This window comes from Micromonospora sp. NPDC005324 (assembly GCF_040607155.1).
GTDB lineage: Bacteria > Actinomycetota > Actinomycetes > Mycobacteriales > Micromonosporaceae > Micromonospora > Micromonospora trifolii.
Genome location: NZ_JBEXGE010000008.1, coordinates 111893 through 169563 on the forward strand (window position 1 = coordinate 111893; position 57671 = coordinate 169563).

The 57671-nt window shown below is 71.0% G+C and carries 49 protein-coding genes and 1 pseudogene (2 of these 50 running past the window's edge); 33 read left to right on the forward strand and 17 right to left on the reverse strand.

What is annotated here, in order from left to right; translation table 11 throughout:
• Positions 1–293 carry the start of a hypothetical protein gene (locus ABZS40_RS11010; RefSeq protein ID WP_354943134.1) on the reverse strand. Its footprint begins 355 nt before the window's first position, so 293 of the gene's 648 nt are visible here — the first part of the coding sequence; it begins with the start codon at positions 291–293; its stop codon lies beyond the left edge, outside the window.
• Positions 294–451: 158 nt separating this feature from the next.
• On the opposite strand from ABZS40_RS11010, the gene ABZS40_RS11015 reads away from it, so the two are divergent.
• From ABZS40_RS11015 to ABZS40_RS11055, 9 genes are all read left to right on the forward strand, one after another.
• Complete coding sequence (locus ABZS40_RS11015) at positions 452–1225, forward strand: GNAT family N-acyltransferase (protein ID WP_354943135.1); 774 nt, start codon at positions 452–454, stop codon at positions 1223–1225.
• Positions 1222–2160, forward strand: a complete 939-nt coding sequence (locus ABZS40_RS11020; RefSeq protein ID WP_354943136.1) for a lysophospholipid acyltransferase family protein — start codon at positions 1222–1224, stop codon at positions 2158–2160. Before ABZS40_RS11015 ends, ABZS40_RS11020 begins: the two co-directional genes overlap by 4 nt.
• A gap of 124 nt (positions 2161–2284) precedes the next feature.
• Complete coding sequence (locus ABZS40_RS11025; RefSeq protein WP_354943137.1) at positions 2285–3109, forward strand: DUF4097 family beta strand repeat-containing protein; 825 nt, start codon at positions 2285–2287, stop codon at positions 3107–3109.
• Complete coding sequence (locus ABZS40_RS11030) at positions 3106–3717, forward strand: PadR family transcriptional regulator (protein ID WP_354943138.1); 612 nt, start codon at positions 3106–3108, stop codon at positions 3715–3717. Before ABZS40_RS11025 ends, ABZS40_RS11030 begins: the two co-directional genes overlap by 4 nt.
• Before the next feature lie 86 nt (positions 3718–3803).
• Positions 3804–4505, forward strand: coding sequence for a response regulator transcription factor (locus ABZS40_RS11035; RefSeq protein ID WP_110561683.1), 702 nt, complete (start codon positions 3804–3806; stop codon positions 4503–4505).
• Positions 4502–6058: a HAMP domain-containing sensor histidine kinase gene (locus ABZS40_RS11040; RefSeq protein WP_354943139.1), complete on the forward strand. Its 1557-nt coding sequence runs from the start codon at positions 4502–4504 to the stop codon at positions 6056–6058. Before ABZS40_RS11035 ends, ABZS40_RS11040 begins: the two co-directional genes overlap by 4 nt.
• 62 nt (positions 6059–6120) lie before the next feature.
• On the forward strand, positions 6121–7725 hold the full coding sequence (locus ABZS40_RS11045) for a trypsin-like peptidase domain-containing protein (RefSeq protein WP_354943140.1): 1605 nt from the start codon (positions 6121–6123) through the stop codon (positions 7723–7725).
• Between the two features lie 177 nt (positions 7726–7902).
• The gene (locus ABZS40_RS11050) at positions 7903–8574 is read left to right on the forward strand and encodes a BON domain-containing protein (protein WP_354943141.1); all 672 of its coding nucleotides are present in this window, start codon (positions 7903–7905) and stop codon (positions 8572–8574) included.
• A gap of 148 nt (positions 8575–8722) precedes the next feature.
• Positions 8723–9778, forward strand: a complete 1056-nt coding sequence (locus tag ABZS40_RS11055; RefSeq protein ID WP_354943238.1) for a glycosyltransferase family 4 protein — start codon at positions 8723–8725, stop codon at positions 9776–9778.
• A gap of 18 nt (positions 9779–9796) precedes the next feature.
• On the opposite strand, the gene ABZS40_RS11060 is transcribed toward ABZS40_RS11055, so the two are convergent.
• The gene (locus ABZS40_RS11060; RefSeq protein WP_354943142.1) at positions 9797–11296 is read right to left on the reverse strand and encodes a protein kinase; all 1500 of its coding nucleotides are present in this window, start codon (positions 11294–11296) and stop codon (positions 9797–9799) included.
• Between the two features lie 165 nt (positions 11297–11461).
• Here ABZS40_RS11060 and ABZS40_RS11065 point away from each other — a divergent pair, with 165 nt between their 5' ends.
• From ABZS40_RS11065 to ABZS40_RS11110, 10 genes are all read left to right on the forward strand, one after another.
• The gene (locus ABZS40_RS11065) at positions 11462–12295 is read left to right on the forward strand and encodes a patatin-like phospholipase family protein (RefSeq protein WP_238680595.1); all 834 of its coding nucleotides are present in this window, start codon (positions 11462–11464) and stop codon (positions 12293–12295) included.
• Entirely contained in the window at positions 12295–13299 is a 1005-nt protein-coding gene (locus tag ABZS40_RS11070; RefSeq protein WP_354943143.1) for a 1-acyl-sn-glycerol-3-phosphate acyltransferase, read from the forward strand. The genes ABZS40_RS11065 and ABZS40_RS11070 overlap by 1 nt, the downstream gene beginning before the upstream one ends.
• A 21-nt stretch (positions 13300–13320) precedes the next feature.
• Positions 13321–13641 (forward strand): divalent-cation tolerance protein CutA, encoded by a 321-nt coding sequence (cutA, locus tag ABZS40_RS11075; RefSeq protein ID WP_091406014.1) that lies wholly within the window; start codon positions 13321–13323, stop codon positions 13639–13641.
• A 48-nt stretch (positions 13642–13689) separates the two neighbouring features.
• On the forward strand, positions 13690–17151 hold the full coding sequence (locus tag ABZS40_RS11080) for a hypothetical protein (protein ID WP_354943144.1): 3462 nt from the start codon (positions 13690–13692) through the stop codon (positions 17149–17151).
• A 136-nt stretch (positions 17152–17287) separates the two neighbouring features.
• Positions 17288–18337, forward strand: a complete 1050-nt coding sequence (locus ABZS40_RS11085) for an acyl-CoA desaturase (protein WP_354943145.1) — start codon at positions 17288–17290, stop codon at positions 18335–18337.
• A 616-nt stretch (positions 18338–18953) separates the two neighbouring features.
• Positions 18954–27434, forward strand: a complete 8481-nt coding sequence (locus ABZS40_RS11090) for a DNRLRE domain-containing protein (protein WP_354943146.1) — start codon at positions 18954–18956, stop codon at positions 27432–27434.
• A 42-nt stretch (positions 27435–27476) separates the two neighbouring features.
• A complete protein-coding gene (locus tag ABZS40_RS11095; protein WP_354943147.1) occupies positions 27477–28049 on the forward strand; it encodes a hypothetical protein in 573 nt (190 codons plus the stop codon).
• 731 nt (positions 28050–28780) lie between these two features.
• Positions 28781–29104, forward strand: coding sequence for a hypothetical protein (locus ABZS40_RS11100; protein ID WP_354943148.1), 324 nt, complete (start codon positions 28781–28783; stop codon positions 29102–29104).
• A 91-nt stretch (positions 29105–29195) separates the two neighbouring features.
• A complete protein-coding gene (locus ABZS40_RS11105; protein ID WP_354943149.1) occupies positions 29196–29489 on the forward strand; it encodes a 4a-hydroxytetrahydrobiopterin dehydratase in 294 nt (97 codons plus the stop codon).
• A complete protein-coding gene (locus tag ABZS40_RS11110) occupies positions 29486–30640 on the forward strand; it encodes an FHA domain-containing protein (protein WP_354943150.1) in 1155 nt (384 codons plus the stop codon). Before ABZS40_RS11105 ends, ABZS40_RS11110 begins: the two co-directional genes overlap by 4 nt.
• Before the next feature lie 53 nt (positions 30641–30693).
• Here ABZS40_RS11110 and rocD read toward each other — a convergent pair whose 3' ends face one another.
• From rocD to ABZS40_RS11135, 5 genes are all read right to left on the reverse strand, one after another.
• On the reverse strand, positions 30694–31908 hold the full coding sequence (gene rocD / locus ABZS40_RS11115; RefSeq protein WP_354943239.1) for an ornithine--oxo-acid transaminase: 1215 nt from the start codon (positions 31906–31908) through the stop codon (positions 30694–30696).
• On the reverse strand, positions 31908–32723 hold the full coding sequence (gene ddaH, locus ABZS40_RS11120) for a dimethylargininase (RefSeq protein ID WP_354943240.1): 816 nt from the start codon (positions 32721–32723) through the stop codon (positions 31908–31910). The genes rocD and ddaH overlap by 1 nt, the downstream gene beginning before the upstream one ends.
• Before the next feature lie 490 nt (positions 32724–33213).
• Positions 33214–34134, reverse strand: a complete 921-nt coding sequence (locus ABZS40_RS11125; protein WP_354943151.1) for a thrombospondin — start codon at positions 34132–34134, stop codon at positions 33214–33216.
• Positions 34135–34523: 389 nt separating this feature from the next.
• Positions 34524–34856 carry a hypothetical protein gene (locus ABZS40_RS11130; protein WP_354943152.1) on the reverse strand — a complete coding sequence of 111 codons (333 nt, stop codon included), beginning with the start codon at positions 34854–34856 and terminating at the stop codon, positions 34524–34526.
• On the reverse strand, positions 34853–35023 hold the full coding sequence (locus tag ABZS40_RS11135) for a hypothetical protein (protein WP_354943153.1): 171 nt from the start codon (positions 35021–35023) through the stop codon (positions 34853–34855). Before ABZS40_RS11135 ends, ABZS40_RS11130 begins: the two co-directional genes overlap by 4 nt.
• A 257-nt stretch (positions 35024–35280) precedes the next feature.
• Here ABZS40_RS11135 and ABZS40_RS11140 point away from each other — a divergent pair, with 257 nt between their 5' ends.
• The 3 genes from ABZS40_RS11140 to ABZS40_RS11150 all read left to right on the forward strand — a co-directional run bounded on the left by ABZS40_RS11140 (position 35281) and on the right by ABZS40_RS11150 (position 37299).
• Positions 35281–36168 carry a helix-turn-helix transcriptional regulator gene (locus ABZS40_RS11140; protein ID WP_354943154.1) on the forward strand — a complete coding sequence of 296 codons (888 nt, stop codon included), beginning with the start codon at positions 35281–35283 and terminating at the stop codon, positions 36166–36168.
• The gene (locus ABZS40_RS11145) at positions 36161–36361 is read left to right on the forward strand and encodes a DUF397 domain-containing protein (RefSeq protein WP_354943155.1); all 201 of its coding nucleotides are present in this window, start codon (positions 36161–36163) and stop codon (positions 36359–36361) included. Before ABZS40_RS11140 ends, ABZS40_RS11145 begins: the two co-directional genes overlap by 8 nt.
• Before the next feature lie 128 nt (positions 36362–36489).
• A complete protein-coding gene (locus ABZS40_RS11150; RefSeq protein ID WP_354943156.1) occupies positions 36490–37299 on the forward strand; it encodes a DNA-formamidopyrimidine glycosylase family protein in 810 nt (269 codons plus the stop codon).
• A gap of 42 nt (positions 37300–37341) precedes the next feature.
• Here ABZS40_RS11150 and ABZS40_RS11155 read toward each other — a convergent pair whose 3' ends face one another.
• Positions 37342–38223 carry an aminoglycoside phosphotransferase family protein gene (locus tag ABZS40_RS11155; RefSeq protein ID WP_354943157.1) on the reverse strand — a complete coding sequence of 294 codons (882 nt, stop codon included), beginning with the start codon at positions 38221–38223 and terminating at the stop codon, positions 37342–37344.
• 160 nt (positions 38224–38383) lie between these two features.
• Here ABZS40_RS11155 and ABZS40_RS11160 point away from each other — a divergent pair.
• The 4 genes and pseudogenes from ABZS40_RS11160 to ABZS40_RS11175 all read left to right on the forward strand — a co-directional run.
• Positions 38384–39058: pseudogene (locus ABZS40_RS11160) on the forward strand (LLM class flavin-dependent oxidoreductase); the annotation flags it as partial.
• On the forward strand, positions 39055–39480 hold the full coding sequence (locus tag ABZS40_RS11165) for a nucleoside deaminase (RefSeq protein ID WP_354943158.1): 426 nt from the start codon (positions 39055–39057) through the stop codon (positions 39478–39480). The pseudogene ABZS40_RS11160 and the gene ABZS40_RS11165, both read left to right, overlap by 4 nt.
• 237 nt (positions 39481–39717) lie before the next feature.
• Positions 39718–40983 (forward strand): AGE family epimerase/isomerase, encoded by a 1266-nt coding sequence (locus tag ABZS40_RS11170; RefSeq protein WP_354943159.1) that lies wholly within the window; start codon positions 39718–39720, stop codon positions 40981–40983.
• Positions 40980–41933 carry a carbohydrate kinase gene (locus tag ABZS40_RS11175; protein ID WP_354943160.1) on the forward strand — a complete coding sequence of 318 codons (954 nt, stop codon included), beginning with the start codon at positions 40980–40982 and terminating at the stop codon, positions 41931–41933. The genes ABZS40_RS11170 and ABZS40_RS11175 overlap by 4 nt, the downstream gene beginning before the upstream one ends.
• 141 nt (positions 41934–42074) lie before the next feature.
• Here ABZS40_RS11175 and ABZS40_RS11180 read toward each other — a convergent pair whose 3' ends face one another.
• The 3 genes from ABZS40_RS11180 to ABZS40_RS11190 form a co-directional block, all read right to left on the reverse strand.
• Entirely contained in the window at positions 42075–43043 is a 969-nt protein-coding gene (locus ABZS40_RS11180; RefSeq protein ID WP_354943241.1) for a LacI family DNA-binding transcriptional regulator, read from the reverse strand.
• Between the two features lie 72 nt (positions 43044–43115).
• Complete coding sequence (locus tag ABZS40_RS11185) at positions 43116–44495, reverse strand: FAD-dependent oxidoreductase (RefSeq protein ID WP_354943161.1); 1380 nt, start codon at positions 44493–44495, stop codon at positions 43116–43118.
• A gap of 23 nt (positions 44496–44518) precedes the next feature.
• The gene (locus ABZS40_RS11190) at positions 44519–45655 is read right to left on the reverse strand and encodes a glutamate--cysteine ligase (protein ID WP_354943162.1); all 1137 of its coding nucleotides are present in this window, start codon (positions 45653–45655) and stop codon (positions 44519–44521) included.
• A gap of 163 nt (positions 45656–45818) precedes the next feature.
• On the opposite strand from ABZS40_RS11190, the gene ABZS40_RS11195 reads away from it, so the two are divergent.
• The 3 genes from ABZS40_RS11195 to ABZS40_RS11205 all read left to right on the forward strand — a co-directional run bounded on the left by ABZS40_RS11195 (position 45819) and on the right by ABZS40_RS11205 (position 48419).
• Positions 45819–46112, forward strand: coding sequence for a DUF6412 domain-containing protein (locus ABZS40_RS11195; protein WP_354943163.1), 294 nt, complete (start codon positions 45819–45821; stop codon positions 46110–46112).
• Between the two features lie 102 nt (positions 46113–46214).
• Positions 46215–46970 carry a membrane protein insertase YidC gene (gene yidC, locus ABZS40_RS11200; protein ID WP_354943164.1) on the forward strand — a complete coding sequence of 252 codons (756 nt, stop codon included), beginning with the start codon at positions 46215–46217 and terminating at the stop codon, positions 46968–46970.
• A 63-nt stretch (positions 46971–47033) separates the two neighbouring features.
• Positions 47034–48419 (forward strand): cellulose binding domain-containing protein, encoded by a 1386-nt coding sequence (locus ABZS40_RS11205; RefSeq protein WP_354943165.1) that lies wholly within the window; start codon positions 47034–47036, stop codon positions 48417–48419.
• A gap of 51 nt (positions 48420–48470) precedes the next feature.
• Here the strand turns inward: ABZS40_RS11205 and ABZS40_RS11210 are convergent, their stop codons facing one another.
• Together ABZS40_RS11210 and ABZS40_RS11215 are read right to left on the reverse strand one after the other, a co-directional pair.
• A complete protein-coding gene (locus tag ABZS40_RS11210; protein ID WP_354943166.1) occupies positions 48471–49142 on the reverse strand; it encodes a DedA family protein in 672 nt (223 codons plus the stop codon).
• A gap of 69 nt (positions 49143–49211) precedes the next feature.
• On the reverse strand, positions 49212–49826 hold the full coding sequence (locus ABZS40_RS11215; RefSeq protein ID WP_354943167.1) for a DUF1349 domain-containing protein: 615 nt from the start codon (positions 49824–49826) through the stop codon (positions 49212–49214).
• A gap of 77 nt (positions 49827–49903) precedes the next feature.
• On the opposite strand from ABZS40_RS11215, the gene ABZS40_RS11220 reads away from it, so the two are divergent.
• Positions 49904–51556 (forward strand): alpha-amylase family protein, encoded by a 1653-nt coding sequence (locus ABZS40_RS11220; RefSeq protein ID WP_354943168.1) that lies wholly within the window; start codon positions 49904–49906, stop codon positions 51554–51556.
• A 43-nt stretch (positions 51557–51599) separates the two neighbouring features.
• Positions 51600–52358, forward strand: coding sequence for a 3-oxoacyl-ACP reductase FabG (gene fabG / locus ABZS40_RS11225; RefSeq protein ID WP_354943169.1), 759 nt, complete (start codon positions 51600–51602; stop codon positions 52356–52358).
• 85 nt (positions 52359–52443) lie between these two features.
• Here fabG and ABZS40_RS11230 read toward each other — a convergent pair whose 3' ends face one another.
• Positions 52444–52860 (reverse strand): hypothetical protein, encoded by a 417-nt coding sequence (locus ABZS40_RS11230; RefSeq protein WP_354943170.1) that lies wholly within the window; start codon positions 52858–52860, stop codon positions 52444–52446.
• Positions 52853–53245 (reverse strand): hypothetical protein, encoded by a 393-nt coding sequence (locus tag ABZS40_RS11235; RefSeq protein ID WP_354943171.1) that lies wholly within the window; start codon positions 53243–53245, stop codon positions 52853–52855. Before ABZS40_RS11235 ends, ABZS40_RS11230 begins: the two co-directional genes overlap by 8 nt.
• 323 nt (positions 53246–53568) lie before the next feature.
• Between ABZS40_RS11235 and ABZS40_RS11240 the strand changes: the two genes are divergently transcribed.
• The gene (locus tag ABZS40_RS11240; RefSeq protein WP_354943172.1) at positions 53569–54471 is read left to right on the forward strand and encodes a Gfo/Idh/MocA family oxidoreductase; all 903 of its coding nucleotides are present in this window, start codon (positions 53569–53571) and stop codon (positions 54469–54471) included.
• 143 nt (positions 54472–54614) lie between these two features.
• Here ABZS40_RS11240 and ABZS40_RS11245 read toward each other — a convergent pair whose 3' ends face one another.
• Entirely contained in the window at positions 54615–54806 is a 192-nt protein-coding gene (locus tag ABZS40_RS11245; protein ID WP_354943173.1) for a DUF2795 domain-containing protein, read from the reverse strand.
• A gap of 128 nt (positions 54807–54934) precedes the next feature.
• Here ABZS40_RS11245 and ABZS40_RS11250 point away from each other — a divergent pair, with 128 nt between their 5' ends.
• A complete protein-coding gene (locus ABZS40_RS11250) occupies positions 54935–56191 on the forward strand; it encodes an erythromycin esterase family protein (protein ID WP_354943174.1) in 1257 nt (418 codons plus the stop codon).
• A 108-nt stretch (positions 56192–56299) separates the two neighbouring features.
• Here the strand turns inward: ABZS40_RS11250 and ABZS40_RS11255 are convergent, their stop codons facing one another.
• Positions 56300–57671, reverse strand: the 3' portion of a protein-coding gene (locus tag ABZS40_RS11255; RefSeq protein ID WP_354943175.1) for an MMPL family transporter. It continues 845 nt past the right edge of the window; 1372 of the gene's 2217 nt are visible here — the last part of the coding sequence; its start codon lies beyond the right edge, outside the window; it ends in the stop codon at positions 56300–56302.

Below are 57671 nucleotides of genomic sequence, written 5' to 3' on the forward strand. Positions count from 1 at the left end.
AACGGATGCTCGACCAGGCCGGGGTAGCGGGTCGCGGCGGCCGCCGCCGTCGCCAGGTCGACAGGGGGTACGACGACATCGATCGCCCCCGCCGGGCGCACCTCGGCCACCAGCTCGCCGGCCGGATCCCGGACCTCGCCGTCGACAACTGTCAGCTCGGTCTCCAGCGGTGGTGGCCGGCGCAGCGTCACCTCGACCGGCCCGGCTACGCCCGCCTCGGCGGCGAAGATCCCCGCGCTCCAGCCGCCGTTGCCGGAACCGGTGGGCCCGTTGTAGCGGGGTTCGATGCGCATCGTCGACCTCCGATGGTGCGTGTCGGCGCCGTCGCCGGCCTGCCGGGCAGCCTCGCACGGTCCGCGCCGGGCACCGCTAGCGGTCTCGCCTGCCGGCGTTCATCCGATCGACACCGGTGCGCCCCGTGAATGGCAACCCGGGCACCTACACAGATCCCATGGCCGTTCTGCATGCCGCTGGCACACCCTTGAAGACCAGCGGATACACCCTGCTGATCGCCGACGACCCCACCCAGGTCGCGGCCGCGCAACGCCTGCGCCACGAGGTGTTCGCCACCGAGCTCGGCGCCACCCTCCTTCCCGGCGAGGCCGGGTTGGACGTGGACCCCTTCGACGCGTACTGCGACCACCTGATCGTCCGCGAGGACAGCACCGGCGAGGTGGTCGGCACGTACCGGCTGTTGCCGCCGGGGCGTACCACCCGGCGCTACGCCGAGGACGAGTTCGACCTGAGCCCGCTCGACCCGCTGCGCGACGACCTGGTCGAGGCGGGTCGGTCCTGCGTGCACCCGGACCACCGCTCCGGCGCGGTGATCAACCTGATGTGGGCCGGCATCATCCGTTACCTGCACCTGCGCGGCTCCCGCTGGCTCGGCGGCTGCGCGTCGGTGCCGGTGGCTGACGGCGGGCGGACGGTCGCCGAGGTGTGGACCCAGGCGCGGGCTCGGCACCTGTCGCCGCCGCCGCTGCGGGTCCGCCCGTTGCGGCCCTGGTTCACCGAGGGGGCTGCCGCCGGCCAGCTCGCCGCTGCCCCGGCCGGGCGGGTAGCGGTTCCGCCGCTGCTGCGTGGCTACCTCCGGCTCGGCGCGTGGATCTGCGGCGAGCCGTCGTACGACAGCGACTTCGGGTGCGCGGACTTCTACGTCCTCTTCTCCCTGGACCGGATGAACCCGCGCTACCTGCGCCACTTCCTCGGCGGGGAGCAGCGGTGACCGCCGCGACACGCGACCTGTGGCGGCCCTCCTCGGGCTGCGACGACGACTGCCTGCCGGCGGCCGGCGAGGTGCCCACTGTGCCGGTGGCCCGCCGGGTGCTCCGGCTGGTCGCCGCGCTCGGCATGCTGCTGGCCGGGATCCCGGTGGTGCTGCTGCTGCCAGTGCTTCCCACGCGGGAACGGCAGGCGCTGGTCAGCGGCTGGGCGCGGGCCACCGCACGTGCCTTCGGCGCCCGCCTCGTGATCCGGGGTCGGTTGCCCCGGCGGCGCGCGCTGCTGGTCGCGAACCATGTCTCCTGGCTGGACATCCTCGCCGTGCTGGCGGTCGCGCCCACCCGGATGGTGGCGAAACGGGAGATCCGTTCCTGGCCGGTGGTCGGTCTGCTGGCCGCTGCGGCGGGCACTGTCTTCGTGGACCGCGCCCGGCCGCTGGCGCTGCCGACGACCGTCGCCCGGGTCGCCGACGCGCTGCGCGCCGGGCGGTCGGTGGCGGTCTTTCCGGAGGGTACGACGTGGTGTGCCGGGAGCGGTGCCACCGACTGCCGCCCCGGCGGTGGTTTCCGGCCCGCGACGTTCCAGGCGGCCATCGACACTGGCAGCCCGGTGGTGCCGCTGCGGCTCACCTACAGCTGTGCGGCCACCGGGTTGAGCACCACGGCAGCCGCCTTCCTCGGTGCGGACACCCTGCTGCGTTCGGTGGCACGGGTGGTCGCGGCGCGGGAGCTGGTGGTCTCGGTGACGATCGCCGGTGCGCTGCACCCGGCCCGTGACGCCGATCGGCGGTTGCTGGCCCGGGCCGCCGAGTCGGCCGTACACCTGGTGCCGACGGCGGGTGCCGTGGCGCGGGCCCGGCTGCGGCCGGTGCCGACGGCGACCCCGGCCGTTCCCGTGCCGACTCTGCTCGTCGATCGGGAGCTGGACCTGGCGGCCTGAGGGGCGCACGCCGAACGCCGAGCCGGTGACCAACTCGCGACCTGTCTTGTGGTGTCGCGATGTATCGCGTTACATTTCCCTCCTGTTCGACGTGCGTCCCGCGCGTCGTCGAGAGGGGGACGCCATGGCCGGATGGACGGTCGAGAGCCCGCAACGGCTCACAGTGGACGCTCCGGTCGTCCGGCTGGACGTTCGACTGATCAGTGGGCGGCTCAACGTGGTCGCCACCGACGGGCCGACCCGGATCGACGTGACCCAGGTCGGCCGTCGGCCGGTCCTGATCGACCACACCGACGGTCGGCTCAGCATCCGCCAGGAGCGCGGTCGGGGCTGGTCGGACGTCCTCCGCTGGTTCCGGATGATCCACCGCTATCCCCGGGTGGACGTCTCCATCGCCGTGCCCGCCGACGTCCTCGCCGACCTGGGACTGGTCGCGGGCTCGGTGGTCGCCTCCGGCCTGCGCCGGCAGACCATCGTCACCGTCGTCGCCGGCCAGATCACCCTGATGGGGCTGCGCGGCAGCACCTTCGCGAAGCTCACCTCGGGGCCGGTGGAGGCGCTCGGCGTTCGCGGCGACCTCACATTGGAGACGGTCTCCGGCGAGGTGATCCTCGCCGACAGCGCCGCCGACCGGGTACGGGCACAGACCGTCTCCGGTGCCATCACCTGCGACCTGGACAACCCCCGGCGCAGCGAGATCCGGTTGACCACCATCTCGGGCAGCATCACCGTCCGGGTCCGCGCGGACAGCGACCTCGCCGTCCAGCTGAACACCGCCTCCGGCCGGATCACCAGCGGCTTTCCGCAGCTGCGCAGCTCGACGTTCCCACTGCCCAGCAGCGAGGGGGTGCTCGGCGCCGGCGAAGGTAAGCTCCGGGCTTCCGCGACCTCGGGGAGCATCGCGCTGCTCGCCCGAGCCGTCGACGACGATGGGGAGGAGTTGCCGTGACCGCCGTGTTCAGCCACGGGCGGCTCCGGCTCTACCTGCTCAAGCTCCTCGACGACGGCCCGAAGCACGGCTACGAGCTGATCCGCCTGCTGGAGGACCGCTTCCTCGGGCTGTACGCGCCCAGCGCCGGCACCATCTACCCCCGCCTGCAACGGCTGGAGGTCGAGGGTCTGGTCAGCCACACCGCGGCCGGTGGCCGCAAGACGTACGACATCACCGACGCCGGGCGTGCGGAGCTGCGCCAGCGGGCCGGTGAGTTGACAGCGCTGGAGACGGACATCGCGGCCTCCGTGGCGGATCTCTCCAGCCTCGCCGGCGAGATCCGCAGCGAGGTCCGCGGATCGGCACGCGACCTCAAACGGGAGCTGAGCGAGGCCACCCGGCAGACCCGACGGGCCCGGTGGGAGGCGCCCGCACCGCCGCCCCGCGCGGCGCCGGCCGCCGGTCCGCAGGCCGAGCTGCTCGACGAACTCGACAAGCGGCTGGCCGCGTTCACCGTCGAGGTGGGCCGGCTGATGCGCGCCCGGCAGTTCAGCGACACCCAGCTGCGTACCGCGATCCGGCTGCTCGACGGCGCCCTGGACGGGCTGCGTCGCCTGCTGCGCTGACCGACGTCACCGGGCGGCGGGGGACTCACAGCCTTTTTGCAGGAAGCGTCCAGCGCTGGCGCAGTGATGTCACCGATGATGGGCCCATGCCCGCTACCCAGACCGAGGCGCGACTGCTCGTCGTCGAGGACGACCCCAACATCCTCGAACTGCTCTCCGCGAGCCTGCGGTTCGCGGGCTTCGACGTGGCGACCGCGACAAGTGGAAGCGCGGCGCTCCACGCCGCCAAGGACCACCGGCCCGACCTGGTGGTGCTCGACGTGATGCTCCCCGACCTGGACGGCTTCGAGGTCATCCGGATGCTCCGCGAGGGCGGCACGCGTACCCCTGTGGTGTTCCTGACCGCCCGGGACGCCACCGACGACAAGATCCGTGGGCTGACCCTGGGCGGCGACGACTACGTCACGAAGCCGTTCAGCCTGGAGGAGCTGACCGCCCGGATCCGCGCGGTGCTGCGCCGCACCACGACCGGCGAGCAGGCACCGTCCCGGCTCACCTTCGCCGACCTGGAGTTGGACGAGGAGACCCACGAGGTGCACCGGGCCGGCCAGCGGGTGCAGCTCTCGCCGACCGAGTTCAAGCTGCTGCGGTACCTGATGCTCAACGCCAACCGGGTGCTGTCCAAGGCGCAGATCCTCGACCACGTCTGGAACTACGACTTCCGTGGCGACGACAACATCGTCGAGTCCTACATCTCGTACCTGCGGCGCAAGGTCGACACCACCCAACCCCGGCTGATCCACACTCTTCGCGGCGTCGGGTACGTCCTGCGCAAGCCGGCGGCGTGAACGCGGTCCAGCAGGCGAAGGGACGGGTGCGCAGCGTTCCGCTGCGGGTGAAGCTGGTCACCTCGGTGCTCGCGCTGGTCGCCGTCGCGCTTCTGGTGATCAGCTCGCTGACCGCGTACTTCCTCCGCAACTACCTGGAGGGCCAGGTCGACGGGCAGGTCCGGTCGACCGCCCAGGGCCTCGGCCAGCTGCTTCCGATGCTGCGCAGCCGTGAGGTCAACGCGATGCTGCCCAGCGACTACGTCGTGATCGTGGCCGACGAGCAGCGGGTGTACGACCCCCAGTACGACAAGCGGAACTTCGACCCCGGACAGCTACCCACGTTTCCCGCCAGCCGCAAGGACTTCGAGGCGGCGGAGGGCGAGCCGCGGACGGTCATCTCACACGATCGCCTCACCCGGTGGCGGGTCTACTACGCGGCTCAACCGGACGGCTCAGTGCTGGCCGTGGGTCAGCCGTTGACCGACGTGGACCGGGCGGTGAAGCAGCTCGTCTGGATAGACCTCCTGGTCGGTGGCGCAGTGCTGATCATGCTGGCCTCGGTCGGCGCCGCGATCGTCCGGACCAGCCTCAAGCCTCTCGTCGAGATCGAACAGACCGCCGCCGCGATCGCCGGCGGTGACCTGACCCGCCGGGTGCCCGACCCGGAGGAGGGCCAGGCCGAGCCAACCTCGGAGCTGGGCCGGCTCTCCCGGGCGCTGAACGCGATGCTCACCCAGATCGAGGCGGCGTTCACCGCCCGAGCCGCGTCCGAGACCTCGGCCCGGTGGGCGGAGAGCGCCGCCCGGGACGCCGCTGCCGCCGCTCAGGCGTCCGAGGCGCGGGCCATCCGCTCGGAGGAGCGGATGCGGCAGTTCGTCGCCGACGCCTCCCACGAGCTGCGGACCCCGCTCACCACCATCCGTGGCTTCGCCGAGCTGTACCGGCAGGGTGCCGCCCGTGCGCCGGAACAGACCTCCGGCCTGTTGCGCCGGATCGAGGACGAGGCCGCCCGGATGGGGCTGCTGGTGGAGGACCTGCTGCTGCTCGCCCGGTTGGACATGGAACGGCCGCTCTCGCTGACCCCGGTGGAGTTGCCGGTGCTCGCCTCCGATGCGGTGCAGGCCGCGAGGGCGATGGCACCGGACCGGCGGATCGAGCTGGAGATCGCGCCCGAATCGGGCCCGCTCGTCGTCTCCGCCGACGACGCGCGGCTGCGGCAGGTGATCGGCAACCTGGTCACCAACGCGCTCACCCACACCCCACCGGAGGCCGAGATCCGGGTACGGCTGCGCGCCGAACCGGGTGGCTTCGCCGTCGTGGAGGTGGCCGACACCGGCCCCGGCCTCTCGGCCGAGCAGGCGGAGCGCGTCTTCGAGCGGTTCTACCGGGCCGACGCGGCCCGTACCCGGCGTGCCGACGGCAACACCGGCACCGGCCTCGGCCTGGCCATCGTGGCGGCGCTGGTCGCCGCCCACCACGGCTCGGTCGAGGTGGCCGAGACGCCCGGCGGTGGGGCGACCTTCCGGGTTCGGCTGCCGCTGCTGCCGCAGGTCGACGGAGCGGGCGAGTGACTTTCAGCCAACTTCCAGGACGGTTCCAGGTTGATTGCAGTGCCGGGGGAGAAGGTAGTGCCATGACCGAGTTCGAGTCCGACCCGCAGCGCCGGCCGGCCCCCACCGACGCCGAGCCGTCGCACCCCACCGCCGAGCTGCCGCGCGACGAGCGCGTGCAGTCCGACTCCCCGACCACTCCCGTACCGGTCGTCTCCACCGGCGGTGAGCCGACGGTCGCCTCCACCACCGGTGACGCCGAGACCACCGCCGTCACCCCGGCCGGGTACGCCGGCTCCACCGCGCCCGCCGGCCCGCCGGCCGCCGCTCAGCCCACCGGGTACGAGCCGTCGACCGGCTACGAGCGCCCGGCCGCCACTGCGTCCGCGCCGCCGTACCCGGTCTCCGGTCACCCGGCGCCCGGCCAGCCCGGCTACCCACAGCCGGCCGCCGGCCACTACCCCGGTGCACCCTGGTACCCGGGCCAGCAGTCCGGCTGGGCCGGCGGGGGCCAGCCGGGCATGCCGTACGCCCAGCACCAGCAGCACCCCGGGCAGCACCCGCACCACCCGGGCCAGCCGGTCCCGCCGTGGGGCCCGCAGGTCGCGCCGCCCGGCAGCGGCCCCCGGCCGGGTCGAATCGCCAAGTTCGCCGGCGCCGGCGTCGCGGTGTTCGCCCTGATGCTCGGTTCCGGCGTGGCCGGTGGGGCACTCGCGCTCGCCCTCGACGGCGACGGCGGTGGCATCACCCGCACCTACTCCGCGGCTCCCGTGATCAATGGCGCCGACCTGCCGAAGATCGCCGCGGCGGTGCAGGACAGCGTCGTCTCGATCACCACCGACAGCGGTGAGGGCTCCGGGGTGGTGCTCAGCGCCGACGGGTACGTGCTGACCAACAACCACGTGGTCGCGTCCGCCGCCGGCGACGCCGTGCGGGTGGTCTTCGCCGACGGCAAGACCGCCGACGCGAAGATCATCGGCACCGACCCGAAGACCGACCTGGCCGTGGTGAAGGCCAACGGGGTGAGCGACCTCAAGCCGGCCAAGTTCGGCGACAGCGACGCCATGCAGGTCGGCGACCAGGTGCTCGCCCTGGGCAGCCCGCTCGGGCTGCAGGGTTCGGTGACCTCCGGCATCCTCAGCGCCCGGGACCGCACCATCCGGGCCGGTGAGGGCCAGCCGCAGGACCCGACCCAGCAGCAGGGCCAGTCGGTCAGCTCGATCTCCGGCCTGCTCCAGACGGACGCCCCGATCAACCCGGGCAACTCCGGTGGCGCCCTCGTCAACACCCGGGGCGAGGTGATCGGCGTCAACACCGCCATCGCGACCTCCGGGCAGAGCACCGGCAACATCGGTGTCGGGTTCGCCATCCCCAGCAACAAGGCCAAGGACGTCGCGGGCAAGCTCCAGCGTGGCGAGAAGGTCAGCCACCCGTCGCTCGGCGTCGGCGTCAACCAGGCCGAGGGGGGCGGCGCCCTCGTTGCGTCGGTCACCCCGGGCAGCCCGGCGGAGAAGGCCGGCCTCCAGCGCGGCGACGTCGTCACCCGGTTCGGCGACAAGCCCGTCAACGACTCGGACGACCTGGTCGGCGCGGTGCAGGCCGGCAAGGTCGGCGACCGGGTCGAGGTGCAGTTCAAGCGCAACGGTGTCGAGAAGACGGAGACCGTCACGCTCGCCGAGACTTCCTGACCAGCTGTCCAACCTGCTTCCTCCCTCCGGCGGCGGGTGGCGGGGCCGAGGGGGTCGGCTCCGTCACCCGCCGCTTCTTTCCGCCCCGACGGCGGTTCACCCGGATCGGGTGAACCGCCGTCACCCGTTCGCCCGGCAGCTTCGGAGGGCGACGACGGGAACCGGGGGTGGGGTGCCATGACCGAGGTGGTGGGTGTCCGCGACGACCAGCGGATCCAACGCGACGTCCTGGCCGAGCTGGCCTGGGACGCCCGGCTGCAACCGAACGGGATCGGGGTGACCGTCGACCAGGGCGTGGTCACCCTGACCGGATTCGTGGACGGTGCCGCTCGCGGCTGGGCCGCGACCCGGTGCGCACAGCGGGTTCGCGGCGTACGGGCGGTGGCCGACGAGATGGAGGTGCGGCTGCCCGGTACTCCGGGGCGTACCGACGCCGAGGTCGCCAACGCCGCCACCCGCGCCCTGGAGTGGGACAGCTTCGTGCCCGCCGAACGGCTGGACGTGACAGTGGCCAACGGCTGGCTGATGCTGCGCGGTGAGGTCGAGTTCGGGTGGCAGCGGCGGGCCGCCGAGGGCGAGGTGCGCCGGCTCGACGGCGTACGGGGGATCACCAACCTGATCGAGGTACGACCCGCGGCGCCACCGGCCGCCGAGCGGCTTCGGCGGGACGTCCAGCGGGCGCTGTTGCGCACGCTCGGCGGCGAACGGGTGACCGTCGAGGTGGACGGCGACACGCTGGTCCTCGCCGGGGTGGTCCGCTCCTGGTGGGAACGCGACCAGGTCGAGCGGGTGGCCTGGTCCGCGCCCGGGGTGCGGGTGGTCCACGACCAACTCCTGGTGGGCGGGTGATCGTCCGCCATGTCCGGTTTACCTGTGCCGCCACCGGGAAACCGCCGCCGACCGGCGGTGCCGCCGCACCGGGGAGCAACGGGGAGGACTCGTGGCCGTGAACCACCCGCCTGCGGGCCGCCCCGAGGAGCGGTCGCTGCGCATCGCGATGGTGGTTCCGCCGTGGTTGTCCGTACCGCCGCCCGGCTACGGCGGCCTCGAACAGGTCGTCGCCGCCCTGGTGGACGCGCTCTGCGGGCAGGGACACTCGGTGACCCTGTTCGGCGCGGGTGGTGACCACGGCACGGCGGCCGACGGTTTCGTCTCCACAGTCGCCGAGGTCCAGTACGAGCGGCTCGGCGAGTCACTGCCCGAGCTGGCCCACCTGGCCCGGGTGAATCGGCTGATCAGCGCGGCCGACTTCGACGTGATCCACGACCACACCACCATCGGTCCGCTGGTCGCCGGCCGCCGGGCCGTGCCGACGGTCGCGACAGTGCACGGCAACCCCGTCGGGGAGTACGGCGACGTGCTGAGCGACATCGACGCGGGCGTCGCCCTGGTGGCCATCTCGCACGCCCAGCGTCGGCTGAACCCGAACCTGCCCTGGGCCGGCACTGTGCACAACGCGCTGGACATCCGGGGCTTCCCGCGTAAGCACACGCCCGGCGCGGGGCCGGTGCTGTGGCTGGCCCGGTTCAGCCCGGACAAGGGCCCGGACACCGCCATCCGGGCGTGCCGGGCGGCCGGTGTGCCCCTGCTGCTGGCGGGCAAGTGCAATGAGCCGGCCGAGCGCCGCTACTACGAGCAGGTCGTCGCGCCGATGGTCGACGAGGACGTGACAGTCGTGCTCAACGCGGACCGCGCGACGACACTGCGGATGCTTGTCGACGCCCGCTGCCTGGTCATGCCGATCCAGTGGGACGAGCCGTTCGGCATGGTGATGCTGGAGGCGATGGCCACCGGCACGCCGGTGGTCGCGCTCAACCGGGGTGCGGTGCCGGAGCTGGTTCGGCCGGGGCTGACCGGGCTCGTCGTCGAGCGGTCGGAGGAGCTGCCCGCGGCGTTGCTCGCGGCGGAGCGACTCGACCCGGAGGACTGCGTTGCGCACGTCGCGCGGAACTTCTCGGTCGCGCAGATGGCGAGCGGCTACGCGGAGATCTATCGGCGCTTCGCCCTCGGCCGGCACGACGTCCGTGAACCGGCCCGGGTGCCGGTGCGCTGACCCACCGGTGCCGCCGGGTCAGGCCCCGGTCGCGCCCAGCTCGGCGATGGCGGCGTCGAGCCGAGAGGCGTACGCCGGGCTGATGCCACCCTCACCGAGGCGGACGGCGACCTTGGTGCGCAGCCGGGCCACCGGCGGTGCCAGCTCTTCGCGGCCGGAGCTGACCGCCACTGTCAGGTTGCGCAGCTCGTTGCGCAGGTCGAGGGCCACGTCGTCGCGGATCTCCCCGGCGTTCAGCCCGGCGCCGATCAACCCGTCGACCCGGTTCGCGACCTCGGTCAGGGTGCCCGGGTTCGAGGTGGGCGCCCCGGTGGTCGGCTTCGTCGACGGCGCCGTGGCCGGCGGGGTCGACGTAATCGGCGCGGACGACTCGGGGGCCGGCGGGTCGGTCGACAGTGTCGTCACCGGCCCGGCGGAGGGCTGCGCCCGGCGGGTCGGCTGCTGTTCGGGCAGCAGGGCCACGCCGGCCACTGTCACCCCGACGACCAGCACCAGCAGCAACACCAGCCGCCGCCGCGACCAGCCCGACCCGGTCGCCGGCCCGCCCGCGCCGGAGGAGGCCCCGCCGTCCGAGGTGTCTCCATCGCGCCGCGCCGCTGCCGGGGCGCTGGCCGTCGCGACGGCGGGCGACTGTGGTGGCAGGGGCCGGGTGGGCACCCGGATGGTCGCGGTCGGAGGCTCGGCGGGCAGCCGGTGGTCGCGGAGCGCTGTGGCGACCTGCCGGGCGGTCGGCCGATCGGCCGGGTTCCGGGCGAGGCTGCGCAGGCAGATCTGGGCCACCGGTGCGGGCAGGTCCGGCAGGTCGGCCAGCGTCGGCGGCGGACCACTGGCCAGCGCGGCGCTGAGCTGCTCCCAGGTGTCCGCCGGATACGGGACCCGGCCGGTGAGCGCCTCGTGCAACAGCACGCCGAGTGAGTAGACGTCGGTGGACGGCTGGGCCGGCGCGCCGTCGAGCCGTTCCGGGGCGACGTACGCCGGTGTGCCGAACGTTTCGCCGTCCTCGTCCTCGTCGGGCGCGCCGATCCGGGTGGCGATGCCGAAGTCGAGCACCTTGACGCCCGTCCCCGTCATCATCACGTTGGCCGGGGTGATGTCCCGGTGCACGATGCCGAGCCGGTGCGCGGCGGCCAGCGCGTCAGCTACCTGCGCGCCCACCTGCACCGCCTCGGTCCACGGCAACGGTCCCTCGGTGAGCCGCAGCTTCAACTCCTCGCCGCTGAGCAGCTCCATCACCACGAACGAGGTGATGGAGCCGTCCGGGTCGACCGTCTCGCCGTAGTCGTGCACGGAGGTCAGGTGCGGGTGCACCAGCTGGGCGGCGGCCCGTGCCTCCTCGCGCACCATGCCCCGGAACCGCGCGTCGGCGGCGAGCGACGGGGCGAGCACCTTCAGCGCGACCACCCGGTCCAGTACCTCGTCCCGGGCACGCCAGATGACCGACATGCCACCGGCGCCGATCTGGTCCAGAAGTCGGTATCTGCGAGCCAGCAATCGGCCCGGATGCAGCGCTGCCTTCACGGATCGCACCTGCCTCAGGGGTGGGAGCGGTATCAGGTTGCGCGAATGCGTCCGGCCTGTCAACGCCGTCGGCGCCGGCCGTCGACGGACGGTGCGTGCCGTGCGCTGACCGCCGGCCGATGCCGGCCCACCGGTCGGCGGCGGGCCCGTGCCAGGATGAGAGACATGGCGGGGGGACCGGTGGCGTTCGTGCTCGGCGGCGGGGGAGTGCTCGGCGCGGTCGAGGTCGGCATGTTGCGGGCCCTGTTCCGCGCCGGCATCCAACCCGACATGGTGCTCGGCACCTCGATCGGAGCGGTGAACGGCGCGCTGGTCGCCGCCGACCCGTCCGAGGCGGTGACCGACCGGCTGGTCCGGCTCTGGGCCTCACCGGAGGCGAGTGAGGTGTACGGCGACTCGGTGGCCCGGCAGCTGCGCCGCTTCGCCGCCCGCACCCACCTGCACTCACCCCGACCGCTGCGCCGCCTGCTGGAGACCGAGCTGGGGGTGGACACCACCTTCGCCGACCTGCGGGTGCCGTTCCGCTGCTGCGCCGCCCACATCGAGCGGGCCGCCGAGCACTGGTTCGACAGCGGTCCGGTGGTGCCGGCGGTGATGGCGTCGGCCTCGGTGCCGGGCCTGCTGCCGCCGATGGAGATCGACGGCGCGCACTACGTGGACGGCGGGATCGTCAACTCCATCCCGATCGGCGAGGCCGTGGCCGTCGGCGCCCGCCGGATCTACGTCCTCCAGGTGGGCCGGATCGAACGGGAGCTGACCCCGCCCCGCCGGCCGTGGGAGATCGCGCAGGTCGCGTTCGAGATCTCCCGCCGGCACCGCTTCTTCCGGGAGATGGCGGCGCTACCCGAGGGGGTGGAGGTGCACGTCCTGCCGACCGGTGGGCTCAACCCACGCGACGACACGCCGTGGGCGTACCGGGACATGGCGGCGGTGGGACGGCGGATCAGCCGCGCGTACACCGCCTCCCGTCGCTACCTCGCCACCCACCTGGAGCGGTGATGCCGCTGCCTCCCCGGTGGCTGCGTCGGCTGCTGTTCGCCCCCGCCGTCGTGCTGCTCGCCTTCCTCGTGGTCACCACGCTGCCGATCTGGGCCCTGCTCGCCGCGGCCGCGTCCCCGCTGGTCCCGGGCCGGTTGCGCCCGCTGCGACTGCTCTGGATCGGCTGCTTCTACCTGGTCTGGGACGCCGCCGCGCTGCTCGCGCTCTTCGTGCTCTGGCTCGTCTCCGGCTTCGGCTGGCGGGCCCGGTCCCCGGCCTTCCAGCGCGCGCACTACGTGCTGGCCGGCTGGTTCCTGCGGGTGCTGTTCTGGCAGGCGCGCTGGACGCTGCGGTTGAGCATCGACGTGGTGGGCACCGACCCGGACACCGCGCTGCCCGGCCGGCCCGAGTTGGTGCTCTGCCGGCACGCCGGGCCGGGCGACTCGTTCATCCTGATCCACGGGCTGGTCAACTGGTTCCACCGGGAGCCACGGATCGTCCTCAAGGACAGCCTCCAGTGGGACCCGGCGATCGACGTGCTGCTCAACCGGCTGCCCAACCGATTCATCGCGCCGACGCCGGAGCGCGGCGAGGAGACGGTACGCCAGGTCGGGCACCTGGCCACCGGCCTGGACGACAACGACGCCTTCGTGATCTTTCCGGAGGGCGGCAACTTCACCCCCAAGCGACGACTGCGCGCCATCGCCCGGCTGCGCTCCCTCGGCCTGGAACGGATGGCAGTGCGCGCCGAGCGGATGCGCCACGTGCTCGCCCCGCAGCCCGGTGGGATGCTCGCCGCGCTGGACGCCGCACCGGACGCCGGGGTCATCTTCGTCGCCCACACCGGCCTGGACCGGATGCTCACCGTCGCCGACGTGTGGCGGGAGCTGCCGATGGACAAGCGGATCGTGATGCGGTTCTGGTCCGTTCCGCCGGAGGACGTACCGACCGGACGGCAGCAACGCATCGACTGGCTCTTCGACTGGTGGGGGCAGATTGATGCCTGGATCGCCGCTAACCGTTAATTGTCCGCGTAGGGTGCGGGCGTGGACGAGATCTGCGTGGTGACAACGGTGGTGGATGCGCGTTCGGTCGCCGACGTGCTGGCGGCTGCGGCCGTCGCCGGCAGGCTCGCCGCCTGCGCCCAGGTGGGTGGTCAGGTGGACAGCACCTACTGGTGGCGGTCCGGGATGGAGACGAGCACCGAGTGGTCGGTGCAGTTCAAGACCGCACCGGATCGGCTCACCGCGTTGCTGGACCAGATCCGGGTCAGCCACCCGTACGAGGTGCCGGAGATCCTGGTGTCCAGGGTGGAGAGCGGCAACCCCGACTACGCCACCTGGGTGTACGAGCACACCCGATCCTGAGTACGCGCACTCTGGGTCGCACCCCGCTCGGCTGTCGATGATGACCGGGTGGACGACACCCGATACCCCTGCCCCGCCTGCGGTGCACCGGCCGATCTGAGCGCCGGTTGCTCCGGTTGCCGACGCGCGCCCGACCCGATCGCCGCCGAGGTGGTTCGGCTGAGCCGGGAGGTCGCCGAGCTTGAGCCGCAGGTGGAGCGGGCTCGCCGCGCGTACACCGACGTGGCCGGACGGCTGTCGACAGTGTCCCGTCGGCGGGCCGAACTGGCGGCGGTCGTCCGCGCCGGGTTGGCGGCCTCGGTCGTGGCGCGTCCGGCGCCTCTCGTCGGCCCGGCGCCGTCAATCGGCCCGGGTCCCGGGGTCGTGACGGATTCGCGGCCGGGCGCGGCGGAGACCTCGACCCGGACGATCCAGGGTCTGCTCTTCGTCCTCGGTGGACTCCTGCTGGGGACCGCGGCGGTGGTGTTCACCGCTGTCGCCTGGGCGGCGGTGGGGGTCGCCGGGCGGGCGTTGATCCTGGCCGTGTTCACCGCGCTCGCGCTGGGCGTACCGCTGCTGGCGGTCCGCCGAGGGCTGCGCGGTACGGCGGAGACGTTCGCCGCCGTGGGGTTGCTGCTGGTGGTGCTGGACGGTTACGCGGCCTGGTCGGTGGACCTGGCCGGCGTGACCGGCTGGCCGGGCAGCCGGTACGCCGCGCTGGTCGGGGGGGCCAGCGCGGCGGTCGCCGTGGCGTACGGCCGGTGGAGCGGGTTGACGGGTCCGTGGTTCGCCGCCCTGGTGGCCGCCCAGCCGGCGTTGCCGCTGCTCGCCGCCGAGGCCGGGCTGGGTGCGGCGGGGTGGGCGTTGGTCCTGCTCGGGGTGGCGTCGCTGAACCTGGCCGTGCTGGCCGCACTGCGTGGCCGGGAGGGGGCGGCGCAGCTCGTCGGCCGGGTGTTGGCCAGCGCCGGTCACGTCGCCGCGCTGGTTGGCGCCTCGGCGTGCGCGGTGGTGCCGCTGGTCGGTGGGCGGGCGGGGGGCTCGCCACTGCTGGCCGGGGTGCCGCTGTTGCTGGTCGCGCTGACCGGGTTCGGCGCGGCCTGGCTCGTCGGGGGGTGGGCGCTGCGGGCGGTGGCGGCCGGGCTGCTGGTGCCGGTGCTCGCCGCCGCCCTGCTGCGTCCGGTGGCGGAGCTGCGGCCGTCCCTGCTGCTGCTCGCGGCGGCGACTGTGGCGCTGGGGATGGCCACCGCCGTGCGGCTCCTGCCGGCGGCGGCCGGGGCGGCGGTGGACGGTGGGGGCGGTTGGCGGACCGGTCCGCGGGCGGGTGCGCTGTTCGTCGCGGCCGGCACGGCGCAGGTCACCGTGTTGATCACCATCGGGCTGGCGGTCGCCGCCGTCGGCCGGTCGCTGCCGCCCTGGGGCGGGGCCGGGACGGGGCCGGACCTGCGCTGGGGTTGGCAGCTGGCACCTGCTGTGGCGCTGGCGATCGGCGCGACGGTGCTGCTGCTCCCTCGAAACACGCGGACCGTGCTCGCCACGGCCGGCGCGGTGGCGGTGCTGTTCGCCGTGCCCGCCGGCTGGACGGCCTCCTGGCCTCAGGTGGTGGCCATCGACCTGGTCGGCGGGGTCGCGTTGCTGCTCGCCGTGCTGGCCCGCCCGAGCACCCCGTCGGTCGCCCTGCGCACCCGTGCGCTCGGCGGTGCCGTGCTGCTCGGGCACGGACTGCTGGTCGCCCTGGCCACCCCGATCGGTGTCCTGGTGGCGCTCGGCGTGCTCGCCGTGGTCGGGCTGGCCCTCGCCGCCCGACGGGGGGCCGGCCCGTACCGGGAGGTGGCCGGCGCGGGTCTGCTGGTCGGGCAGCTCGCGCTGCCCGGGATCGCGGCGGTGGCGGTGATCGCCGCGGGCGGGCCGCCCTGGTGGCAGGCCCGGCTCGCGCTGGCCGCCGCCGGGCTGTCGCTGGTCACGGCGCTCGCGGCCCGCCGCCACCGGGTGGAGCTGATCGGGTACGCGCCGATCGGCGCCGTCGCGGCGGTGGCCATGCCCGGCCTCGCGCCGCTGGTCGGCGCGGGTGACGAGCCGCTCGCGCTGTACGCGGCGCTGGCCGCGCTGGGCGTCTGCTGGCTGTCGTTGGCGAACGACTCGGGTCAGGCGGCCCTCGGGGACCGGCCGACAGTCGACCAGCGCGAGTCGGCCCGGTCGGCGCTGCTGCTGGCGGCCGGCGGAACGCTGGCGGTCGTCGCTGTTCTGGCGGCCCTGCCGACGGTGCTGACCGCGCTGGTGTCGCAGTACGGCGGCCGGGGCCGGGTTTGGTCGGGGGTCCCCACTGTCGTCGCCGACCCGACGGTGCTCCCGGTCGGGTTCGCGCTGGTCGTGCTGGCGGTGGCCGGGGCGCTGGCCGGTCGGCGGGTCGGCCTGCCGGTGCCGCCCGCGCTGCCGTTCGTCGCGGCGGCGCTGCCGGTGCTGCTCGTCGCGGTCGGCGCGCCGTGGCCGGTGCTGCCGGCCGCCGTCCTGCTCGCCGGCCTGGCCGCGTTGCTGTTCACCGCGCTGGCCGCGGCCCGCCCGGCGCTCGCACCGGTCGCCGTGCCGGTCGGCGTGGTGCTGGTGGCCTCCGGTGTGCTCGGTCTCCTGGCCACCCGGGCCGGGACGCTCGCGGCCGAGGGGGCGCTGCTGGTGGCGGCGGTCACTGTCACCGCCGGGGCGCGCAGCCTCGCGGTACGGGTCGCCGGTTGTCTCGCCGCCGTGGGTGCGGCGTCCGCGTTGGCGGTGACCGCCCCGCTCGCCGGTGGGCTGCCGTTGCGTGCTGCCGCGTACCCGCTGCTGGCGGTGGCCGCGTTGGTGCTGGCCGCCGCGGCGGTCACCCCGGCGCGGGCCCGGCTGGGACGGGTGCTGGACGCCACCGCGCAGGCCGTCGCGCTGGTGGCGGCGGTGCTCACCGTCGAGGTGGCACGGCACGTCGCCACCGTCTGCGTGCTCTGGGGTGTCGCCGTGGCGCTGCGGTTGCTGCGCCGGGGCGAACCGGCCGGTCGGCGGTGGGCGTTCGCCGGGATCGCCGCCGGCAGCGAGTTGCTCGGGGCCTGGGTGCTGCTGGCCGCCGGTGGGGTGACAGTGCTGGAGGCGTACACCCTGCCGGCCGCGGCGCTCGCCGTCGTCGCGGGTCTGCTGGCGCTGCGTACCCGACCGGGGTTGACCAGCTGGCCGGCCCTCGGCCCGGGGCTGGTCGCGGCGCTGCTGCCCAGCCTCGTGTCGGTGCTGGCCGGGGCGGACCCACAGCCGTGGCGGCGGCTGCTCCTCGGCGCGGCGGCGACCGGCACGGTGCTGGCCGGCGCGACCCGCCGCTGGCAGGCGCCGGTGCTGCTCGGCGGCGGGGCGCTGACGCTGTTGGCGCTGCACGAGCTGGCCCGGGGGTGGGACCTGCTGCCCCGGTGGATCTACCTGGGGGTCGGCGGGCTGGCGCTGGTCGGGCTCGCCGCCACCTACGAGCGGCGGCGACGTGACCTGGCTCGACTGCGCTCCGCGGTGGGCCGACTCGGCTGAGTCGAACCAGTAGGGGTAGGGCCTGCCCTACCCCCCATTCGGGGGTTGTCGGGGTTAATCAGCGCTACCGCGATGGGGAGACTTGACATTAAGCCCGAACCATCCTGGTACGGGCGCAAGCGGAACGGGAGCAGCAATGGCGCTCGGAGCGGTGGCGGAACCGCCGGTACGACGGCGAGGCAGTGACTACGCACAGTTGTCCCGACGGATCAGCCAGGCGGGCCTGCTGGAGCGGCGCCCCGGCTGGTATGTCACCCGCATCGCGTTGACCCTCGGTGCCTTCGTGGCCGGCTGGGTGGCCGTGTTCCTGCTCGGCGACTCCTGGTGGCAGCTTCCGCTCGCGGCCCTGATGGCGGTCGCCACCACCCAGGTCGCGTTCCTCGGTCACGACGCCGGGCACCGCCAGATGTTCCGTCGGCGTGGCCCCAGCGAGTTGGTGGGACTGCTCGCCGGCAACGCTGCGGTGGGGCTCAGCTACGGCTGGTGGGTCGACAAGCACAACCGGCACCACGCCAACCCGAACCACGAGGACGAGGACCCGGACGTCGGCGCGGGCGCCCTGGTGTGGACGCCCGAGCAGGCGTTGGAGACCCGTGGGTTCGGCCGTTGGGTGGCTCAGCGGCAGGCGTACTTCTTCTTCCCGATGCTCCTGCTGGAGGGCCTGAACCTGCACGTGGCGAGCATCCGGGCGATCGTTGGTAAGGAGGACGGCAAGTACGCCGTCCCGATGCGGCACCGGGCGGTCGAGGCGGCGTTGCTCGTCGCGCACACCGCCGCCTACGTGGCGCTGCTGTTGGCGGTCATGTCCCCGGTCAAGGCGCTGCTCTTCGCCGTCGTGCACCAGGCGCTGTGGGGCCTCTACATGGGGTGCGCGTTCGCGCCGAACCACAAGGGCATGCCGATGCCGACCGCCGAGGACGAGCTGGACTTCCTACGTAAGCAGGTGCTGACCTCCCGCAACGTGCGCGGCAGCCGACTGGTGGACACCACGCTCGGCGGTCTCAACTACCAGATCGAGCACCACCTCTTCCCGAACATGCCCCGCGCCAACCTGCGCCGGGCCCAGCCGATCGTGCGCGCCTTCTGCGTCGAGCAGGGCGTCCCGTACGCCGAGACCGGGTTGGTCGAGTCGTACCGGCAGGCGCTCGGTCACCTGCACGAGGTGGGGCGGCCGCTGCGCGGCTGAACGGAATGGCCGCTGCGCGGCTGAACGGAAACGGCCGCTGCGCGGCCGTTGCGAGGACTGATCGGTGGGGCGGGCATCTGACGATGCCCGCCCCACCGTCGTGTGCCTGGACCGCGGCTCGTGACGGGCGTCACTCGCCGCCGAGCTGACAAATCTTAATGTCCATATTGGGCCATTGTCCCTGGCCTTGGGGCAAAAATTGCCCAGGGTAAATAGTTGCTGCAATCAATCAACAGTTGCTAGTTTCACTGCGGCACCCACGGGGGGCGCTGATCCGACTCGTTTCTGAGCCTCGTCGCGGTGTCCGGCGCTGTTTTCAGCGCGCGCCGATTCCCTTCTTCGTGGCAGTTCGACCGGCACGTCATGTGCTGTGGTCCTCGTGTCCTCGTCGTACGCATCGCGTGAAGGGCAATTGATGAGCAAAATTGGTAATGGACGCCGCCTTATTGCGGCATTGGCCGGTGTCGTGCTGGTGTTTTCCGGCACTCCGGCGTACGGAAAACCGGCAGGTGATGCCAATCCGGCGCCCCGGCCCGGCACGGTGTTGCGCCCGCCGACGCCGCAGGGCCGAGACGTGCCCCCCACCCCGCCAGGTCCGTCGGAGGCGCTGCCCTCGGTGGCCCAGCCGACTTCCGCGAAGCCCATGCCGCCGGTGCGCCGGGTCCGCGAACTCGCCGACCGCCGCACCGCGAGCACCAAGGTCTTCCTTCTGGCCGACGGGCGGATGCAGGCGGAGGCCAGTCGTGAGCCGGTCCACTACCGGGACAGCAAGGGCCGTTGGCAGGACATCAAACCGACAGTGTCGGCCGCTGGCATCTCGGGCTATCCGTACGCCGCCACCCAGAACGCGTTCGTCAGCAGGTTCGGCGACCGCAGTGACCGCGTGCTGTCGTACTCGACAGGCGACCACGGGCTGACCCTCGGGCTCGCCGGCAGCCCGCGTGCCCTGCGCCCGACCGCGAAGGGCGCCCGGGTCACCTACCCGGGTGCCGTCGACGGCGCCGACCTCGTCTACGAGGTGACGCCGTCAGCGGTCAAGGAGCAGATCGTGCTGGCCGCCCCGCCGAGCGCGCCGGCCACGTACACGTTCACCTTGGACACCGACTCGGTCCGCGCGGTGCCGCAGGCCGACGGCTCGGTGTCGTTCTTCGCAACGGACCGGCAGGGTCCGGCGCTGTTCACGATGCCTCGGCCGTACATGTACGACAGCGCCGACGACGCGACCTCCGTGGTCGGCAAGGCGATGAGCTACAAGGTCAGCCAGCGGGTCAGCCAGCAGGACGGCCGCACGCTGGTAACGGTCGCGGCGGACGACGCGTGGCTGCGCGACCCGGCCCGTAAGTACCCGGTGGTGATCGACCCGACGATCAAGGTGCAGCCGACGTTGAGTCAGGCCCAGGACGTGATGATCGCGTCCGGTGGTCCGACGGAGAACTTCGACAGCACCTGGAAGCTCTCCGCCGGCGCTTCCACGGGGGGCACCTTCCGTTCCCTGACCAAGTTCGACCTGTCCAACGTGCCGGCCAACACCGTGCTGGACTCCGCGCAGTTGCAGATGTACTTCGACCAGACCCACGGCGGTGCCGACGACGCCTCGATGGCGTTCGAGGCGCGTCGGGTGACAGCGGCCTGGAACGAGACCACAGCGACGTGGGGCACCATGAACACCAAGTTCGCCGAGGTCGGGGAGAACCGCGAGCAGGTGGACGAGGCGGACGGCGCCAAGGTGTCGGCCAGTGGTGAGTGGGTCGGCGCCACCGCCACCGACCGCAGCCAGGCGAACAACGGCGCGTACCGGTACAACGCCGACGCGTCCACCGGGCAGACGTTCACCTGGGTGCCACGGCTGACCGAGGATGGTCAGTACGAGGTGTACGTGCACTACGTGCCGGGTTCCGACCGCGCCACCAACGCGCCCTACACCGTGTTCTACGACGGCGGCTCGGTGGTCAAGACGGTCAACCAGACCACCGGCTCCGGCAGTCAGAACTGGGTGTCGATCGGCACCTACGGGTTCAAGGCGGGCACCACACACAAGGTGGTGCTCGGCGACGTGGCCAACAAGAAGGTCGTGGCCGACGCGGTCCGGCTGGTCAAGCGGGCCGAGGTGACCAAGCCGCTGCACCAGACCAACGCCTGGCACAGCTACAGCGTCCGCTCGACGGTGCAGGGCTGGCTCGACAACCCCGCGACCAACTACGGCTTCATGGTCAAGGGCAAGGACGAGACGAACAAGAACGGCGGCCCGCGGTACGAGTCCGGCGACTTCTCCTACGGTGGCGAGGACGACCACGGCCCGAAGTTGCTGCTCACCTGGGGCAAGCCCGGAGTCGCGCTGAATCCGGTGACAAATGTTCGGGCCACCGGCGCGGACCTGTCCTGGTCGTCCTACACCGACCCCTCGTCGTCGCCCGATGACGACCTGGTCGAGTACCAGGTGCACTCCAGCACGACGCAGAACTTCATGCCGAACGCGTCCACCCTGGTCGCACCGATCCGGCCGGGCCGCACCACGTACTCGGACACCCACGCGACGCCCACCCCGGCGAACTCGTCGACCCAGTTCGGCGAGGCATACTTCTACATGGTCGCCGCCCGGCTGCGGGACGGCTCGGTCATCCCGGCGCAGACCCAGATGGTGCGGCTGCCCAAGGCCGGCCAGGTGATCAGGTTCTTCACCGGCGCGGACGACAACACGTTGACAAGCTCCAAGCCGGACAACAACTGGGACAAGTTGGATGCCGGCGGCGAGCTTCAGGTCGGCAACAAGGGCTCGATCTACGGCACCAGCCGAGTGGTGATGAAGTTCCCCACCGTCACAGGGCTCCCCGCGCAGGCCAAGATCGTCAACGCGCAGGTCGGCCTGTGGGGCTGGTACACCGAGGGCGACGGCGCCGGCCAGCAGCAGTTCCAGCTCCGCGGGCTGACCCGCGACTTCAGCGAGACGACCTCGACGTGGAAGAACGCCCAGTCCGGGATCGCCTGGACCACGCAGGGCGGCGACGTGGAGTCGACAGTGCAGTCCACTGTCGGCTCGCTCAACGGCGACCCGGGCTGGGTCAACTGGGAGGCCGGCCCGCTGGTGCAACGCTGGGTGGACAGCGCGAGCAACAACAAGGGCGTGCAGATCCGGCTCGCCAACGAGGCCGGTGCGGAACAGCGGATGCTGTTCCTCTCCGCCGAGGCGGCCGAGCCGTCGCTGCGGCCCCGGCTGCGGGTCATCTACACCGTGCCGAACAGCGCCAGCACCTACCACGCGCCGAACACGCCGGGCCGAATGGTCCCGGGCGACCAGTATCTGGTGCCGGTCACCGTCACCAACACCACGTCGTCGGTGTGGTCGCCGTCGGAATGGGTGCTGTCGTACCACTGGACGCTTCAGGACGGGCCGGACGCCCCCAACGCGGGCAACCCGATCGAGACGCCCCTGCCGTCGGCGCAGGCGCCCGGCGGTGTGGTCACCATCAACGCCACGGTCAAGGCTCCGAACTCCGGCAGTGACGGCGATCGCCGCGAACCGTACGTGCTGAAGTGGGAACTGCGGAACAAGAACAGTGGGAAGTGGCTGTCGGAGGTCGCCCAGATCTCTCCGCTGGACCAGTCGGTCGCCGTGGAGGACCCCACCTCCGACCAGCTCGGGCTGGAGAAGTTCTACCAGTACGCGGGCGGTGGCACGGGGGCCGGCGCCACCCTTCTGGTCAACCAGTTCTCCGGCAACGCGCTGGTCGGCTACAACCCGATCAACAATCCGAGCCGCGGCGTCACCACGTTCGTCCGGATGACCTACAACAGCCAGGACACCTCCACCTCGTCGGCGGGCCTCGGCTGGTCGTTGTCGACATCCAGCGCGGTCCGGCTCGGCTCGCCGCTGGAGTTCCGGGGTGGCGACGCGACGTGGCCGCAACAGGTCGCGATGACCGACGGCGACGGCACCACGCACCTGTTCAACCTCGACAAGCACGGCAGCGGAAATCCGGCCGACTGGCGGTACATCCAGCCGTCGGGCGTCCACCTCTTCCTGCAACGCACCGGCAGCGGTGACACCGCCGAGGCCTGGACGATGACCCGCCCGGACCGCAGCCAGTTCGTCTTCGACGAGCAGGGCTACCAGATGGCCGTCCGGGACCGCAACGGCAACCAGCTGCGCTTCACGTATGAGCGCAAGCAGGTCGGTTACCGGAACACCGCGGTGCTGCGCTACCTGACCGATCCGGACAACCGGCAGACGTTGACGCTGGAGTACTACGAGCCGGGCGACAGCTACACCGCCTTCGTCGGCGGTGTCCGGCAGGCCCTGACCAACCTCCAGAACTCGCGGATCATCGGCCAGCTGAAGACGATCACCGACGTGAGCGGTCGGACGATGTCGTTCGTCTACAGCGACACCGGTCTGCTGCGAGAGGTCACCGACGGCGCTGGCACGGGAGAAGCCAAAACATTCGGGTACGCCTACGACGAGTCACAGGGCGCGCAGAACGCCCGACTGACCAAGGTCACCGACCCGCGCAACTCGAACACGAAGGTCGCTTACAACGACCCCGGCGACGCGTTCCAGCAGGGCAAGGTCAACTCGATGATCGACCGGATGAACAGGTCGACGCTGTTCGAGTACCAGGACCCGGACGGTGAGACGAGTGCGGGCGTGGTCACCACCGTGACCGACCCCAAGGGCAGGGCGACCGAGACGACGATCGACGGGTACGGCCGCAGCACCCGGATCTCCAACGCCAAGGCCCAGGTGACTCTGCTGGGCTGGGACGCTGACAACAACGTGGTCCGGCTCGAGGACGCCAAGAACGCGGTCTCGACCTGGCGCTACGACCAGTTCACCGGTCTGCCCCTTGAGGTCAGGGACGCGGAGGCGGTCAAGAACAACACCCCGGGCATCCGGCTGGACTACCGGTTCGGCCTGAGCGGGCACACCGCCGAACTCACCGACAAGTACTCGGCTGAGGGCCGGCACTGGCAGTTCGCCTACGACGGGGTCGGCAACGTCACGGCGGTCAACGACCCCAAGGGCACCGCAACCGCGGCCGAGGGTGACTACACCACGCTGTACTCGTACGACTCGTTCGGGCGGATGCTGACCGCTACCGACGCGAACGACGGCGTCACCAAGTACGCGAGCTTCGACGCCAACGGATACCCGAAGACGATCACCGACGCGCTGCTGAACGACACCAGCTACACGTACTCCGCGATCGGTTCCGTCACCACTGTGACCGACGCGAACCAGCACACGTCGACGTACGGCTACGACATCCTCGGCCGACCGACCACCAGCAAGGTGCCGGTCGACAGCGCCGCGGGCGTGTACGCCACCACCCCGGCGCCGGTCTACGACAAGAACGACAACGTCAACCAGCAGACCACCGCCACCGGCGCGGTGACCACCGCCACGTACGACCCGCTGGACCGGTCCACCACTGTCGTCACCGCCAAGGACACCTCCACCTCCGACGCGCCGACGACCAAGTACGAGTACGACCCGGTCGGCAACCTCACGAAGGTCACCGAACCGCGGGGAATGCTGACCACGACGGACCCGAACGACTTCGCCACCGTCTACGTCTACGACGAGCTGAACCAGCCGACCGACGTCACCGACGCCGCGAACGGCCGGCTGCACGTCGACTACGACACGGTCGGCAACGTGATCAACGTGGTCGACCAGCGGAAGATGGCCACGTCCGACTCGACCGACTACACAGCCAAGTACAACTACGACGCCAATCACCGGGTGACCAGCACGGTGGACGCGAAGGGCTACACCACCTCGGTCACGTACGACAAGGACGGCAACACGACGTCGTCGACCGACCAGGACGGCAACAAGACCCTGATCGACTACGACGAGCGCTCTGCGCCGATCGCGCAGAAGGTGCCCTACGTCTCGGTCAACGGCACTATCACCTACCGCACCACCCGAAGCGGCTACGACGAGGTGGGCAACCGGACGACCCAGGTCAGCCCGAGGGGCGTGGACACCACCGACGACCCCGACGACTTCACCACCGTCACCCTCTACGACAAGCTCAACCGGGTCCGCGAGGTCCAGCAGCCCTACGACCGGGACGACTCAGAGTTCAAGACCCCTCCGAGCACCATCTACACCTACGACAAGGTCGGCAATTCGGAGCGGATCTCGGCACCGCCGTCAAAGGGGCAGAGCACCCGCAACGACACGGTCCAGACCTTCTTCGACACCGGGTGGGTGCGTACCTCCGAGGACGCCGGCTGGAACATCAAGACGGCGTACAAGTACGACCTGGTCGGCGCGCAGACCTCCCGCACCGTCACCGGTTCCAGTGGAAGCCCTCGCGAGCAGCTCTGGACCTACTTCCCGGACGGCAAGAAGAAGACCCAGGCCGACAACGGCGCGGGCTCCGGCACGCCGAGCAAGAGCTTCAGCTACGAGTACGACGTCAACGCCAACCTGACCAAGATGTCGGACAGCAGCGCCGGCGCCACCATCGACACGTACGTGATCTCCTACGACCCCCGTAACCAGGTCGCCAGCGTCGAGGAGAAGAAGTCCGGCACCGTCAAGAACACCACCACCTTCGGTTACGAGCCCAACGGCCTGCTCAAGCGCCGGACGCACGACACGCAGATCTCCGAGTACACCTACGAGCCCCAGCGCGATCTGGCGACCGAGATCAAGAACCTGACCTCGCCGACCGACCCGAAGCCGAAGTACACCCGCTACACCCACACCAAGCGGGGGCAGACCGACACCGAGACCAAGGGCAACGGGAACGTCGTCACCAACGCCTACTTCCTCAACGGCACGGTGCAGAGCCAGGTCGAGAAGAAGTCCGGCGGGACTGTGGTCAACCAGCACACCTACGAGTACGCGGCGAACGGGCAGAAGTCGAAGGACGTCTCCCGCAAGCAGAACGCTGACAACCGGACGTCCTACCTGGATACCACGACGACGTACGCGTACGACCCGCAGGACCGGGTCCGTTCGGTGACCAAGACCGGTTCGGGCGCGACGACCGAGAGCTACGTGCACGACGCGAACAGCAACGTCATCACGCAGACGGTCGGTGGCATCACCACCTCGTTCGATTACGACAAGAATCGGCTGAAGTCCGCGACGACGAGTGGGGCGAGCGTAAGCGCGACCTACGCCTACGACCCCTACGGTCGACTCAAGACGGTGACCGCCGACAGCACCACGCTGGAGAGCTACACGTACGACGGCTTCGACCACGTCGTCACGAACGTCAAGAACCCCGGCAACAAGACCACCACCTACAAATATGACCCGCTGGACCGGCAGGTCGAGCGGACGTACGCCGGCAAGACCACCACCTACGCGTACCTCGGCCTCAGCTCGGACATCTCTGCCGAGCTCGAAGGCACGAAGGTGGTCAAGTCCTACCAGCGTGGCCCTGGCGGTTCGCTGCTGTCGCAGGTCAAGACCAACACCGACAACAGCCAGGAGGACTCGTACGCCGGGTACGACGGTGGCTCGGACATCGAGCAGATCACCGACGACAAGGGCGACGGGCGAGCCACGTACGGATACACCGCCTACGGCAAGAACGACGGTGGCCAGTTCACCGGAGCTGACAAGCCGGACGCGGGCAACCCCGACAACCCGGACCGGGTTTCCTACAACTCGTACCGCTTCCAGTCCAAGCGTTACGACCAGTCCACCGGCAAGTACGACATGGGCTTCCGTGACTACGACCCGGGCATCAACCAGTTCCTGACCCGGGACTCGTACAACGGGGCGCTGAACGACCTGTCGCTGGCGATCGACCCGTACACCGGCAACCGGTACGCCTTCGCCGGCGGCAACCCGATCTCGAACGTCGAACTCGACGGTCACGGCTGGCTCGACACGGCGAAGGACGCCCTCAAGGACTACGCCGGAACGGTGGCCAGTGGCCTGAAGGACACCGCGAAGGGCGCGCTGGACACCTACGCCGAGCTGGACGACTGCTCCTCGGGCGACAGCGACGCGGCCTGCGACAGCCTTCGCGGCAAGGCCAAGACGGCCGGGGAGCAGTTTGACAAGGCCGGTGACTGCGGCTTCAACAACGACAAGGCCGCCTGTGACTCGGTGAAGCAGTCGGTCGGGTGCGGTGACGACAAGTCGGGTGCCGAGTGCGCGGGCAACCTGACCGTGGCCGCTGTGGACATGTTCGCCGGCAAGGGCGCCGGCCGGGCCGGCAGCGCGGCAAAGGCCGGAGCGGCCAGCCGCGCCTCGAAGGGCGGTGCCGCCGCCAACGCCGCGCGGAACTGCGTCTCCAACAGCTTTGTGGCCGGCACGCTGGTGCTGCTGGCCGACGGCAGCACGAAGGCCATCGAGGACGTGAACCTCGACGACGAGGTGTTGGCGACCGACCCGGAGACCGGCAGGACCGAGGCCAAGCCGGTGCACAGCCTCATCGGGGGCGAGGGTCACCGCGACCTGGTGGACGTCACCCTCGACGTCGATGGTGACGCCGGAGAGTCGACCGCCGACATCGTGGCCACCGACGGACACCCCTTCTGGGTGGTCGACGAGGACCGGTGGATCGAGGCCGGGCAGCTCCTCGTCGGCGACCAGGTGGCAACGCCGGATGGCCGGACCCTGACAGTGGTCGGGACTCGGCACTGGACGCAGAGCGTCGCGGTCTACAACCTCACCGTCGAGGATATCCACACGTACTATGTGGTGGCCGGCACCAGCCCGGTACTCGTCCACAACTGTGCAACCAGCGGTGTCTACCGTGCCCCGGGGGCGTCGTCGTCGCAGCTCGAAGGGCTTGCCATTCAGGCCCGGGACACCTTTGCAAAGGGCATGAGTGGCATGTCACAGTCAAAGCGGCCGACCGTAATCACGGCTGGATACAACGTGAAGACCGGCGAGTATGCTGCTGGCGGGTCCGGTAAGGGTGGATGTGCGGAGGTCTGTGTGGCGAACACGCTCGGTGGGAACCCCGGGGATATCCGATTCACCTCGGCGGTCCTGACTCAACGCACAAGGTTGCTCAACCAGCAGCCCGTCTGCCTGTTCTGCGAGGCACGTTTCGGTAGAGGCGCCTTCCCAGGTGCGGGCACCCAATTTGAGTCCGATCCTTTGAAGATGAATGACTAATTTCGACGTGATGTTGGCTACGTTGATCCGGGGCGGACGGCGATGACCGTGCCGACCGCCCCGGATCGGGGCCGATTGTTGGCAGAGCTCGCTCGACATGACTGGCAGGCGCTGAAGTCGTTCAAAGGCTCGGCCGTAGACCTGCCGTCTGCGATCACTGACCTAGTGTTCGCCGGTACCGAAGCTGCAGCCGATCGGGCCTACTGGCAGATCGACAACACGGCTCTCATTCAGGGGCGGCTGTCTCAGTGCTGCCCAGCTGTGGTGTCATGTCTGGTGGTCGGGTTGGTGGACGCCCCGGCCGTCTCGCGATCCTTGATCATCGACCTGCTGGCGACCATTGGAGGCGGTTACGACGACCACGTGGACTCCGCCTGGGTCGGCCCAGTCTCTTCGCACGATTGCATCCAACGTATGGCTGTTGGGTTCGAGACGTACGAACGGGAGCTGCGGGAGCGCGGAAACGCCAGTTGCGTCGATATCCTCTTCATGTGTGGCAAGGATTCGGCGCAGATGCTTCCCCGAGTCAGACAGGTCCTCGTCGAGGCACTTGCGCTGCCGTCCTGTAGGCCGATCTCCGATTTGATCGAATCTTCCCTGGCGGATCTTGACTGATCACGGCTTTGTGCTGATGGCCTAGCGGTGCCGGGGTGTTCCCCGGCGGCGCTAGGCCGGTGCCGTAACTGGTATGCACTTGTGGATTGTCTCGATGGCCTCCAGGGGCAGCTGGCACGGCAAGCGCCCTTTTGTTCATTTTCATGGAGAAGGCTGACATACTGATAGATAGAGATTTTGTTCCGCTATTCACCTCCCCGCTGTGCGAGGCTGTTGAACGAGCCAACCCGCTCCATGCCTCTAGCAAATTACTAGGCTCTTGACGGGAAATGGCTGACAGGCATGGAAATCTTTCTCCATCAAGAATTTGACGTGACCGTAATAACGGTTCGGCCATGGGGAATGGAAGTTGAGTTCTCAGATGGAACCCGAGGCATGATTGACAACGCCAAGAACCCCGCTTGGTCATCGGGCGACCGGGTTCCCGGTATTGGTGCTGTGCTCCACGTAGTCGTAGTTGACGACCAGCGTGACCCCGTTCGGCTAAGTGCTCTCGATGTTGACCTGAATATTGCTCGGGCAGAGGCGGCTGGCTGTTAGTCTGAATAATCCGGCTAAATTGCAAGACGCCCGGTCGGTTGTTCCGATGGGGCGCCTTGTACTCTGCTGGAGGCGCAGCCGTTGTGCCAGCGACTTGGCCTAAAGGTAAAGTTGCCGAGTGTCCCAATGGAGCCTTACGTGCGGCCGCTTATTGGAACTGCAGGTGGCGACAAGAATGGGAGTATAGAGTCGTGCCGAAGCTCATTGGTGCAGCCAGAAACCTTATTCGTGCCACCGATGATGCCGACACCCGACAGATTCCTGAGGTGGCGCGCGATTACATCGAGCGGGTGACGTTCGCGTCGGCGAACGAGATAGTCGCGATGTTGCGAGAGGTTCTGGCAGATGACTGGATGGCACTGGCGCCATGGGCTCGCAATTTGGCGTACCGCCTCGCCTGTCTCCAGCGTCCGGACGACCCAGATCTTCTGCGAGAGGCGGCGGCGGATCTTCTCTCATTCGGCCCGGATTGGGACGACCATGCAGAACGACTCAAGGATCAGCTAACCGATTGATGGAGTGAGACCTGGGGACGGTTCGGTCAGGGACTGATCCGGACCGGTGGCGCGTCCGGCTCGTCGGACGCGCCACCGGTAGGGTCTGGTCATGGCAGACCTGCTCACCGCGGGCGCGGTGCGAGAAGAGCTGAGCAGGTTGCCCGACTGGTCGGGTGACCCGACCGGCATCGGTCGTACCATCCAGCTCGGCAGTTTCCCGGCGGCCATCGCAGTGGTGGACCGGGTGGCGACGGTGGCCGAGGAGCTTGATCACCATCCCGACATCGACATCCGATGGCGGACCCTGACCTTCCGCTGTGTCACGCACTCGGCCGGTGGGGTCACCCACCTGGACTTCGAGCTGGCCGGGCGGATCGACGACATCGTCCGGAGTGCGGCATGAGATTTGAGATCAGCAAGGTGTTGGACGCCATCGAGGGTCGCGTCTGCACGGACCCGTCACTGGCCCGAGCCGTGATCGACCTGGCCGAGGTGATCCGCTACCAGGATATCGACGGTGGCCGGCCGGCCAGCCTGCTCCGCCTCGGCATGGTCATCGACGCGCTCTCCCGCGAGTTGGAGGAGGACAGCGTCCAGGTCTACGCGGTGGTGCACCGGGCGTTGCTCTCCGACGCCGACCTCACCTCCAACGAGCGGATGGTGGTCCGCCGCTGGGCCGACGACGGGCTCGTCGAGGTGCTCGACAACCCGGGTGACCGGATGTTGGAGGTCGCCGACCTGCTCGGTCTGCCGGTGCTCAGCCGGGTCCGCTTCGACGGGTTGCGCGGTCGGTTCCCGTGGCTTGTCGAACAGCCCGGTCGGGTGGTCGCGCCGGTGCCGGGCGCCGGCGGGCCGGTGTTCATCGCGCACGTCGGTGGTGGGCACTCGCCGGTGGCCGGCAAACGGTCGCCGACTGGCGTCAAGCTGCTGGCCCGCCAGTGGCGCTGCCCGGAGTCGGGCTGCGCGCTGTTCGGCGGCGGTGGTGGGGGTGGTGCGTTCGCCGACCTGGCCGGGGGTGCCGACCGCAGCCCCGCCGCGCAGCCGCCTCCCGCGCTGCGCAACGGCGTGCCGACCTGCCCCCGGCACGGCGTACGGCTCGGTGACGCCGGCCCGCGTCCGCGTACCGAGGTGCTCGCGGTGCGCGTCGGCGGCCTGGTCCGACGGCGGTTCGTGCTCAGCGAGGAGCAGCCGATCGTGGCTGGTCGGGCGCCCGAGCAGGACGGCGGGATCATGCTCGGGCAGTGGCTCAACGACGAGGCCCGGCGGTGGATCAGCCGTGGTCACGTCAGCTTCGAGCTGCGGGTCGGCGAGGTCATCGTGACCGACGTCAGCACCAACGGCTCCGGCATCCGCCCGGCCGGTTCGATGACCGAGTCGGACCGGATCCCGCTGGCCCCTCAGCAGTCCCGGGTGCTGGGCGAGAACGACATGGTGGAGCTTTACCCGGGGGTGCAGATCGGTCGGGCCGAGGAGTTGCCCACCGGCGCACCGTTCACGCCCACCTCGGTGATGGCCGAGGCCCCGACGATGGCCATGCGCCTACCCCGTCCCTGACGCGGAAGGCGGGCGCCGGAACCCCGACGCCCGCCTTTCACCACGTTCCTGGGTCAGCCGGCCAGCACCTCGGCCAGCTGGGTCACCGCCAGGTCGATCTCCTCCTCGGTGATCACCAGCGGCGGGGCGAGCCGGATGGTGGAGCCGTGGGTGTCCTTGGCGAGCACACCACGCTCGGCGAGCCGCTCGCACGCCTCCCGACCGCTCATCAGCGCCGGGTCGATGTCCAGACCGGCCCATAGGCCGCGGACGCGTACCCCGACGAGGCCCTTGCCGACCAGCCCTTCCAGGCCGGCCCGCAGCCGCTCACCCAGCTCGGCCGAGCGGCGCTGGAACTCACCGGTCGCCAGCAGCCGGACCACCTCGATGGCCACCGCGCAGGCGAGCGGGTTGCCGCCGAAGGTGGAGCCGTGCTGGCCGGGCTTGAGCACGCCGAGCACGTCGGCGTTCGCGGCCACCGCGGAGACCGGCACGATGCCGCCGCCGAGCGCCTTGCCGAGCAGGTACATGTCCGGCACGACGCCCTCGTGGTCACAGGCGAAGGTCGCGCCGGTACGCCCCAGACCCGACTGGATCTCGTCGGCGATGAACAGCACGTTGCGCTCGGTGCAGACCTGGCGTACACCCGGCAGGTAGCCCTCCGGCGGCACCACCACACCCTGCTCACCCTGGATCGGCTCCAGCAGCACGGCGACGGTGTTCTCGTCGATCGCGGCGGTCAGCGCGTCCAGGTCGCCGTACGGCACGACAGTGAACCCCGGGGTGTACGGCCCGAAGTCGGCGCGGGCGTCCTCGTCGGTCGAGAAGCTCACGATGGTGGTGGTCCGCCCGTGGAAGTTGCCCTCGGCGACCACGATGTTGGCCTGCCCGGCGGCCACGCCCTTGACCTGGTAGCCCCACTTGCGGGCCACCTTGATCCCGGTCTCCACCGCCTCGGCGCCGGTGTTCATCGGCAGGACGAGGTCCTTGCCGCACAACTCGGCCAGCTCCCGGCAGAAGTCGGCGAACTGGTCGTGGATGAAAGCCCGGCTGGTCAGCGTCAGCCGGTCCAGTTGGGCGTGCGCGGCGGCGATCAACTGCGGGTGCCGGTGACCGAAGTTCAGCGCGGAGTAGCCGGCCAGGCAGTCCAGGTAGCGGCGGCCGTCCACATCGGTGAGCCAGGCGCCCTCGGCGGACGAGATCACCACCGGCAGCGGGTGGTAGTTGTGCGCAGTCCAGCGCTCGGCGTCCCGGACCGCTCCCGGCGTACGCAGCTTGTCATCCACGATCACTTGCTTGCCTTTCCTTGACGGAGTCGCAGCGTGCAGCACTTCGGTCCGCCGCCGGCCCTACGTAGCTCGGACAGGTCGACCCCGATGGTCTCGTAGCCCCGGTCGCGCAGCTCCGCGGCCAGGTCGGTGGCCTGCGCGGGCAGCACCACGTGCCGCCCGTCGCTGACCGCGTTCAGCCCCAGCACCTCGGCGTCGGCCATGGTGGCGTGCACCGCATCGGGGAACAGCCCGCGCAGCACGGCCTGGCTGCCCGGGGAGAACGCCTCCGGCAGGTACGCCACGGTCCGCTCGTCAAGCACTGTCAACGCGGTGTCCAGGTGGTAGAAGCGCGGGTCGACAAGCTGCATGGTGATCACCGGGTAGCCGAAGACCTCCTGCAGTTGGGCGTGTGCGGCGTGTGCCGTGCGGAAGCCGGTGCCGGCCAGCAGGTGGTCACCGGCCAGCAGGATGTCGCCCTCGCCCTCGTTGACGTGCTTCGGGTCGTACATCTCGAAGCCGGCGGCCTCGAACCAGGCCCGGTACGCCGGCGCCTCGTCGGCGCGCTGCGGGTCCCGGAACTGCACGGCCATCGCCTTACCGTCGATCACGGTGCCGCCGTTGGCGGCGAAGACCATGTCCGGCAGGCCGGGCACCGGAGTGATCTCCTCGACGGTGTGGCCCAGGTCAAGGTACGTCTGGCGCAGCTGCTCCCACTGCCGGACGGCCAGCGCGGCGTCGACCGGCGCGCTCGGGTCCATCCAGGGGTTGATCGCGTAATCGACGGCGAAGTACGTCGGCCGGCACATCAACAGGCGCTGGCTGGTGGCGTCCATCGTCATTGTCCTGCTCCCAGGGGTCGGGCGCGCCCGGCCACCGTGGCCCACGGGCTGGCGCCGTTGCTCAACGGTATGCGGCGTCAGCGGCAGGATCCACCACTGAGACTTGCGCAGACCGAAGATTCGTTGCGTCTGCGCGCTCTTTGACTGCTAATCGTTGCGTCAGAGGCTGCCTGGGGCGGCATTCGCGTTCCGGGCCACCTGCCGCAGGCCTCTTGCGCGGCCTTTGCTCTGCTTCAACGGGCGCAACAGCCAACGTCCGGATTCCGGACATGCGGTGTTGCGTGTGGTGAAGCAGAGCAAAGGTGGCGGGGCGTCGCTGACCCGGCGGCCTTGTCGTCGGGCCGGGCCCCGGAAACACTTCAGGGGCGGCGAATCGCCGCCCCTGAAAGGGTGTCGCCCGGCCGGTGAACCACCGGACTGATCGGGCTGCCGGCGAACCGCCGGCTGTTCGCCGGTGCATCACCGGCGAGCGGAACAGTGCCCGCTAGAAACGATCCACAAACTGTGAGTCAAGCCACTCCCGGAAGCGCGACACCCAGTCGCCGTCGGTGGTCGGCCAGTCGAACTGGCCGGTCATCGCGAGCACTCCGATCACGACCGCGGCCAGCCCGATCAGCACGCCGAAGAGCGCGTCGGTCTTGCCGGCGACGTGCCGCCGACGGGTGGCCATCAGGCCGAGCACCGCCAGCACCGCACCGAAGGCGCCGAGCCCGATGCCGTACCCGGCCAGGGTCCCGGTCAGCACGAACATCGCCGCGACGACCGACACGATCAGGCCGAGGGTGGCGAGCAGGCTGGCCCGCGGCTTCGGGCCACGGGTCACCGGCGGCTCGGGCGTGCTGACGCCCGGGGTCGGGTCGACCGGGCGGTCGGTGGTGTCCCGGTCGGTGGTGACCCGGTCGGTGGTGTCGGGCCGGCTGGTGGTGCTGTCGAGGTCGGCGTCCCGCTCGGCGGTGCGCGCCGTGGTCGGGGCGACGACGGGCCGGGACTCGGTCTCCACCTTGTTTGCGGTGCCGGTGCGGGGCTCGGGCGTGACCGGGCGGGTCGTGCTGTTCAGCGGCTCGGGCGCGACCGGGCGGGCCGTGCCGTTCACGGGCTCGGGCGCGACCGGGCGAGCGGTGCCCCGGGGCTCGGTGTCCGCCGGCCGCGCGGTGGCGGCTCGAGCCACCGCCGCCCGCTCGTTGGCTCGCCGCTCGGCCTCGCTGGTCTGGCCGCCGCTCGCGCCGGCGCTGCGGTACGTCGTCTGGTCGGCGTCCCGGTCGGTGACCACCGGGCGGCCGGCGCTGTCGTCGGACTGAGCGGTCTCGGTGACCGGGGTGTCGCTGCCGTCCACGCGGCCGTCGAGGTTCTCGTCCCGCGTCGGCGCCGGCTCGGACCGGCGGGACAGCGAAGGAATCCTGACCACTACACACCTCCTGATAAATGCGTGGTGGCCGACGGAAAGGGTGGCACCCACGCGGTGTCGCCCCTCAAATACCCACCTGGGCGTTTCCTGACACCAAACCTGGGTACGGCCGCCGAGACCGGCCTTGAGCGGCGGCCCCGGCCTCATCCCCGCCCTCGCCCGGGCCCGCCCCGCTCATCCCCGCCCTCGCCCGGGCCCGCCCCGCTCATCCCCGCCCAGGCCCGAGCCCGCCCCGGCCTGAGCCCGCCCCGGCCTGAGCCCGCCCCGGCCCGAGCCCGCCCCGGCCTGCCTCGCCCGGCCCGCTCGCCCCGGCCTTGATCGACTCAGTTTCCTGGAAGTCGCGGTGTCCCGCTTACTTGGACACCCCGGTTTCCTTGAAGCCGAGTCGATCAGCGGCGGACCATGTCGATTTGCCCGCCGTTGGGGCTGCGGCCGGCGCTGACCTGTCCGGTGCGGGCGACCTGCCCGGGTGCGGGGCGGAGGGCTCGGGGTGCGGGTGCCGCGCGGAGCACCCGTACCCCGGCCTGTTGCACGAACACCTCCCGCTTGTCGACGGCCAGGCCCTTGTCGTCCAGTACGTATCCCGTCAGCCAGACCCACCCGTGGTAGGTCGGGCGCGGGTCCACGCTCACCAGTCGAAGGCGCAGCGCCCGGTCGCCGGCGAACTGCACCGAGCACGCCTCGCCGATCAGCAGCAGGTCGCCGGGCTTCAGTTCGGTCACGTCGGCCAGTGCCTGCGGTTGATCGGGATGCGGTGGCGGGCCCGGCAGGGCAGGTCCACGCCGCAACGGCACACCGTGCGCCAGCGTGCCCAACTCCAGACCGGACGGTGCCGACGGGCAAGGGTCAGCGCGGTGACCAAGAGGTATTCGTTGTACGACACGCGCACGGTGACGTCCTTCCCGAAGAATTGCGTCGCTCCGGCCCACGGCTAATACACGCGCGTGCGGCGGCGGGCTATTGTCGACGCCATTCCAGATGCCATTCCTGGGAGTTGCTGATGCGTGACAGCATGTTCCACGCTGGCCACCTTGTGCAACGCTCACACCCGTCCTAACCTCAGGCCATATCGACGCACGAGGAATGGTAAGGAAATGCGTGCTGGGGGAAACATTCGGTGTTGCAGGAGGAGCGCGGTGATGTTGCATGGCGGATGAAACAAGCGGGTCCACGGTCCCTCGGCGGCAGCTCGGGCGGCTGCTCACGCAGCTCCGCGAGGATGCCTCGGTGACGCTGGACGCCGCGGCCGAAGCACTGGACTGCTCGCGGCAGAAGGTGTGGCGCATCGAGAAGGGGTTGGTCCCGGTGCGGGTGGTGGATGCCCGAGCGATGTGCGCTCTCTACCGGGTGGCCGACGCCCTGGGGGAGATCGTCGCCGCCCTTGCGAAGGAGACTCGCGCCAGGGGTTGGTGGCATTCGTATGGTGACGTCGTCCCGTCGTGGTTCTCGCTGTACGTCGGCCTGGAATCGTCAGCCACGCTGATTCGCCGATACGACTCAGAGTTGATCCCCGGGCTTCTGCAAACCCGGGAGTACGCCAGCGAGCTGTTCCGCCGGAAGAACCCGACGATGCGCGCTGAGGATCGGGAAGAGTTGGTGGAGGTGCGGCTGCAACGACAGGGCATCCTCGTACGCCGGCTACCCACCGCGCCCACAGTGCGGGTCGTCCTGAGCGAGGCCGTGCTGCGGCGCACGATCCCCGACCGGCGGGCGATGGCTCAGCAGTTGCGACATCTGCTCGACGTGGCCGCGCTGCCGAACGTGAGTCTGCGGGTGTTGCCGCTCGCCGCCGGTCCGCCGCTGGCCAGCGAGAGCGGCACCTTCGTCCTGCTGGACTTCCCGCAGGCGTTTGGAAGGGCGTCGACCGAGCCGACCACCGTCTACGTCGAGAACATCACCGGAGCGCTGTATCTGGACAAGCCGGCCGAGGTGTCTGCCTACGAACATGTCTGGTCGGACCTGGAAGCGCTCGCGTCGGGTGAGGCAGAATCAGAGAAAATGATTACTTCGATCATCGAGGAGCATCATGACTGACCTTGCCGGCACCACCTGGCGCAAGAGCACCCGCAGCGGCGGGAGCGGCGGTGACTGCGTCGAGGTGGCCGACAACCTCCCCGGCGTGGTGGGCGTACGGGACAGCAAGGATCCGACCGGCCCGGCGCTGACCTTCGCCCCAGCCACCTGGGCAGCGTTCGTGAGCGGCGTCAAGGGGCAGCGCCAGGGCTGACGGTCCCGTCGGGGTGTCCCGCCGCTCGCAACACCCCGGTTCCTGAAACCCGAGTCGATCAGCGCGGCGAAGGTCCGAGCCGATCAGCGCGCGGTCCGGTCGGGCGGGGCTGGCTATCCTTGGCACCTGTGCCAGAGGGACACACGATCCATCGCCTGGCGGCCCGGCACGCCGAGCTGTTCGCCGGGGACAAGCTGCACGCCGCGAGCCCACAGGGTCGCTTCGCCGAGGGTGCCGCCCGGCTCTCCGGGACGGTGCTGGACGGCACCGAGGCGTACGGCAAGCACCTGCTGCACCACTACGCCGGTGAGCTGACCCTGCACGTACACCTTGGGTTGTACGGCAAGTTCACCGACGGGCCGGGGGAGCCGCCGGAGCCGGTCGGGCAGGTGCGGCTGCGGCTGGCCAGCGACCGGCACTGGCTCGACCTGCGCGGGCCTACGGCCTGTGAGCTGTTCACCCCACCCGAGGTGGCAGCGCTGCGAGATCGCCTCGGGCCGGATCCGCTGCGCGTCGACGCCGACCAGGAGCGGGCGTACGCCCGGATCGCCCGCAGTCCCACCCCTCTCGCCGCGCTGCTGCTGGACCAGTCGGTGGTGGCTGGCACCGGCTTGATCTTCGTGACCGAGGCGCTGTTCCGGGCAGGGCTGCCGCCCACGATGCCCGGCCGACAGTTGACCAGGATCGGCTGGGACGCGCTCTGGGCGGACCTGGTCGGGCTGATGCGACTCGCGGTCGAGCAGGGCCGGATCGACACTGTCCGCGACGCGCACCTGCCGGAGGCGATGGGCCGGCCGGCGCGGGTGGACCGGCACGGTGGCGAGGTGTACGTCTACCGCCGCCCGGGTGCGCCCTGCCACGTCTGCGGCACCGAGGTCAGTCGCGGCGAGCTGGCCGGCCGCAACCTGTACTGGTGCCACACCTGCCAGGCCGCCTGAACCGCCCTACCCACCCCCGCCTCGTGATCGCCGAGCCTGACCTCAATCGGCGTCGAGGAGCCAACGGACCACCTCGATCTTCTCGGGGAAGACGATGTCGTCGGCGAGGCTCCAGGCCAGCGTGTGTCCGATCGTCCAACCCCGGACCCGTTCCCGGTCCAGTCCCAGTTCGGTGCTGAGCCGGTCCAGCCGGTGCCGGACGGCGGTCGGTGAGTGGCCCAACTCCGGGCCGCGCACCATCGGCACGACCGAGAACTCCCGCTCCCCGATCAGCGGCTTCGGGTCGATGGCCAGCCACGGCCCTCGGTCGTCGGCGAGCGCGTCGGCGGCGAGAATGTTGCCGGCGTGCAGGTCCTGATTGACCAGCACCTGCTCGCCCTGGCTCGACGCCAGGCCCGTGAGCAGGTCGAGCGCGGCGTCGAGCAGCCGCCGCTCGTACGGCCGGCCGGCCCGTTCCCAGGCCCGGGGCATCCGGTCGATCCAACCCGCGGCCTCCTGCGCCAGCGGGGTGAACGGCGCGCCGGCTGGCCGCCAGAGCCGGGGGAGTAGCCCGATCGCCGCGTCCAGCGCCCGGTCCAGCGGAAGGTCGTGCAGAGGGGTGCCGGGCTGGCAGCGTTCGAGCAGCAGGGCCCGGCGCCCGGGGTCGTGGGCGAGCAGACGGATCGCCGCGTCGCCGTCCCAGTGGGCCAACGCGTCGGCCTCGTGCCGGCTCTCCTCGTCGGGGTACTGGAGCTTCAGCACCGCCGCCGTGCCGTCGGGCAGGTCGGCGGGGAGCGCCAGTGAGGCGTACGCCTGCCGGAAGGGCGGACCGACCCGCAGCGACCACCGCTCGGCACACTCGATCAGCCACGTCGGGAGTGCGGCCAGCCAGGTGCGGCCGGCGGGTGTTCCGCGTACCCAGTCGAGCCCTTCGGGGAGATCCATCGGGCCCTCCTGAGCCGTGTGGCGATCCGGGTCGGCTGTCCCGTGGTTCGGCCGGGCCACGGCGTTCACACGCCGGTCCATTGTGGCTAGCGTGGACGGGTGCAGATTGGCGTGAACGTACCGAACTTCGCCCCGGGCACCGACCCCGACGTCCTGCGCCGGTCTGTCCTGGCTGGCCGGGGTGACCAGTCGGGTCCGGCTGGGCACCACGGTGCTCATCGTGCCGTACCGACACCCGCTGCTCACGGCCCGGATGGCGGCGAACCTCAACCGGCTCAGCGGCGGTCGGCTCGTCCTCGGTGTCGGCGTCGGTTGGGCCCGGCAGGAGTTCGAGGCGCTCGGGGTGCCGTTTCGGCAGCGCGGCACGCTGACCGACGAGTACCTGCGCATCATGCGTGCGGCCTGGGGGGACACCGAGGACTACGACACGGATGCGATCCCGATCTGGGTCGGTGGCAACAGCGACGCCGGCATGCGCCGCGCGGTACTGCTCGGTGACGCCTGGCACCCGCTGCGGGTCACACCGGGACGACTGGCCGAGGCGGCCGGACGGTTGACGGCCATCGCCGACGAGCTGGGTCGCCCGGTGCCCGCGCTGGTGCCGCGGATCGCGCTTCAGGAGACCCGAGAACCAATCACCGACCCGGACCGACTTGCCGGTGTCGGCACCATCGATCAGATCGTCGCCGACCTCGACCAACTTCGTGCGCTCGGCGCGGAGACGGTGGTGCTGGACCCGTTCAACGGCGACCTGACCGAGATCCGCCAGCCCGAACGCGCCTGGCGGACCCTTGCCGCCGTGGCCGCACATCACGCTACCCAGGAGGATCGATGACCCCCGACGACGAGAAGTTTCTCCGCCACGCCGTGGAAATCGCCAGGCGGGCGGGGGCTTCCGGCGAACGCCCGTTCGGCTCGTTGCTTGTCGACGCGGCCGGCGTCGTCCTGATCGAGGACCACAACACAGTGGTCTCCGACGCGGACATCAGCGCCCATCCGGAGTTGAAGCTGGCCCGCTGGGCGGCTCGGGAACTCGCCCCCGAGGTGGCCGCCGGCACCACCATGTTCACCAGTTGCCAGCCCTGCCCGATGTGCGCGACGGCGATCGACCGGTCCGGCCTCGGTCGGGTGGTGTACGCGCTGTCCACCGAGCAGTTCGAGGAGGTCAAGCCGGCCACTCCGCCGCTGCCCCCGGTCCGCTACGAGGGGCCGGCGCTTTTCGATGAGGCACGCCAGCCGATCGACGACTACTACTGATCGGAGCCGTCTCGGGGCGGTGTGACGCATCCGGAATTGACAGTCGGCGGGCTGCCGGAGCAGGGTTGAGCGGTGACAACGATGTCAACGGGCAAATGGGAGCAAAAGACTCCCGTCGCGCGTCGACCCTCACCAGTCGATTCGTGGCGTACCGTTGGCGGTTTTGCGGCGCGGACCCCGGTCCGTCCGCCGATCCTGGCCGTATGTCCCTTTCCTACCCGACGGTGACCAGCTGAAATGACCGACGTGCCCCGATCCGACGCTGCAACGACCCCCACTCCGGCGGGGTCACCAGGCCTTCCCGATCTGGACGACTTCCTCGTCGGCCAGACCCGGACGCTGCTCGACACCGCCCGCCGCTCGGTCCGGCCCGAGGGCGGCTTCTGGTGGCTCACCGACGACCGCACCCCGGACCGCGGCGAACCGATCCATACCTGGATCACCTGCCGGATGACCCACGTGGCCGCCCTCGCCCACCGCAACGGCGACCCGGACGCCGCTGCCCTGGTGGACCACGGGATCGCCGCGCTCAGCACGCTGCTGCGCGACGACCGGTACGGCGGCTGGTTCGGCGCTGTGGACCAGCAGGGAGTGCCCGTCAACGACCGCAAGGCCGGCTACGACCACGCGTTCGTCCTGCTCGCCGCCTCCAGCGCCGCGCGCGCCGGACGGCCCGGCGCGGACCGGTTGCTCGCCGACGTGCTGGCCGTCGTGCGGGACCGGTTCTGGGACGACGAGGCCGGCGCGGTCCGCGAATCGTGGAACCGGGACTGGACGGTCACCGAGGACTACCGGGGCGCCAACAGCAGCATGCACATGGTCGAGGCGTTCCTCGCCGCTGCCGCCGCGACCGGCGACGCGAGCTGGGCCGACCGGGCCCTGCGGATCGCCACCCACCTCGTGCACGGTGAGGCGGCCCGGCACGACTGGCGGCTGCCCGAGCACTTCACCACCGACTGGACGCCGCTGCCCGACTACAACCGGGACCAGCCCGCCGACCCGTTCCGGCCGTACGGCTCCACCATCGGGCACTGGCTGGAGTGGGCCCGGCTGCTGCTGGAGCTGGAGGCGGTGCTGCCGCAGCCACCCCGCTGGCTGCTCGCCGACGCCCGCGCCCTGTTCGCCGCCGCCGTGCGCCTCGGCTGGGCGGTCGACGGCGCCGACGGCTTCGTCTACACGATCGACTGGGACGACCGCCCGGTGGTGCGCTCCCGGATGCACTGGGTTCTCGCCGAGGCCATCGGCGCGGCGATCACCCTGCACCGCCGCACCGGGGACGCGGTCTACCTCGACTGGTACCGGGTCTTCTGGGCGTACGCCCGTCGCAGCCTCATCGACCAGACCGGATGGCGGCACGAGTTGGACGCGCAGAACCTGCCCGCCGACTCGGTCTGGCACGGCCGACCGGACGTCTACCACGCCTACCAGGCGGTACTGCTGTCCCGCGCGGCCGACGGGCTCGGCGGCCCGGGCCCGCTCGCTCCGGGGGAGGTGACCGCGTGATCGTCGTCGCGGGTGAGGCGTTGATCGACCTGGTCGTCACCGCCGAGGGGCAGCGGGCCGTCCCCGGTGGCTCCCCGGCGAACGTCGCGGTCACCCTGGCCCGGCTCGACCAGCCGGTACGGCTGCTGGCCCGGCTCGCCGGCGACGAGTACGGTCGGCAACTCGTCGAGCATCTGAGCGCCAACCGGGTGGACCTGAAGTGGGCGGTACGCGCCGAGGAGCCCACGTCGGTGGCGGTGGCCACCCTGAACGCCGCCGGGCAGGCCAGCTACGAGTTCCGGCTGGCCGGTGCGGCCGACTGGCAGTGGACGCCGCAGGAGTTGCCCGAGCTGGCCGGGTCACCGGCGATCGCGCTGCACACCGGGTCCCTCGCGCTCGCGCTGGCACCCGGCGCGGACGCGCTGGAGGGCCTGCTCGCCCGGGAACGCCAGCGCGACGGGCTCACCGTCTCCATCGACCTCAACCTGCGGCCGAGCATCGTCACCGACCGGGCGGCGGAGCAGGAGCGGGTACGCCGACAGACACGCCTCGCGCACCTGGTCAAGGCCAGCGACGAGGACCTGGCCTGGCTCTACCCGGACCGTTCGGTGGCCGACGTGATGACCGAATGGCGTACGGCCGGCGTGTCCTGCGCCGTGGTGACCCGGGGCGGGGACGGCGCCTGGCTGCTCGCGCCGGACGGCTCGCTGCACGAGGAGCCAGCGGTCCGCACCACAGTGGTCGACACCGTCGGTGCCGGCGACTCGTTCACCGGTGGCCTGTTGGCCGCGCTGGCCGACCTCGACGCGCTCGGTGACCGACCGGCCGACCGGCTCGCCGCGGTGACAGAGCCGCAGTGGGGTGCGGTGCTCCGGCAGGCCGCCACTGTGGCCGCGCTGACCTGCGGCCGCCGAGGCGCCGACCCGCCGACCCGCGCCGAGGTGGAGAAACTCCTAAACCCCGCAAGCTAACCCCACCCCACCCCGCCCCGCCCCGCCCCCGCGATCTTGCACTTTCTGTCGCGACAAGATGGGCCATCTGCCGCAATTCGACAACCGAAACTGCAAGATCGCGGGCAAGAGCGCGGGCGCGGGCGCGGGCGCGGGCGCGGGTTAGGCCAGGCCGCGCTTCAGCAGCCTGGTTGGGAGGACAGTGGTCGAGGGTGGGGTGTCGTCGCCGGCTACTCGTTGGAACAGTCGTTCGGTGGCGACCCTTGCCAGCTCCCTGGTGTCGTACGCGACGACGGTCAGCGGTCGGGGCATCAGGTGGGCCAGTTCGAAGTCGTCGAAGCCGACCAGCGCGGCGTCACTGCCCCGCCGGTGCAGCTCCTGGAGCGCGCCGACGGTGAGCCGGTTGTTGGCGCAGAAGAACGCGGTGGGCGGCTCCGGGAGGTCGAGCAGCGCGGCGACCGCCCGCCCGGCCTCCTCGGGGGCGATGAGCCGCTCACGGATCAGCGTCTCGTCCGGCTCGACCCCGGCGGCGTCCAGTGCCGCCCGCGCCCCGGCCAGCCGCTCCCGCATGGTGGGCACGCTCGGCGCGCCGAGCAGCAGACCCACCCGTCGGTGTCCCTCGTCGAGCAGCGCGCTCACCCCGGCGTGGCTGCCACCCCGGTTGTCCAACAGCACGGCGTCGGCTTGCAGCCCCTGCGGTGGCCGGTCCAGGAACACCACAGGCATGCCCAGCTCGACCTCGCGACGCAGGAACGAGTGGTCCAGGCCCGCCGGCACCACCAGGAGGCCGTCGACCCGGCGCTGGGTGAAGTCCTGGAGCAGGGCGCGTTCCCGCTCCGGGTCCTCCTCCGACGATGCGGTGATCAGCATGGTGCCGTGGGCGGCGGCGATCTCGGCGGCGACGCTGGCGATGGTCGCGTAGAACGGGTTGGCGATCTCCTCGATCAGCAGCCCGACGGTGGCGTTGAGCTGCCGGGAGCGCAGGTTACGAGCGATGTCGTTACGCCGGAAGCCCAGCTCGGCGATCGCGGCCAGCACCCGGCCGACCAACTCCTGACCCACCGGCTCGTCGTTGACGACCCGGGAGACCGTCTTCAGGCTGACGTCGGCCCGCCGGGCCACGTCGACCATCGTGGGACGCCGACGCACGGTCGGCCGGGTCGGGGTCTGGGTCACGGGGTGGTCCTCCACGACGGGCGCGGGTCAGCGGTCGAGGGCGGCGAGCGCGTCGACCGCTTTTCGGGCGGCGATGAGCACCGGATCCCAGACCGGCGCGTACGGCGGAGCGTAGCCCAGGTCCAGCTGCGTCATATCGTCCACCGTCATGCCGTTCCACAGCGCCACGGCCAGCGAGTCGATCCGTTTGGCCGCCTCGGACCATCCGACGATCTGCGCGCCGAGCAACCGGCCGCTGGGGCGTTCGGCGATCAGCTTGACCGTCATCGGCCGGGCACCCGGGTAGTAGCCGGCCCGGTTGGTCGACTCGGCGATCACCGAGACGAACTCGAAGCCGGCAGCCGTGGCGTCGCGCTCGCGCAGACCCGTCCGACCCACCTCCAGGTCGCAGACCTTGGTCACCGCCGTGCCGATCACGCCGGTGAACGTGGCGTACCCGCCGCCGATGTTGATCCCGGCGACCCGGCCCTGCTTGTTGGCGTGCGTGCCGAGCGGCACGTGCACCGGCAACCCGCTGATCCGGTGCAGGGTCTCCACGCAGTCACCGGCCGCCCAGACCCCGGGGTGCCCGGGCACCCGCATCCGCCGGTCCACCCGGATCGCGCCGGTCGGCCCGAGGGGCAGCCCGGCCGCCTCCGCGAGGGCAATGTTGGGGCGTACGCCCAGACCCATGACCACGACGTCGGTCGGGATCGGCCCCTCGGCGGTGACCACGGCGGACACCCGGCCGTTCCGCTCCTCCAGGCCGGTCACCGGCAGGCCGCCGCGGATCGTGATGCCGAGGCCGCGCATCGCGTCGGCGACCAGCTCGCCCATGTCGCTGTCGACCGTCGACATGGGCTGCTCGCCCGCCTCCACCAGGGTCACCGAGAGGCCGCGCTGCATCAGGGCCTCGGCGATCTCGACGCCGATGTACCCGCCGCCGACCACCACGGCCCGGCGGGGCTGCGGGTCGGCGTCCAGCCAGTCGCGCAGCGCCGCACCGTCGTCGAGGGTCTGCATGCCGAACACGCCGCCCGCGTCGGTGACCGCCCACGGTGGCTTCACCGGCACCGCGCCGGTGGCGTACATCAGGTCGTCGAAGCGCTCGCGGACCTCGCCGCCGCCCTTCAGGTCCCGGGCCACCACCTCGCGGCGTTCCAGGTCGATGGCCGTGACCTCGTGGCGCATCCGGACGTCCATCGCGTACTCGGTGCGGAACGTCTCCGGGGTCCGGGCGATCAACGCTTCGGGACCGGGCACCAGGCCACTGATCCAGTACGGGATGCCGCACGCCGAGTAGGAGGTGAAGTGGCCCCGCTCGAAGACCACGATCTCCAGGTCGCCACGGTCACGGCGGCGTCGGGCCTGGGACGCCGCCGACATTCCGGCGGCGTCCCCGCCGATGACGATCAGCCGTTGCGCCACGGGTCCATCCTGTCACGCGGTGATCAGCCGCGGGTCTGCCGTGCGACGTCCTGCACCACGTCGGTGAGTCGGCCGGTGCGCTCGAACACGGCGCGTTGCCGTGCCGCGCCGCTGCCGTGCCGGCGCAACCCACCCAACAGGTCGGTCACCTCGGCCCAGTCGCCGTGCTCCTCAAGCGCCGGCCGCATCCGCTCCACGAACCGGTCCAACAGCTCCCAGGCGGGGCGCAGCTCACCGTTGGTGACGTCGACGGCCTCGCCTTCCAGGCCGTCATGGGCGGCTCGCCAGTGCGCGCCGACCAGCAGGTGGTGGTCGGTCTGCAAGGCCGGCCGGCCGGCCTCGACATCCGCCATGGCGGTCGCCACCAGCGCCCGGACCAGCGCGGCGACCAGCACCGCGTCGTCCACCGACGGGCAGACGTCGCCGATCCGCAGCTCCACCGTCGGGTACTTCGCCGACAGTCGGGCGTACCAGTAGAGCATCCCCTCGTCGAGCATCACCCCGCTGGAGATCAACTGGCGGATCAACCGCTGGTAGTGCTCGTGCGACTCCAGGAACGGCGTCGGCGCCACCGACGGCCAGCGCTCCCACTCCACCGAGCGCCAACTGGCGTAGCCGGTGTCCTCGCCCCCGGAGAACGGCGAGTTGGTGGTCACGGCGTGCAGCATCGGCAGCCACGGCCGTACGTGGTTGAGCACCTGCACGCCGGTGTCCGGGTCGGGCACCCCCACGTGTACGTGCATACCGTTGTTGCCGGGGCCGGGGACGAGCAGCCGGAACCGCTCGATCATCAGGTCGAAGCGGGGCTTGTCCACCACCGGTGGCACCGGGCCGTCCACCGGGCCGGTGCCGATGGCGAGCAGGCGTACGCCGGCCCGCTCGGCGGCGTCGGAGAGCGCCCGACGCAGGACGCCGAGGGAGTGCCGGATCGACGAGAGCTCCAGGCCGGGCGGGCTGCCGATCTCGATCTGACTGGTCTGGAACTCTCGCTCCACCTGCCCGCGAAGTTCGGCCGGCACCTGCTCCATGACCAGGTCCACGGCCGGAACCGCGGCCCCGGTGTGCGGGTCGACGAGCAGGAACTCCTCCTCGACACCCACGGTGAGCAACCCGGTCGCCGCAGCAATGTCGCTGGGCGCCTCCGCCACCTGACCGGTCATCGACATCACCCGTCCGTTCCTACCGTTCGCGGTCCGTCCGCGTTGGTCCGCCGTTGGTTACCCAACGTGGCGATGCCGGGAAACGTGGCGGCGGTGCGTCGTATCGGGGGCGGGCAGCCGGATTTCGGCTGGGTGACGTGACAGCGGGTCCTATGCTGGGCCCGTGCCGGTGCTGCTGGGCTATGTCGGGGTCGCGTGGATGTCCGCGTTCGCCCAGCTCACAGTGCTCGCAGGCCGACCGGCAGACCTGCTCGCCGGTGCCGCGTTGACCGCCCTGGTGCTGCTCGCTGTGGTGCTGGCGGCCCGAGTGCACGACCGGGCTGGCGCGCCCGGTGCCGGGCCGCGGTCGGCCGGCCTGCGGGCCCGCTCCCGAAGTCGCCGGATGCCCCGCCAGATCGACCCGGATGCGGCCGGTCGTCCTCGTCCCCGTGCCCCGGGGCACCCCTCGGCCGTGTAGCGCCTCGCCGCCGCGCGGCCGATCCCGCCGTCACCGGCCCCCTTGCTGAGTGGATACCGCCCGGGGGGAGGGCCTCACCGGAATCGGACCGAGGGGTTTCCCATGCTTGCCTTCGCACCACTGCACGACACTGTCGCCGCCGCCGGCAGCGCGCTGTCCTGGCTCACCGAACTGCTCGCACCACTGGCCGGCGGTGCGGCGACCGCCGCCGCCATCGTGCTCCTCACCATCGCCGTCCGCCTGCTGATCTCGCCGCTGACCGTCGCGCAGGTCCGCGGCGAGCGGCGCCGCGCGGCGCTCGCCCCGCAGGTCCGTGACCTCCAGCAGCGGTACGCGGACGACACGGCGACGCTTCAGCGCGAGGTGTTCACGTTGTACCGGGAGGCCGGCGCGAACCCGATCGCCGGCTGCCTGCCGCTGCTCATCCAGGCGCCGTTCCTGCTGGTGCTGTACCGGTTGTTCAGCACCAGTGAGGGCGGCACCGGGTTGCTGGACGAGCGGTTGGCCGGCGTGCCACTGGGTCACCATCTCAGCGACGGGCTGGCCGGTGCGGCCGGACCGCTGTTCGGCGTACTGCTGGTGGTGTTGCTGGCGGTGGCCTGGTGGTCGTCGCGGCGGGCCCGCCGGGCGTCGGCGGCGGTGGGCACTGTGGCCGGTACGCCGACCGAGGGGCCGGGGGCGGCCACGCTCGGCCGGCTGCTGCCCCTGCTGCCCTTCACGACAGTGCTGGTGGCGCTGGTGCTGCCGCTCGCCGCGGTGATCTATCTGGTGACCACGAGCGTGTGGTCGGCCCTTGAGCAGGCGGTGCTGCGCCGTCCGCAGGCGGTCCCGCCGGGCCCCCTGGACAGAAACAGTTAACTGTCTTAATAATTGGCAGCAACGTTGACGTCCATAAATGCCCGTCCAGGCCCGGAGGGTCGCATGAAACGCTCCAGATCCCTTGTCCTGTCCCTCGTCACCGCCCTCGCGGCGACACTCGGCGCGGCCTGGGTGGCGCTGCCCGCGTACGCCGCCGGCGCCACCGCCAGCTTCGTCAAGACCGCCGACTGGGGCTCCGGCTGGGAGGGGAAGTACACCATCACCAACGGCGGCAGCTCGACCATCAACGGCTGGAACCTCGCCTTCGACCTGCCGTCCGGCACCACCCTCGGCAGCTACTGGGACGCGTTGCTCAGCTCAGCCGGCCAGCGGCACACCTTCACCAACCGGTCCTGGAACGGCACGATCGCCCCGGGCGCGTCGGTCTCCTTCGGCTTCCTGGCCAGCGGCTCCGGCTCGCCGAGCGGCTGTCAGCTCAACGGCGCGTCCTGCGGCGGCGGCACCCCACCCACCACGCCCCCACCCACCACGCCGCCGCCGACCACCCCACCGCCGACCACGCCACCGCCGACCGACCCGCCCACCGGCGGGCTGCCGAAACACCTGCTCACCGGGTACTGGCACAACTTCGACAACCCCGCCGTCGAGCTGCGGCTACGCGACGTCCCCGCCGAGTACGACCTGGTGGCGGTCGCCTTCGCCGAGGCCACCGCGACCCCCGGCGCGCTCACCTTCGGCATCGACAGCGGACTGGCCGCCGCTCTCGGCGGCTACACCGACGCGGACTTCACCGCCGACGTGCGCACCCTGCACAGCCGGGGCAAGCGGGTGATCCTCTCCGTCGGTGGCGAGACCGGCCGGGTCACTGTGAACAACGCCGCCTCGGCCACCGTGTTCGCCGACACGGCCGCCGCGCTGATCGCCCGGTACGGCTTCGACGGGATCGACATCGACCTGGAGAACGGGCTCAACCCGACGTACATGGCGCAGGCGCTGCGCGCGCTGCGGGCCAAAGTCGGGTCGGGGCTGATCATCGCGATGGCGCCGCAGACCATCGACATGCAGAACCCGGCCGGGGGCTACTTCAAGCTGGCGCTCGACATCAGGGACATCCTCACCGTCGTCAACACCCAGTACTACAACTCCGGCGCGATGCTCGGCTGCGACCAGAACGCCGCGTACGGCCAGGGCACCGTGAACTTCATCGTCGCGTTGGCCTGCATCCAGTTGGAGGCCGGGCTCCGCCCCGACCAGGTCGGCCTCGGCCTGCCCGCCGGAGCGGGAGCGGCCGGCGGCGGCATCGTCGCGCCCAGCGTGGTCAACGCCGCCCTGGACTGCCTGGCCCGGGGCACCAACTGCGGCAGTTTCCGCCCGCCGCGCACCTACCCCGGCATCCGGGGCGCGATGACCTGGTCGGTGAACTGGGACGTCAGCAACGGCAACGCCTTCGCCACCACTGTGGGCCCGCACCTGGACACCCTGCCCTGACCGTGCTCGCCGGCGTCCGGTCCGGACGCCGGCGGGAGGCGGTAACGCGGATCAGCGACCGGCGGTCACCGACCGCCGGTCGTCGCGATCCCGGCGCTTGCGAACCTTGCGGATCACCCAACTGGCCACCATCACGACGAAGACCGCGACGATCGCGTAGTTGAACCAGTCGCTGTAGCGCGCGACGTCCTGCCAACGGCTTCCGAGCGCGTAACCGGCGCCCACGATGAGACCGTTCCACACCCCGCTGCCGATGGTGGTGAGCAGGATGAACTCGCCCAGCGGCATCCGGTTGGCCCCGGCCGGCACGGAGACCAGGCTGCGGACCACAGGCACCACCCGGCCGACCAGCACCGCCCACCGACCGTGCCGCTCGAACCACTTGTCGGCCTTCTCCAGGTCGTCGCTATCCACCAACGGGATGTGGTCCAGCCAGCGCTTGAGTCGTTCCTCACCGAGAGCCGCGCCCAGCCAGTAGAGCACCAACGCGCCCACCAGCGAGCCGACCGTCGCGGCCAGCACCACCACGAAGACGTTGAACTCGCCCTCGTGCGCCAGGAAACCGGCGAGCGCCAGCACGATCTCACTGGGGATCGGCGGAACGATGCTCTCCAGCGCCACCAGCAGCGCCACGCCGACCGGGCCCATCGCCTCGATCACCGAGGCCACCCAGCCGGTCAACCCGGTGAACTCGGACGGGTCGCCAGCCTGGGCGTACGCCATGGTCGTCCTTCCGGTCGGCTTGCGGGGATCGGAGGGTCATACCCAGCGGGGCCGGAGCTACACCCGCGCTCAGTGCTCCGGGTGCAGCGCGGTGTCCGCCGGCCCCTGCCGCCAGCCGGTGAAGACCACGCTGAGACCGGCGCGGGACGGCGCGCAGCAGAACGGGCCGGCCACGGCCTCGGCCGCCGGGTCCAGCGGGGCGAGCCGGACCAGTTGCCACGGCTCGTCGTCGACCCGGGCGCGGATCGTCAGCGCGTCGCCGGCCCGGCTGACCCGGACGGTCACCTCCCGGCCCGCCCACTGCGGCACCGGCCCGACCGACCAGTCGGAGAACTCCCGGGTCACCACCGCGCCGAGCTGCACCTCGCCGTCGCTGATCTCGACGCCGGCCTTGGTCCAGGTCCGTTCGTCGACGCGCACGAACGCACCGGCCTGGTCGAACTGCGCCGAGAAGTCGAGCCGGAAACTCACCTCCATGGCGGCGCCCACCGGCAGCGGTGCCAGCAGGGCCGGGCCGTTGTCGTGTACGAAGCCGTAGCTGGTCCGCCGCCAGAAGTCGCTGTCCGCCGCCGGCTCGACGACCAGCTCGCCGGCCGGGCCCTCCTCGACGCGTACCGGCGGGTGCAGCCAGCTGCCCCGGGACCAGTCCAACAGTTCGCTCGGCGGTACGAGGTCGGTCGCCATGACGGCACGGTAACCAACACCGCCCACAGCCGCCGCACGGGTTTGCCGCGGTGATCGAACGGAGATGTTCCTCCGGCATGGGTGACCGTTGGTATTCCGAAGCCGTCGTCTACTGCCTCGACATCGACACGTACGCCGACTCGGACGGCGACGGGGTCGGTGACATCCGTGGGCTGATCGGGAGGCTGGACTACCTGGCCCGGCTCGGCGTGACCTGCCTGTGGCTGCACCCGATCCACCCGTCGCCCAATCGCGACGACGGCTACGACGCCACCGACTTCTACAACGTGGACCCGCGCTTCGGCACCCTGGGCGACTTCGCCGAGCTGCTGCACCAGGCGCAGAACCGGGGCATCCGCGTGATCATCGATTTGGTGGTCAACCACACCTCCGACGAGCACCCGTGGTTCCAGTCCGCCCGATCCTCGCCGGACTCGCCCTACCGGGACTGGTTCGTCTGGTCCGACACCGAACCGGACGACCGGCACCAGGGCATGGTCTTCCCCGGCGAGCAGGACGAGACCTGGAGCTACGACCGGACCGCCAAGGCGTGGTTCTACCACCGGTTCTACAAGTTCCAGCCGGACCTCAACTTCGCCAACCCGCAGGTCCGGGACGAGATCAAGAAGATCATGTCGTTCTGGCTCCAGCTCGGTGTCTCCGGCTTCCGGATGGACGCGGTGCCGTTCATCATCGAGCTGACCGAACCGGGCAACCCGAACTCCCCGAAGGACTTCGAGTTCCTCACCGAGATGCGCCAGCACGTCCAGTGGCGCCGCGGCGACGCCGTCCTGCTGGCCGAGGCGAACGTCGAGCCGGACCAGCTACCGACGTTCTTCGGCGACGCCAGCGGTTCCGGCAACCGGATCCACATGCTCTTCGACTTCATGCTCAACGGGCGACTCATGCTCGCCCTGGCCCGCGAGGACCCGGAGTCGCTGATCGAGGCGCTCCGCGACACCCCGAAGCTGCCGGTCGGCGGGCAGTGGGCCACCTTCCTGCGCAACCACGACGAGATCGACCTGTCCCGGCTGACGACCGAACAGCGCAACCAGGTGTACGCGAAGTTCGGCCCGGACGAGAACATGCGCATCTACGACCGGGGCATCCGTCGCCGGCTCGCCCCGATGCTCGGCAACGACCGGCGGCACATCGAGTTGGCGTACGCCCTCCAGTTCTCCATGCGCGGCACGCCGGTGCTGCGCTACGGCGAGGAGATCGGGATGGGCGAGAACCTGTCGCTGCCCGGTCGGGAGGCGATCCGTACGCCGATGCAGTGGTCGTACCAGCCGAATGCCGGCTTCTCCACGGCGGAGGAGGAGAAGCTGGTCCGCCCGGTGATCGACAAGGGCGAGTTCGGCTACCAGAACGTCAACGTCACCGCCCAGCGCGGCGACGCCACGTCGCTGCTCGCCTGGTTCGAGCGCATGATCCGTACGCTGCGGGAGGCTCCGGAGATCGGCTCCGGCTCGACGACCCACATCGACGTGGCGATGCCGGCCGGAGTGCTCGCGCACCGGGCCGACGGCCCGACCGGGACGATGGTCTTCGTGCACAACCTCAGCACCGAGGACGTCGAGGTGGACCTCAGCAGCCTCGAGCCGGAGGCCGACCTGCCGATCGACGTGCTGGCCGACCGCGGCTACGGAGAGTTGGGCAAGCTCGGCGCTTTGCGGGTCTCCGGCCACGGATACCGGTGGATTCGCCTATGCCGAGGGTCGGCCTGTTGAGGTTAAGCTCCTCCGATCGACCCCAAGTTACCGGGAGGTAATAATGTCGGAGGAGTCCCGCGTCGCCATCGTCACCGGAGCCGCACGCGGCATCGGCGCGGCCACCGCCCGACGGCTGGCCGCCGACGGAATGGCCGTCGCCGTGGTCGACATCGAGGAGGCGGCCACCAAGGAGACGGTGGACGCCATCGCCGGGGCCGGTGGCCGGGCGCTCGGGGTGGGCGCCGACGTGTCCGACCGGGACCAGGTCGAGGCGGCGGTGAGCCGGATCGCCGACGAGCTGGGCGCGCCCACCGTGCTGGTCAACAACGCCGGTGTGCTCCGCGACAACCTGCTCTTCAAGATGACCAACGCCGACTGGGACACGGTGATGGGGGTGCACCTGCGCGGCGCGTTCCTGTTCAGCCAGGCCGCCCAGAAGCACATGGTGGACCGGAAGTGGGGGCGGATCGTCAACCTCTCCAGCACCTCCGCGCTGGGCAACCGGGGCCAGGCGAACTACGCCGCCGCCAAGGCCGGTCTCCAGGGCTTCACCAAGACGCTCGCCATCGAGCTGGGTCCGTTCGGGGTGACAGTGAACGCTGTCGCACCCGGCTTCATCGTCACCGACATGACGGCGGCCACCGCCGCCCGGATGAAGGTCGACTTCGACGACTTCCAGAAGCACGCCGCCGCCGAGATCCCGGTCCGTCGCCCGGGCCGGCCGGAGGACGTCGCGCACACCATCTCGTTCCTGGCGAGCGAGGGCGCCGGCTTCGTCTCCGGTCAGGTCATCTACGTCGCGGGCGGCCCGCGGGACTGACCCCGTACCTCACGACGAGGGCGCTCCGGCAGGTGAGCCGGCGCCCTCGTCGCCGGGTCTTCCCGCCGGGGCCCTTCTCGCCGGGTCAGGCGGGTGCGCGTCGGGTACGCCAGAGCCAGATCAGGCCGAGCACCGGCAGCACCAGCGGGATGTAGCCGTACCCGCTGCCGAACTGCGACCAGACCGTCTCGTCCGGGAAGAGGTCCTTGTCGACCAGGCTCAGGATGCCGACAGCGACCACCCCGACCAGCTCCACCGAGCAGCACGCCAGCGCGACCCGACGGCCGGTGTGCCCGGCGCGGGCCAACCCCACCGCCGCCACGATGTAGATGAGCGCGGCCACCCCGGAGAGCAGGTACGCCACCGGCGCCTCGTCGAACCTGGTGGCGATCTGCAAACCCGCCCGACTCGTCGCCGCGATCGCGAAGAGCAGGTAGACAGCGATCAGCAGCCGTCCCGGGCCGGAGTTCGTGCGCTGCCGAGCCGGCTCTGTCTCAACCACCGAGAACCTCCCAGGTCTGCTGCAACCGGACCACCACCACCGGGGCCACCAGGCAGACCGCGCACACGATCGCCGAACCCCAGCGGGTCGGTTCCATCCGGGCCAGCACCCAGGCCAGCGGCGGCAGGCACACCAGCGTGACCAGGTAGCCGAAGAAGGCGCCGGGCTCGCCGGGCCGATCCCCGCCGCCGACCGCGACGAGCGCCAGCACGCTCAACACCAACAACGCCACTTCGAGTACGGCCAGACCGACGAACTGCACCCGGTCCGGCGGTCGGTGGCGTACCGACGCCACCAGCGCCCACACCGCCACGAGCAGCGACAGCACGATGGGCACTGTCGCAACGATCCCGTCCACCGGCGAATCGGCGCCCACGCTGTTCACCGGCTCCACCCGGTCGTTGACTCGGTCACCGGCACAGCCTACTAACCGTCGTAGTAAAGGGGTGCCCTGCCTCTCCGCGTGTGACGCGCGCCCGTCGAGGGGTCCGCAGCCCCGGTGCCCACTCTTCTCGGGTGGGCGTCAGTCGCCTGCTTGCAGCCAGTAGACGGAGAGGGCGAGGAGCGGGTCCGGTCCGTCGTTCCGAATCTGAAACGACGGCGGGCTGCTTCGATTGGTCGAACCCGCCGCCGTCATGGCCGCCTGGGCGACTAGCGTGGATCACGTCCGTGGCGTTGCCGCGGTGCGGGGAAACAGCGGAGGTACACGTGCTGCGGTTCGGCTTGTTCGGCACCGGTCACTGGGCGATCGAGACGCACGGGAAGGCGCTGCACGCACATCCCGATGCCGAGTTGGTCGGGGTGTGGGGCCGCAACCCGGAGCGGGCCTCCGCGCTGGCCGAGCGGTACGGGGTGCCCGCCTACGCCGACGTCGACGCGCTGATCGAGCAGTGCGAGGCGATCGCCGTCGCGCTGCCGCCGGACATCCAGGCCGACATCGCGGTCCGGGCCGCCCGCGCCGGTCGGCACCTGCTGCTGGACAAGCCGCTGGCGCTCACCGTGGCCGACGCCGACCGTGTCGTGGCCGCCGCCGAGGAGTCCGGGGTCGCCTCGATCGTCTTCTTCACCCAGCGGTTCCAGCCGAACGTGACAGCGTTCCTCGCCGCCACCGCCGCCGCCGGGGGCTGGCAGCACGGCCGGACCACCGCGTTCGCCTCGATCTTCCAGGACGGCAGCCCGTACGGCGGCTCGTTGTGGCGTCGGGAGCACGGGGCGCTCTGGGACATCGCCCCGCACGCCCTCTCGATCCTCCTGCCGGTGTTGGGCCGGGTGAACCAGGTGGCGGCGATGGACGGACCGAGCGGGATGGTGCATCTGCTGCTCACCCACGAGGGCGGCGCCACGAGCAGCGCCTCGCTCTCCCTGGACGCGCCGACCGAGTCGATGGCCCGGGAGTTCGTGTTCTACGGCGAGAACGGCATCGAGGACGTCCCGTTCGGCGAGAACGACGCCGCCACCGCGTTCGGCGTCGCCATCGACCAGCTCGTCGAGCAGGTGCAGGCCGGCACCCGGGACCACCGCTGCGACGTCCGCTTCGGCCGTGAGGTCGTCGCCATCCTCGCCGCCGCCGAAACCGCCCGCACCGAATCCCGCACCATCCCAATCCCCTAACCCCACCCCCCGGGGGCCCACCCCCAACCCGGCGACCATGAAGTTAGCGGCGCGACACGCCGTGGCGGAGGAGGGCAATAACTTCATGATCACCGGGGCCGGGCCGGGCCGGGCCGGGGTTGGGTTGGGTTGGGTTGGTGGGTTTAGGTGGGGGTGGAGAGGGCGGCGTTCAGTTCGTCGGGGGAGCTGAACTGGTCGGGTGGTAGGGCCTGGAGCATGTGCAGCATTGCCGTGCTGGCCCCGTTCTCCTGGCCCCAGCGGATCAGGTCCTCCCGAGAGACCGGGTAGTCGAGCCCGGCCAGGTACTCCTGCAACTGAACCCCGGTGACGGTCATGTCGGCCGGCTACCCGCTCGCGGTGGCCGTACACAGGCGTGGTTGGGGCCCACGGCGGCCCGGCGGCCGGCGTGTCGGCCCGCGACGCGCGCACGGTTTGTCGCAGCGGCGGCCGGGTAGCCGCTGGCATGCTGGTTCAGCGGCTCGGCGCGCCGAGCGATTTCGACCCGTTGCTGGAGCGCGTTCGGAACGCCCGGGTGGTGATGATCGGTGAGTCCACCCACGGCAGTTACGACTACTACCGGTTGCGCGAGCAGCTCACCCGCCGGTTGATAGCGGAGTGCGGTTTCTCCTTCGTCGCCGTGGAGGGTGACTGGCCCGACTGCGATCGGGTGCACCGTTCGGTGACTGCCGCGCCGGGCGGCGCGCTCGAACCGCAGCTCGCACTCGAGGAGTTCGAGCGATGGCCGACCTGGATGTGGGCCAATGCCGAGGTGGCCCGGTTCGCGAGTTGGCTGCGGGCCTGGAACGTGGAGCGGCCGGAGGAGCAACGGGCCGGGTTCCACGGGCTCGACGTGTACAGCCTCTGGGAGTCGATGCAGGCGATCTTCGACTACCTGGGGGAGGAGGACCCGAAGTCGCTGGAGGCGGCGCAGGACGCGTACCGGTGTTTCGAGCCGTACGGCAAGAGGGTCGAGGAGTACGGCGCGGCCAGCCGGTTCGTCTCCGCCCGTTGCGAGGAGGAGGTCGTCCGGTTGCTCGCCCGGACCCGCGAGCACGCCCTGTCCGACGGCCCGGACCGCTTCTCGGCCTGGCAGAACGCGGAGGTGGTGGCCGGCGCCGAGCGGTACTACCGGGCGATGGTGGCCGGCGGGCCGGACTCGTGGAACATCCGCGACACCCACATGCAGGACACCCTGGACCGGCTGTTGGACCGGTACGGTCCCGACGCCCGGGGCATCGTCTGGGCGCACAACACGCACGTCGGGGATGCGCGGGCCACCGACATGGCCGCCGACGGGATGGTCAACATTGGTCAGCTGGCCCGGGAGCGGCACGGCGAGGACGCGGTGGCCCTGGTCGGCTTCGGCAGCTACCGCGGCACTGTGATCGCCGCACCCCGCTGGGGTTCGCCGCCCGAGGCGATGGTGGTGCCCCCGGCTCGGGACGGTTCGATCGAGCGGCGGTTGCACGAGCTGATGCCGGAGCGGGCGGTGCTGATCTTCGGCGGCGACGACCAGCCGGGATGGGTCACCGAAACCGTTGACCACCGGGCGATCGGGGTCGTCTACGACCCGTCGTTCGAGTCCTGGGGCAACTACGTGCCCACCCGGCTGGGCGACCGCTATGACGCCTTCATCTGGTGCGACGACACCACGGCCCTGCACCCGCTACCGGTGCCGGCGGTCCCCGGCGAGATGGAGACCTACCCGGCGGGCGTCTGACCGGCGCCTGATCGCGTCGATCATGGAGTTGTGGTGCTGGACGAAGGCCTCTGATCGGGGCACGACGGGCACCACAACTCCATGATCGGCCAGGTGGGGCGGGGTAGGTCAGACGTGCGTCGGGCTGCGGTCCTCGAGGTGGGTGCGCAGGCCCTCCCCCTCGATGTCCACGTTGGGCAGGGCGCGGTTGAGCCAGCGGGGCAGCCACCAGGCGCGGTCGCCGAGGAGTGACATCACCGCCGGGACGATGGTCATCCGGACCACGAACGCGTCGATGGCGACACCGATGGCGAGCGCGAAGCCCATCGACTTGATCACCGGGTCCTCCAGGAAGACGAAGCCCCCGAAGACCGACATCATGATCAGCGCGGCGGCCGTGACCACCCGTGCGCCGTGCCCCATGCCGCTGATGGTGGCCTGTCGGGCGGTCGCACCGTGGACGAAGTCCTCCCGCATCCGGGACACCAGGAACACCTCGTAGTCCATGGCGAGCCCGAACAGGATGCCGATGAGCAGGATCGGCAGGAAGCTGATCAGCGGGCCGGGCGTGTCCAGGCCGACGAGGTCGGCGAGGTGCCCCTGCTGGAAGACGGCCACCGTGATGCCGAACGTTGCGGCGACGGTGAGCAGGAAGCCCAGCGCCGCCTTGATCGGCACCAGCAGCGAGCGGAACACCAGCATCAGCAGCAGCACCGAGAGCCCGACCACCAGCAGCAGGTAGATCGGTAGCGCGTCGGAGAGCTTCTCGGAGACGTCGATGCCGATGGCGGTGACGCCGGTGAGCAGAACGCCCGCGTCGGGGATCCCGCTCACCGCGCCACGGATGTCGTGCACCAGGGTCTCGGTGGCCTCGTCGGTCGGGCCGGTCTTCGGCACCACGCCGAGCAGGGCGGTCCGGCCGTCCGGGCTGAGCTGGGGCGGCGCCACCGCGAGGACGTTCTCGGTGCGCTGGAGCAGGGCGGTGACCTGCGGCACGGCGGCCGAGGTTGCCTGTGGCGTGTCACCGGCGACCACCACCGCGAGCCGGCCGGTGAAGCCCGCTCCGAAGCCCTCGACGGTCAGGTCGTTCGCCACCCGGGCGGGTGAGCCGACCGCGGCCGTCGCGGCGCCCGGCAGGGCCAGCCGCATGTCCGGCGTGGGCAGCGCGAGCAGCCCCAGGCCGAGCAGGCCGACCAGGATGACCGGTACCCGGAACCGGGTGATCAGTCGCGCCCAGCGAAAACCGAACGCGGACTGGTCCTCGAGCGCGGCCGGCCGGTCGGTGACGTCCGAGTCGTCAGTGTCGGCGGCGATGCCGTCGGCGGTGGGTAGGGAGCGCAGCCGGCGGGGGAGCACCCGGCGACCGGCGAAGCCGAGCAGCGCCGGCTGGAGGGTGATGGCGACCAGCACGGCGACGGTGACAGTGCCGGCGGCGGCGAGACCCATCACGGTGAGGAACGGGATGTCCACCACGGCGAGCCCGGCCAGGGCGATGACCACT

Coding starts and splice junctions, on each gene's coding strand:
- ABZS40_RS11055 (WP_354943238.1), top strand. CDS start 8,723: ATGGTGGTTCCGCCGTGGTTGTCCGTACCGCCGCCCGGCTACGGCGGC.
- ABZS40_RS11140 (WP_354943154.1), top strand. CDS start 35,281: ATGGCGGATGAAACAAGCGGGTCCACGGTCCCTCGGCGGCAGCTCGGG.
- ABZS40_RS11105 (WP_354943149.1), top strand. CDS start 29,196: ATGGCAGACCTGCTCACCGCGGGCGCGGTGCGAGAAGAGCTGAGCAGG.
- ABZS40_RS11180 (WP_354943241.1), bottom strand. CDS start 43,043: ATGGTCGACGTGGCCCGGCGGGCCGACGTCAGCCTGAAGACGGTCTCC.
- ABZS40_RS11205 (WP_354943165.1), top strand. CDS start 47,034: ATGAAACGCTCCAGATCCCTTGTCCTGTCCCTCGTCACCGCCCTCGCG.
- fabG (WP_354943169.1), top strand. CDS start 51,600: ATGTCGGAGGAGTCCCGCGTCGCCATCGTCACCGGAGCCGCACGCGGC.
- ABZS40_RS11085 (WP_354943145.1), top strand. CDS start 17,288: ATGGCGCTCGGAGCGGTGGCGGAACCGCCGGTACGACGGCGAGGCAGT.
- ABZS40_RS11145 (WP_354943155.1), top strand. CDS start 36,161: ATGACTGACCTTGCCGGCACCACCTGGCGCAAGAGCACCCGCAGCGGC.
- ABZS40_RS11220 (WP_354943168.1), top strand. CDS start 49,904: ATGGGTGACCGTTGGTATTCCGAAGCCGTCGTCTACTGCCTCGACATC.
- ABZS40_RS11025 (WP_354943137.1), top strand. CDS start 2,285: ATGGCCGGATGGACGGTCGAGAGCCCGCAACGGCTCACAGTGGACGCT.
- ddaH (WP_354943240.1), bottom strand. CDS start 32,723: ATGGACGCCACCAGCCAGCGCCTGTTGATGTGCCGGCCGACGTACTTC.
- ABZS40_RS11210 (WP_354943166.1), bottom strand. CDS start 49,142: ATGGCGTACGCCCAGGCTGGCGACCCGTCCGAGTTCACCGGGTTGACC.
- ABZS40_RS11110 (WP_354943150.1), top strand. CDS start 29,486: ATGAGATTTGAGATCAGCAAGGTGTTGGACGCCATCGAGGGTCGCGTC.
- yidC (WP_354943164.1), top strand. CDS start 46,215: ATGCTTGCCTTCGCACCACTGCACGACACTGTCGCCGCCGCCGGCAGC.
- ABZS40_RS11095 (WP_354943147.1), top strand. CDS start 27,477: ATGACCGTGCCGACCGCCCCGGATCGGGGCCGATTGTTGGCAGAGCTC.
- ABZS40_RS11170 (WP_354943159.1), top strand. CDS start 39,718: ATGACCGACGTGCCCCGATCCGACGCTGCAACGACCCCCACTCCGGCG.
- ABZS40_RS11015 (WP_354943135.1), top strand. CDS start 452: ATGGCCGTTCTGCATGCCGCTGGCACACCCTTGAAGACCAGCGGATAC.
- ABZS40_RS11190 (WP_354943162.1), bottom strand. CDS start 45,655: ATGACCGGTCAGGTGGCGGAGGCGCCCAGCGACATTGCTGCGGCGACC.
- ABZS40_RS11155 (WP_354943157.1), bottom strand. CDS start 38,223: ATGGATCTCCCCGAAGGGCTCGACTGGGTACGCGGAACACCCGCCGGC.
- ABZS40_RS11070 (WP_354943143.1), top strand. CDS start 12,295: ATGCCGCTGCCTCCCCGGTGGCTGCGTCGGCTGCTGTTCGCCCCCGCC.
- ABZS40_RS11045 (WP_354943140.1), top strand. CDS start 6,121: ATGACCGAGTTCGAGTCCGACCCGCAGCGCCGGCCGGCCCCCACCGAC.
- ABZS40_RS11165 (WP_354943158.1), top strand. CDS start 39,055: ATGACCCCCGACGACGAGAAGTTTCTCCGCCACGCCGTGGAAATCGCC.
- ABZS40_RS11250 (WP_354943174.1), top strand. CDS start 54,935: ATGCTGGTTCAGCGGCTCGGCGCGCCGAGCGATTTCGACCCGTTGCTG.
- ABZS40_RS11035 (WP_110561683.1), top strand. CDS start 3,804: ATGCCCGCTACCCAGACCGAGGCGCGACTGCTCGTCGTCGAGGACGAC.
- ABZS40_RS11215 (WP_354943167.1), bottom strand. CDS start 49,826: ATGGCGACCGACCTCGTACCGCCGAGCGAACTGTTGGACTGGTCCCGG.
- ABZS40_RS11245 (WP_354943173.1), bottom strand. CDS start 54,806: ATGACCGTCACCGGGGTTCAGTTGCAGGAGTACCTGGCCGGGCTCGAC.
- ABZS40_RS11050 (WP_354943141.1), top strand. CDS start 7,903: ATGACCGAGGTGGTGGGTGTCCGCGACGACCAGCGGATCCAACGCGAC.
- ABZS40_RS11065 (WP_238680595.1), top strand. CDS start 11,462: ATGGCGGGGGGACCGGTGGCGTTCGTGCTCGGCGGCGGGGGAGTGCTC.